The organism is Ferrovibrio terrae, from assembly GCF_007197755.1.
In the GTDB taxonomy this organism is placed as follows: Bacteria; Pseudomonadota; Alphaproteobacteria; order Ferrovibrionales; family Ferrovibrionaceae; genus Ferrovibrio; species Ferrovibrio terrae.
On record NZ_CP041636.1, the window covers coordinates 2,745,756 to 2,802,825 of the forward strand.

Sequence of the window (57,070 nt, forward strand, 5' to 3'; positions counted from 1 at the left end):
CCAGGCCACTTCTTCCGCTGTCAGCAGCGACAGCTCGATCAGCCTGCGATCATAGGGCGCGCGCGTGATGGTCTCGAAGCCGAACCAGCGCTTGCCGTTCTCGGCCTTCTCGGTCACGACGCGCACGACGACCAGGTTCTCGATGCGGATGCCGTAGCCGCCGGTCTTGTAGTAGCCAGGCTCGTTGGAAATGATCATGCCGGGCTTCAGCGGCACCGGACTGCCGGCTTTGGCGATGCGCTGCGGTCCTTCATGGACCGACAGATACGCGCCGACTCCATGGCCGGTGCCATGGTCAAAATCGAGGCCGACGTCCCACAACGGCTTACGCGCCAGTGAATCGAGCTGCTGGCCCGCAGTGCCTTCGGGGAATTTCGCCGTGGCGATGGCGATATGGCCCTTCAGCACGCGGGTATAACGGTCGCGCATCTCGGGCGTCGGTTCGCCGATCGCGATGGTCCGCGTGATGTCGGTGGTGCCATCGGGATACTGGCCGCCGGAATCGACCAGATAGAGGTTGCCGCGTTCCAGCTTCTTGTTTGTCTGGGGCGTCACGCGGTAATGCACGATGGCGCCATTCGAGCCGGCGCCGGAAATCGTGCTGAACGACAGATCGCGCAACTCGTTCGACAGTCGGCGGAAGCCCTGCAGCTTCTCGACCGCCATGATCTCGTCGATGCCGTCGCCCTTCGTGGCATTCGCATCGAGCCAGCAGAGGAATTTGCTGACCGCCGCGCCATCGCGGCGATGCGCCGCGCGCGTGCCGTCCAGCTCCGCCGTGGTCTTGCAGGCCTTGGGCAGAAGGCAGGGGTCTTCGCTGCGCACCAGCTTCGCGCCGGCCTGCTCCAGGCGCTGCAGCACATAGACCGCAGCCGTCGCTGGATCGACCTGCACGGTCTTGCCGGCCTGGCCCAGCTTGCTCAGCGCCTCGGGGAAGGCGGCCGCATCCTGCAGGCACACGTCGCCGAGATGCTTGCGCACGGTGTCGTCCAGCTTGCGGCCGTCGATATAGAGATCGACGCCGCCGTCGCTGTGCAGCACTGCCATGGACAGCGGGAGCGGGGTGTGTGGCACGTCGCTGCCGCGGATATTCAGCAGCCAGGCAATCGATTCCGGCAGGGTGAGCGCCACGGCGCTGGCGCCGTTGCCCTTCACGATGCTGGCGATGGCGGCGCGTTTCTCGACCGACGACTGCCCGGTCAGCGCCAGGTCCTGCACGCGCACGGGCCCCAGCGGCGGCGGCGGCTGGTCGCTGCCCCATACGCTATCCAGCGGATTGTCGTCCACCGCGACAAGCTCTGCGCCGGCCGCAGCGCAGGCCTCCGCCAGTCGCTTCACGGCCGCTTCGGTATGCAGCCACGGATCGTAGGCGAAGCGCTCGCCCTGTTTCAGATTGGCCTTGAGCCAGTCGGTCGGCGGACTGTCGGTGATATGCAGTCGCTCAAACAGCGTGCCATCCACCTGCGCGTCGAGCTGCAGCGTGTAGCGGCCGTCGCTCCACACGCCGGCCTTGTCGAGTAATACGGCCGTGGTGCCGGCCGAGCCGGTGAAGCCGGTCAGCCAGGTCAGGCGCTGCGCCCGCATCGGCAGGTATTCGCTCTGGTATTCGTCGGTCAGCGGCAGGATCAGTCCGGCCAGACCGCGTTTTTTCAGCTCTGCGCGCAGGGCAGCCAGCCGGGCAGGGACGGCGGCGCGGTCCTCGATGGCGGCGGCGTAGCGCGCGGCCAGTTCGGCCACCAGACTGCCGGCTTTGGTCCGATCCACCGGCAGGTCGGCCGGCAGCAGCACGAGTCCGGGGAAGTCGCCGAAGACTTTCGGGGCGGCGGCAATGCCGCGCAGCCAGGCGGCAGCAGGCTCGGGAAGGCTGGTCAGTTGGGGCGGCTGGTGCAGCGTCATGGGCCTAAACCTTTGTCGAATCTTTGGAATTATGCGGTGGTCCGACCGCCCTGTCCAGACTAGCTATGCAGTTTCTGCAATACTGTGTGTGCAAACAACTCATAGCTAAGTCATTGATTTTTAATGGGTGCAGTGCAATATTCTCGTCGTGGCCGCGATGCAGAGGATGCCCGGACCACAGAAAAGGAAGACTACCATGAATACCCTGCGCAACCAGACCGCTTTCGCCTTTCCGGCCAACCTCGCGCCCCTGACGGTCGCTGAGGTCGAAGCCTACGCGCGTCGTATCCGCGCCGAAGCCATCGCCGACCTGATCTTCAAGAGCTGGGTCGCCCTCAAGTCTGTCGCCGTGAGCGTCAAGACGCGCCTCGAGCAGCAGCGCGCCCTCGCCGAGCTGCACAGCCTCGACGACGCCATGCTGCGTGACATCGGCCTCAGCCGTTCTCAGATCCCGGCCGCCGTTGCTGGTCTGATCGAGCGCCCGGCCGCTGCTGCGGTGAACGAGAATGCCCTGACCGACCAGGTAATCCGCCTGGTGCCGCGTCACGCTGCCTAAAGCTTTTTAACAGGCCCCCATCGGTGCCGGGGCGCGTACCGCCCCATCTTCTCCTCCCCCCTGTTGGATGGAGCGGATGTCCCGGCAGACCGAGCGATCAAAAGGCGTGGTCCCCTTCATCGGGGGCCACGCCTTTTTCGTTTTGGCGGCTATTCGCATTACGCATGGCTGCCTGCCAGCCATTGCAAAGCTTGCCTGATTAATCCGTAAGCGGAAAAAATGTGCAGACGGTCATTTTTTGTACATAATTGAATTTGTTCAAAAATTTAACAATATTGCGCTTGCAAAATTTATACTGCAGCGCAATATGTACGACAGCAGTGCTGACGTATTTTCATAATCCTACGCGCCACTGCTGAGGAACACCCGGGGCGGCTTATCCCAACGTAAAGGAGATAGCCATGCAAACCCCGCGCGCTAACAAGACCCCCAATACCCTCAACAGCCTGCCGTACCTGTATCTCGGCCTCACTGACTATGTGGCCCTGGAACGCGAAGCACGGCGCGCCCGTGCCCGCGCCATTGCCGCATTGCTGACCCGTGGCTGGCAGGCCCTGACCGCCCGCCCGGCCCCGCAGGCCGATGTCGGTTTCAGCCGTGAAGAACTGATCGAGCTTGGCGTGCCGGCCCAGGATGTTCGTGCCGCCCTGACCGGCCAGATACTCGGCAACGCCATCGGCGCCGTGCTGCAGCGAATCGCCTTCCTCTGGAACCGCGCCGTGGCAGAAGCCGAACTGCGCAGTCTGGACGACCGCACCCTGCACGACATGGGCCTGAGCCGCTCGGATATCCGCGCGGCCGTCGCCGGCGACATCCATCGCCCCGGGACGAAGCCTGTGGCCGTTGCCGCGGGTCAGCCGTCGAACGATGCCGGCATGGCCAAGGTTCAGGTGCTGAAAGCCAAGGAAGTCGTCGCCGCCTAAAAGCGTTTCTTGGGCGACGCAGCGCCGCGCCTCAGGCGCGGTGCTTGAAGACACCCCCAGCCGCGCCGTTCAGGCGCGGCGGCGGAAGACCAACGTGTGCCAGCCTTCGCGCGGAATGCGCCGCGCGAGGCTGAGGCCACCGAAATGCAGTCCGGCCGCTCTGTAACGCGCGACGATCAGGCGCTCTTCCTTCGCCAGCAGGCCAGAGAGCACCAGATGGCCGCCGCCGGCCACGAGGCGGGCAAGGCCGGTCGCCATATGGCACAGCGGCCCGGCCAGGATATTCGCCACCACGAGGTCATACGGTCCTGCGGCCGTCAGGCGCGGATCGTCGGGGCGTGACGCGGTGAGCGCTGCAATCCGCTGCGACAGGCCATTCAGTTTCACATTGTCGCGGGTCACGTCGGTGGCGACCGGATCGATATCGGCGGCGAGCACCGTGCGTGCGCCAGCTTTTGCGGCTGCCATCGCCAGCACGCCCGAACCTGTACCCATATCCAGCATGTTGCGCGGCGGCACCACGCGGCAGAGATCGTCGATTGCCTGCAGGCAGCCGTAAGTTGACGGCGCGCGGCCGGTGCCGAAGGCGAGCCCTGCATCCAGCAGGATACCCAGACGGCCCGGCGGAACCTGGCCGGCATCATGCGCGCCGTAGAGGAAGAAACGCCCGGCGCTGACCGGCGCATTCAGCTTGTTGGTATGGCGCACCCAGTCCTGCGCCGGCAGATGCGCGAAACGGATCACAGCGGGAATATCGAGGCCGGCGGCAACATCCTTCAGCCGCTTGCGCCACTCTTTCTCGTCGGGCGGGGCATCGAACAGCACCTGCACACGCCAGTCCGGGCTCATCGCCATGCCGGGCTGCACGACCTCATAGGACGAGACGGCAATGCCGGCATCGGTCAGCAGATCTTCGGCCGCAGGCACCAGATCGACCGGCACATCCAGTTCGACCGACCAGAATTCAGGGGAAAGCGGCATCGTTTTTGGCTTCTTCAGGGTTTCGTGACGAAACGGGCGATCACCCGCTTCTCGCCAGCCTTTTCAAAGCTGATGGTAAGTTTGTCGCCATCGATGGCGCGGATACGGCCGTAGCCGAATTTGTCATGGAAGATGCGGTCGCCGACGGAGAAGGCGGCATCATCGGATGTGCGCGTCACGTCTTCGTCGCGGATGCGGCGCGAACGGCCATCGATGGTGGTGCCGCCCTGCTTTTGTCTGGGCGTGAAGTCCCAGTTGGTGCCCTGATAGCCGCTGCCGCGTGCGCCGGTCTCGGAGAAACCACCGCCGATATAACCGAGCGAGCCCAGGCCCGACGATGCCAAACCCTGCGCGCCGCGATAAACGCCGGTCTGCGCGCGCTGATCGACATGTTCACGCGGCAGTTCATCGAGGAAGCGCGACGGGATCGCCGAGGTCCACTGATTGTAGATGCGCCGGTTGGCGGCGAAGCTGATATGCGCGCGCTTGCGGGCCCGCGTCAGGCCGACATAGGCAAGGCGGCGCTCTTCCTCCAGGCCGGCGGTGCCGTTGTTTTCCAGCGAACGGCGGCTGGGGAACAGCTCTTCTTCCCAGCCGGGCAGGAAGATGTAGTCGAATTCCAGGCCCTTGGCGCCATGCAGCGTCATCAGGCTGACCATCTCGGCGTCTTCGCTGTTCTCGGTATCCATCACCAGTGCGACGTGATCGAGGAAGCCCGCGAAGTTTTCGAAATCGCTGAGCGCGCTGATCAGTTCCTTCAGGTTTTCCAGCCGGCCGGGCGCTTCGGGCGACTTGTCGTCCTGCCACATCTGGATATAGCCGGATTCTTCCAGTACGATCTCGGCCACTTCGGTATGCGGCAGTTCGGTGGCCTGCCGGCGCCAGCGGTCGAAATCGTCCATCAGCTTGCGCAGGGTATTGCGTTGCTTGGGCTTGATCTCGTCAGTCTGCAGCAACTCGTGCAGCGTGGCGGTCAACGAGCGACCGCCGCCGCGCGCCAGCTTGTGCAGCATCTGCATGGTGCTTTCGCCCAGGCCGCGCTTGGGGGTGTTGACGATGCGCTCGAAGGCCAGATCGTCGTCGGGCTGCATCAGCACACGGAAATAGGCGATGGCATCGCGGATTTCGCGGCGCTCGTAGAAGCGCAGGCCGCCGACCACGCGGTATTTCACACCGATGGTGAGGAAGCGTTCCTCGAAGGCGCGAGTCTGGTGGCCGGCACGCACCAGGATGGCCATCTGGTTCAGCGACACTTTCTCGCGTTCCAGCGTCTCGATCTCGTCGCCCACCATGCGGGCTTCCTCGTCGCCATCCCACACGCCCTGCACCAGAACCTTGTCGCCCTCGTTCAGGTCAGTCCACAGCGTCTTGCCCAGCCGGCTTTCGTTATGCGCGATCAGGCCCGATGCCGCGCCCAGGATATGCGGCGTCGAGCGGTAGTTGCGCTCCAGCCGCACGATCTTGGCGCCGGGGAAATCGGTCTCGAAACGCAGGATGTTGCCCACCTCGGCGCCACGCCAGCCGTAGATCGACTGGTCGTCGTCGCCCACGCAGCAGATGTTCTTGTGCTTCTGCGCCAGCAGCCGCAGCCACAGATACTGCGCCACGTTGGTGTCCTGGTATTCATCGACCAGGATGTAGCGGAACTGATGCTGGTATTTCTGCAGGATCTGTTCGTGTTCGCTGAACAGCGTCAGGTTATGCAGCAGCAGGTCGCCGAAGTCGCAGGCATTCAGCTGCAGCAGGCGCTCGCAATACAGGCGATACAGATGCGGGCCCTTGCCCTCGGCGAAACCGGAGTCGCTCTCCGGCGTCTTGCCCGGCTTCAGGCCGCGATCCTTCCAGCGGTCGAACTGGCCTTTCAGCAGGCGCGGCGGCAGCTGCTTCTCGTCCAGGCCTTCGGCTTCGATCAGCTGCTTGATCAGGCGCAGCTGGTCGTCGTCGTCCAGGATGGTGAAATTGGGCTTCAGGCCGACCAGTTCGGCATGGCGGCGCAGGATGCGGTTGCAGATGCCATGGAAGGTGCCGAGCCACAGGCCCTCGACGGCATTGCCGACCAGCTTCTCGACGCGCTCGCGCATTTCGCGGGCGGCCTTGTTGGTGAAGGTGACGGCCAGGATCTGGCTCGGCCAGGCCAGCCGGCGATACAGGATATGCGCCAGCCGCGAGACCAGCACACGGGTCTTGCCGGTGCCGGCGCCGGCCAGCACCAGAAGCGGGCCTTCCAGGTGGTTGACGGCCTCGCCCTGGGCTTCATTGAGCCGGACAAGCCAGTCCGGTGGCGGCAGCGCGGCGGCAGCGGCGGGATCGTTCAGAGCAGGCTGGTTTTCCGGCTCGAATCCAGACAGGTCAAAGGGGTCGGCAGACATGGTTGCTACATAGCGTAAGCGGGCAGGGTGGGCCACCCCTGCCGACCCTGCAATGCAGCATACCCCTGACGCTTTCTGGGCCGCTTTTCGCCGTGCTTTACCAAGTTTACCTGCATTGCCTGAGCGCCGGCAAAGCGTTACCTCTATGGGTAATCCCGAGGAGAGAAAACGCCATGGCCCCCGTCGCTGCCGCCCAGCCCCGCTTGACCCCCGCCGCCACCCAGGCCGCGCTCGATGCGCTCAAGCAGCTTTTGGGCGACCGGTTCAGCGCTGCCCAGGTGGTGCGCGACCAGCATGGCCGCGACGAAAGCTGGGCCATGCCGTTGCCGCCCGACGCGGTGGTCTTCCCGCACAGCACCGAGGAAGTGGTGGAGGTCGTCAAGATCTGTGCCGCCCACGGCCTGCCGATCATTCCCTATGGCGCCGGCACCTCGCTGGAAGGCCATGTCACCGCCGTGCAGGGTGGCGTCAGCATCGACCTGATGCAGATGAACCGCATCCTGCAGGTCAATGCCGAAGATCTCGACGTGGTGGTGCAGCCGGGCGTGCGCCGCAAGCAGCTCAACGAATACCTGCGCGATACCGGACTGTTCTTCCCGATCGATCCGGGCGCCGATGCCTCGATCGGCGGCATGGTCTCGACGCGCGCCAGCGGCACCAATGCCGTGCGTTACGGCACCATGCGTGAAAACGTGCTGGCGCTGACGGTGGTGATGGCCGATGGGCGCGTGATCCGCACGTCCAAACGCGCCAAGAAGTCGGCCGCCGGCTACGACCTGACGCGGCTTTATATCGGCTCCGAAGGCACGCTCGGCATCATCACAGAAATCACGGTGAAGCTGTATGGCATCCCGGAAGCCATGGCGGCGGCGACCTGTTCGTTTGCCTCGCTGGAAGGCGCGGTCAATTCCGTGATCCAGACGATCCAAGCCGGCATTCCGGTGGCGCGGATCGAACTGCTGGACGACGTGCAGGCCAGGGCGATCAACGAGTATTCCAAACTGAGCCTGCCGGTGCAGAACATGCTGATGCTGGAATTCCATGGCTCCGAAGCCGGCGTCGCCGAACAGGCCGAGATGGTGCAGGCCATCGCTTCCGAACATGGCGGCGAGGGCTTCCAGTGGGCCACCAAGGCCGAAGACCGCGCCAAGATGTGGGAAGCGCGCCATGCCGCCGCCTATGCCTGCAAGGCGTTGCGCAAGGGCTGCGAGATCATGGCCACCGATGTCTGCGTGCCGATCTCGCGCCTGACCGAATGCATTCTCGAAACCAAGGACGATGTGGTGAAGACCGGGCTTACTGCCCCGCTGGTCGGCCATGTCGGCGACGGCAATTTCCACCTCTCGGTGGTGGTCGACCGCAGCAATCCGCAGGAAGTGGCGACGGTGGAGGAATTCAGCGAACGCCTGGTGCATCGCGCGCTGCGCATGGAAGGCACCTGCACCGGCGAGCACGGCATCGGACGGGGCAAGATGAAATACCTGACCGCCGAGCATGGCGAGGCAGTGGCGGTGATGCGCGCCATCAAGAAGGCGCTCGACCCCGACAACCTGATGAATCCCGGCAAGATATTTAGCATCTGAGAGAAATCCGGCCAAAACACTGGCCGGATTGGGCTTTTCCGGGCGCCCGGCGGCCAGTCCAGCCCCTCCTTAAGTCGCGGCTGGAAATGCTGCGCCGCACGACCTATTATCTGGAAATCCTCAAAACCTGTAAGTCTACAAGCAGTTAGGACAAGACGATGAGTGCGCGCAAATGGTCGCCCGATAGCTGGCGCAGCAAGCCGGTCAAGCAGGTCCCGGAATATCCGGATGCTGCCGTGCTGGCTGCCACCGAAGAGAAGCTGTCCAAGTATCCGCCGCTGGTCTTTGCCGGCGAGGCGCGCAACCTGACCGCGTCGCTGGCCAAGGTGGCCGAGGGTCGCGCCTTCCTGCTGCAGGGCGGCGACTGCGCCGAGAGCTTTGCCGAATTCAGCGCCAACAATATCCGCGACACCTTCCGCGTGCTGCTGCAGATGGCCGTCGTGCTCACCTTCGGCGCCTCGCTGCCGGTGGTGAAGGTCGGTCGTCTGGCCGGCCAGTTCGCCAAGCCGCGCTCGTCGGATGTCGAGAAGCGCGGCGATGTCGAGCTGCCGAGCTATCGCGGCGACATCATCAACGGCATGGATTTCGACGCGGCCAACCGCATTCCCGATCCGACGCGCCAGCTGCAGGCCTACAGCCAGGCGGCGGCGACGCTCAACCTGCTGCGCGCGTTCGCGAGCGGCGGTTACGCCGACCTGCATCGCGTGCACGGCTGGAATCTCGGCTTCGTGGCCAAGAGTCCGGAAGCCGAGCGCTGGCAGGATGTGGCGGCGCGCATCACCGAGACGCTGGATTTCATGGAAGCCTGCGGCATCACGCCGGAGCGCACGCCGGAAATGCGCACCGTCGATTTCTACACCAGCCATGAAGCATTGTTGCTCGGCTACGAACAGGCGATGACCCGCGTCGACTCCACCTCGGGCGAATGGGTCGATACTTCGGCGCATATGCTGTGGATCGGCGACCGTACCCGCCAGCTCGATGGCGCGCATGTCGAATTCCTGCGCGGCGTGCTCAATCCCATCGGCCTGAAATGTGGCCCGACCTCGGACCCGGATGAGCTGATCAAGCTGATCGACATCCTGAACCCGCAGAACAAGCCCGGCCGCCTGACGTTGATCGCGCGCATGGGACACGAGAAGGTGCAGAAGCATCTGCCGGCGCTGGTGCGCAAGGTCGCGCAGGAAGGCCGTTCGGTGATCTGGTCCTGCGATCCTATGCATGGCAACACGCTGACCTCGGCGTCGGGCTTCAAGACGCGTCCGTTCGACCGGATTCTTTCGGAGGTGCGGCAGTTCTTTGAAGTGCATCTGGCCGAAGGCACGCATGCCGGCGGCATCCATCTGGAACTGACCGGCCAGGATGTCACCGAATGCATGGGCGGCGCGCAGGCGATTGGCGACGACGACCTGTCGAGCCGCTACCACACCCATTGCGATCCGCGCCTCAATGCCTCGCAGGCGCTGGAGCTGTCGTTCCTGATTGCCGAGATGCTGAAGCTCGAACGCATGAACCGCGGAACGCAGCGCCATGCCGCTCAAGCCTGAGACAAAACCTGATGTGACCAAGCTCGTGCCGCCGGCCCAGGCGGCCGAGCTGGAGCGCCAGATCGCGGCCCATACCGACGCCTATTTCAAGCGCACGAAAGCCATCGTCCAGCGCACCGGCGACAAGACGGTGACCTACGCCGTCTTCATGCGGCGTCCGGTGATCTTCTGCCCGCGCATCATGGTGGAATGGCTGGAGAAGGTGGGGGCGGCGCGTGGCGTGACGTTCAAGATCGAACTGCTGCATGAAGAAGGCACCTGGGTCGGCGCCGGCGAGCCGCTGCTGTATCTCACCGGTCCGATGTCGCAGATCGTCGATCTCGAAACGCTGTATCTGCAGAAGCTGGGCGCGGCCTGCGTTGCCGCCTACAACGCCTATTCGATGTGCTGCGATCTGCCCAATGTGCGCTTCCTCGCCATGGATGCGCGCCATTGCGCCGGCGCCGAGATGGCCGAGCTGATGGCCTATGCCGCCTCGGTCGGCGGCAAGGCGGCGCGCCGCGATGTCGGCGCCGCGGGCTTCATCGGCAATGCCACGGATGCCACCGCGCATTACTTCGGCAACGAGAAGGGTTTCGGCACCATGCCGCATGCCCTGATCGGCTATGCCGGCTCGACGCTGAAGGCGGCTGAGCTTTACGACGAAACCTTCCCCGGCGAGCAGATGACCGTGCTGGTCGACTATTACGGCCAGGAAGTCACCGATGCGCTGGCGGTGTGTAACCGCTTCCCCGAGGCCGCCAATGAAGGCCGCCTTGCGGTTCGCCTGGATACCCACGGCGGCCGCTATATCGAGGGGCTGGACCCGCAGGCCTCTTACGCGGTGCTGGAACGTCATGTGCCGAATGCGATCCGCCAGTATCGCACCGAGCATGAGCTGCGCTGGCTGGTCGGCACCGGCGTCTCTGCCGCTGCGATCTATCACATGCGCGCCACGCTGGATCGCGCCGGCTTCTTCAATGTGAAGATCGTCGCGTCTTCCGGCTTCAATGCCGCGAAGTGCAAGGTGATGGCCAGCGTCTCGGCGCCGATCGACATCGTCGGCACCGGCTCGTATCTGCCCGATAGCTGGGTCGAGACCTACGCCACCGCCGATATCGTCGCCTATGACGGCGTGCCCAGCGTGAAGGTCGGCCGCGAGTTCCTGCTGCGGCGCTAGCGCCGCAGTTTTTCCAGCGCCTCTGCCGCCAGCTTGCGCGTCAGCTCGCCGGCCGGCATTTCCTTTGCCAGCCGCACGGCCTGGCCCGACCACATATTGCTGAACTCGCCGCTGCCGGTGGCTTCCGTCTTGGCCCGCAACGGCGCGAGCGTTGTACCGGCGGTGGGAAAGGCCGGCGCTTCGGCAGACAACGGCCCCTGTTCGCGCATCAGGCGGTTCATGATGCCGCGCGCTGGCCGGCCGGTGAAAAGATTGGTCAGCGCGGTGGCGTCGCTGGGCGAGGATTTCAGCGCGGCGCGATGATAGGGTGCGATGGTGGCTTCCGGCGTCAGCAGATAGGCCGTGCCGATCTGTACGGCCGAAGCGCCGAGCGCCATGGCCGCCACGATCCCGCGCGCATCGCAGATGCCGCCAGCGGCAATCACCGGCACCTTCACGGCATCCACCACCTGCGGCAGCAGCGCGAACAGTCCGACCTGCTGCGACATGTCCATCGACAGGAAATTGCCGCGATGGCCGCCGGCTTCCAGCCCCATGGCGATGATGGCGTCGCAGCCGTGGCGTTCCAGCCAGATGGCTTCCTCCACCGTGGTGGCCGAAGCGATCACCTTGGCGCCGAAGGCCTTCACGCGATCTAGCAGGGCTTTTTCGGGCAGGCCGAAATGGAAGCTCACCACCTCGGGCCTGTAGCCTTCGATCAGCTGGCAGAAGGCCTCATCGAACGGCGCGCGGCCGGGCACCGGCGCCGGCACATCGCCGCTGACGCCGAATTCGGCGTAATAGGGCTTCAGGCGATCGCGCCAGACGCGGCCTTCGCTGGCATCCGGAGCGGGCGGCTTGTGCACGAAGAAGTTCACATTGATCGGTTTGCCAGTAGCCTGGCGGATGATGTCGAGCGAGGTGCGCGCCTGATCGTGGCTCAGCATGGCGCAGGGCAGGCCGCCCAGGCCGCCGGCCTCGCTGACCGCGATCACCATCTGCGGCGTGGTGGCGCCGGCCAGCGGGCCCTGCAGGATCGGCAGTTCGATGCCGAAGAGATCCAGAATGCGTCGATCTGGCCAGCTGGTCATGGTGTGTCCTCCGCGGCAGTTTGTATTTCAGTTGTTCACTGCGGGAAAAATGGGACCCCGGGTCAAGCCCGGGGTGACGGGAATATATCGGTCGTCACCCCGGCCAAGCCCCCGGGTCTGCGCTATGCGCAGCCGGAGGACAGGCTCCGCGCGAGCCGGGGTCCCATTTATTCGGTCTTACTCCGCCTTCACATTCGCGGTCTTGATCACGTCCGCCCAGCGCTTGATGTCTTCCTGCAGGAAGGCGGCGAATTCGGTGTGGTTTTTCACATTCGGCGCCATGCCCTGCTTGAAGAAGGTCTCGCGCACGCTGTCCTTCTTCATCACGTCGAGCACCAGCGCACGGTAGCGCGCCAAAGCGGCTTCCGGCACGGCCGCCGGCGCGAAAATCCCGAGCCAGGCATCGGCTTCCACGCCCTTCACACCGGCTTCGGCGATGGTCGGCAGTTCAGGCAGATGCGGCGAGCGCTTGGGCGAGGCCACTGCGATGGCACGCAGCTTGCCGGCCTGGATCTGGCCCAGCACTGTCGGCGTCGTGGCGAAGCTGCAGTCGACATGGCCGCCCAGCAGATCCTGCAGCAGCGGGGCCGAGCCCTTGTAGGCCACATGCGTCAGGTTCACGCCGGCCTTGGCCTTGAACAGTTCCAGCGTCAAATGCGAGGCCGAGCCCTGGCCGGTCGAGCCGCAGTTGATCTTGCCGGGATCTTTCTTGGCCAGCGCGATCAGCTCGGCCAGGTTTTTCACCGGCAGGTCGTTCTTCACCACCAGGATATGCTGCAGGTCGGCCAGCAGCGCGATCGGCGCGAAATCCTTCACCGGGTGATAGCCGCCGCCATCGGGCAGCAGCGAGATATTGGTGGCATGCGTCTGGTTGGTGGTGGCCACCAGCTGCGTGCCGTCGGCCGGGCCCTGCGCCACGCGGCGCGAGCCGATGGCGCCGGCGCCGCCGGGCACGTTCTCGACGATCACGCTCTGGCCGAGCGGCCCGGCGATTTCCTGCGCGACCAGTCGGGCCAGGCTGTCGGTCGGGCCACCGGCCGGGTAGGGCACCACGACGGTGACGCCCTTTGGCGGCGTCCAGGTCTGAGCAAAAGAGAATTCAGGCAGCAGCGCAGCAGCGGCGGTGCCGCCCGCGAGGGCGGCAAACTGGCGACGATTCAACATACTGGTCCCCTCCCAAGGGCTTTTTAGAAAAACTCTTGGGACAGAGGTTACAGCGTTTCCGGGCTCACGCGCACCAGTTGCTTGCCGAAATTTTTGCCGGTCAGCAGGCCGAGAAATGCCTTGGGCGCGCTGGTCAGGCCCTCGGCGATATCTTCCCTGTATTTCAGCTTGCCGGCCTTGATCCAGCCGGCCATTTCGCCGATCGCGCCGGGCCAGTAGCCCATATGCTCGGAGATGATGAAGCCTTGCACCTTTGCCCGGTTGACGAGAATATGGCGCATGCCGGTGAAGGCCTGCGGCTTGCCGTCATAGCCCGAGATCAGCCCGCAGATGGCCACACGCGAAAACGCATTCAGGCGGCCGAACACCATTTCCATGATGTCGCCGCCGACATTTTCGAAATAGACATCGACGCGGTTGGGCGTCGCCGCCTTGAAGGCGGCCTGCATGTCGCCGGCCTTGTAGTCGATGCAGGCATCGAAGCCGAGTTCGTTTACCACGTAGTCGCACTTGTCCTTGCCGCCGGCGATGCCGACCACGCGGCAGCCCTTGATCTTGGCGATCTGGCCGACCACGGAACCGACCGCGCCGCTGGCGGCCGAGACCACCACGGTTTCGCCGGCCTTGGGTTCGCCGATGCTCATCAGGCCGTAATGCGCCGTGCAGCCCGGCATGCCCAGCACGCCCAGCGCAGTGGAGACCGGCGCCACCTTGGGATCCAGCACGCGCAGTTCATTGGCCTTGGCCACAGCATATTCCTGCCAGCCCAGCATGCCGTTCACATAGGTGCCGACTGGCAGCTTCTCGACATTGCTTTCGATCACCAGGCCGACCGTGCCGCCGCCCATCATGTCGCCGGGATTGAGATGCGCCGCGTAAGAGCGCACCGCGTCCATGCGGCCGCGCATATAGGGGTCGAGCGAGAGATAGACATTGCGCACCAGCACCTGGTCCGGACCGGGCTTCGGGATGTCGCGCTGGACGATCTCGAAATCCTGTTCGGTCACCGCCCCCTTGGGGTGCTGTTTCATCAGAACTTGAGTATTTTTCCCGGCCATCTGCGTCTCCCTTTGCCCGGTCTGGGCTATCTAAATCCTTGCCGGCCACTGTAGACTGCCGGCTCGCTTGAGATAAGCCTGCCGTAAGGGTAAGTATCGACCGCGAAAGCAAATTACCGGCCAACAACTTCGACGCACGTTCAAATGTCAGTTGCCACTCCCGATCGTCTCCGCATCGCCATGGCCCAGGTCAACCCGGCCGTGGGCGACATTGCCGGCAATCGCCGGCTGATCGAAGATTACCGGGCCCGGGCTGCGACCGAGGGCGCCGATCTGGTGGTGTTTCCCGAACTGATGATCATCGGCTATCCGCCGGAAGACCTGGTGCTGCGCCCCTCGGTGCAGGAAGCCTGCGAGGCAGCCGTGCAGGAGTTGGCGGCCCAGACCGCCGATGGCGGTCCGGCGCTGCTGGTCACCTCGCCCTGGCGCGACAAGGGCCTGCTATACAATTCCGCACTGCTGCTGGATGGCGGCGAGATCGTTGCCGTGCGGCACAAGCATGAACTGCCGAATTACGGCGTGTTCGACGAGAAGCGTCATTTCGCGGTCGGACCCTTGCCCGGCCCGATGGTGTTCCGTGGCGTGCGGCTCGGCGTGATGATCTGCGAAGACATGTGGCAGGCCGATGTGGCCGAATGCCTTGCCGAGACCGGCGCGGAAATGCTGATCGTGCCGAACGGCTCGCCGTATGAATCGAACAAGTGGGACCAGCGCCTGCCGCTCGGCATCACGCGCGTGGTCGAGACCGGGCTTCCGCTGCTCTATGTCAACCGCACCGGCGGCCAGGATGAACTGGTCTTCGATGGCGGCGGCTTTGTGCTGAATGCCGATCACAGCCTGCCGGTGCGCCAGCCCGATTTCCTCGACGATCTCGCCGTCACTGAATGGCAGCGCAGCGACAAAGGCTGGGTCTGCGCCAGGGGCAGGATCGAACAGCCGCTCGACAACCATTCCAGCCTCTACCAGGCCATGGTGGTGGGCCTGCGCGATTATGTGAATCGCAACAAATTCCCCGGCGTGGTGCTCGGCCTGTCGGGTGGCATCGACTCTGCGCTTTCGGCTGCCGTGGCAGTCGATGCGCTGGGGCCAGCGCGCGTGCGCTGTGTCATGCTGCCGTCGAAATACACCTCACAGCGCAGCCTGGATGATGCCGCCGACTGCGCCAAGGCGTTGGGCGTGCCCTACGAGACCATTCCGATCGAGCCGGCCTACCAGGCTTTCGAGGCCATGCTGGCGCCGGCGTTCAAGGACAAGAAGCCGGATATCACCGAAGAGAACCTGCAGTCGCGCATCCGCGGCGTCACGCTGATGGCGCTGAGCAACAAGTTCGGCCATATGGTGCTGACCACCGGAAACAAGTCGGAAATGTCGGTCGGCTACGCCACGCTCTATGGCGATATGTGCGGCGGCTACAGCGTGCTGAAAGACGTCTACAAGATGACGGTCTATGCGCTGTCGCACTGGCGCAATGTCAACCGTCCGCTCGAAAGCCTTGGCCCCGAAGGCGTGGTGATCCCGCCGGCCATCATCGAACGCGCACCGACTGCCGAGTTGCGCGACAACCAGACCGACCAGGACAGCCTGCCGCCCTATGAGCAGCTTGATGCCATCCTGGAAATGCTGGTGGAAAAGGAAATGCCGGTGCGTGAGATCGTGGCTGCCGGCCAGCCCGAAGATGTCGTGCGCCGCATCCAGCATCTTCTCTATATCGCCGAATACAAGCGCCGCCAGGCACCGCCGGGCGTCAAGCTCACCCCGCGCAATTTCGGCCGCGACCGCCGCTATCCCATTACCAACGCCTTCCGGGATCAGTCGAAATGACTGATGTCTCGGTAAGGTTCGCGCCGAGCCCGACGGGCCGGCTGCATGTCGGCAATGCGCGCGGCGCGCTGCTGAACTGGCTGTTCGCGCGTAAATCCGGCGGCAGCTTCCTGCTGCGGCTGGACGACACCGACACGGCGCGTTCGACGGATGAGTTTGCCAAAGGCATCGAGGCCGACCTGCGCTGGCTCGGGCTCGACTGGGACCGGTTCGCGAAACAGTCCGACCGTTTCGCACTCTATGCCGAAGCGACGGAAAAGCTGAAAGCGAGCGGGCGGCTCTATCCGGCTTACGAGACCCCGGAAGAACTCGACCTGCGCCGCAAGATCCAGCTGAGCCAGAAGAAGCCGCCGGTCTATGACCGCGCCGCGCTGAAGCTGAGCGATGCCGAGCGCGCGAAATTCGAGGCCGAAGGCCGCAAGCCGCACTGGCGCTTCAAACTCAATCGCGGCACGACGGCCTGGGATGACATCATCCATGGCCGCGTCGAGATCGACATGGCGAGTTTGAGCGATCCGGTGCTGGTGCGCTCGGACGGCTATCCGCTCTACACGCTCTCGTCGGTGGTCGATGACGGCGACCTGAAAATCAGCCATGTGATCCGCGGCGAGGATCACGTCACCAATACGGCGGCGCAGATCCAGCTCTTTGAGGCACTGGGCTACATGGTGCCGGTCTTCGGACATTTCTCGCTGCTGCTGGACGCCGATGGCGGCGGGCTGTCGAAACGGCTGGGGTCGCTGTCGCTCGCCGATCTGCGCGAGCAGGGCATCGAACCGATGACGCTGAATTCGCTGCTGGCGCGTCTGGGCTCGGCCGATCCGGTCGAGGCGCAGACCGACCTCAACGCGCTGATCGCCGGTTTCGACCTGTCGCGCTTCAGCCGGGCCGCCGCCCGGCTCGATCCGCATGATCTCGACCTGATCAATGCCAAGCTGCTGCATGCGACCGACTTCGCCGCCGTGCGCGACCGCCTGCCGGCAGGTGCCACCGAGGCCTTCTGGCTCGCCATCCGCGGCAATATCGGGCGGGTCGCCGAGGCGGCCGACTGGTGGCCGGTTGCGACCGGCGAGATCGACGCCGTGCATGAGGACCCTGTCGTGGTGGCCGCCGCCGTCGAGGTGCTGCCGCCCGAGCCCTGGGATGCCACGACCTGGAAGGTGCTGACGCAGGCAATTTCCGCCAAGACAGGGGCGAAAGGGAAAGCTTTGTTCCATCCATTGCGCCTGGCCTTGACCGGGCGCGACAAGGGGCCTGAAATGGCGCAGCTTCTGCCGCTGATCGGGCGCGACCGCGCCGTGAAGCGTTTGACCGGTAAGTGAGAGTGTGATGCCTAAGGATCGCGTGTATCTCTTCGACACGACATTGCGGGACGGCGCCCAGACCCAGGGCGTCGACTTCTCGGTCGAGGACAAGCGCGTGATTGCCAGGGCGCTGGACAGGCTCGGCGTTGCCTATATCGAGGGCGGCTGGCCCGGCGCCAATCCGACCGACAGCGAGTTCTTCACCGCCAAGCCGGCACTCAAGCGCGCCAAATTCGTCGCCTTCGGCATGACCAAGCGGCCGGGCCGCTCGGCCGAGAACGATCCGGGCCTTGCCCAGATCCTGAATGCCAGCGCCGATGCCGCCTGTCTGGTCGGCAAGAGTTCGGAATACCAGGTCGGCATCGCGCTCGGCATTTCGCTGAACGAGAATCTCGAACTGATCTCGGACAGCATCGCGGCGGCGCACAAGAAGTTCGGCGAAGCGATGTTCGATGCCGAGCATTTCTTCGACGGCTACAAGGCCAATCCGAAATTCACCTTCGACTGCCTGAAAGCAGCACTGGATGCCGGCGCGCGCTGGGCCGTGCTGTGCGACACCAATGGCGGCACCATGCCCTGGGAAGTCGAGCGCATCGTCGGCGAGGTCGTGCAGAAACTCGGCGACGGGTCGCGCCTGGGCGTGCATACCCATAATGACACCGAGAATGCGGTCGCCAACACGCTGGCCGCGGTGAAGGCCGGCGTGCGGCAGGTGCAGGGCACGCTGAACGGCCTGGGCGAGCGCTGCGGCAATGCCAATCTCATCGCGCTGATCCCTTCGCTGATGCTGAAGCCGTGGTTCGCAGAGAATATCGACGTTGGCCTTTCCGAGCAGGACCTGACGCATCTGACCGCCACTTCGCGCACGCTGGACGAATTGCTCAATCGCGCGCCGAACCGCCATGCGGCTTATGTGGGCGCGGCCGCCTTTGCGCATAAGGGTGGCCTGCATGTCTCGGCGGTGATGAAAGACCCGCGCACCTACGAGCATGTGCCGCCGGAAACCGTCGGCAACAAGCGCCATATCCTGATGTCGGACCAGGCCGGGCGTTCGAATCTGCTGGTGCGCCTCACCGAGGCCGGCATCACCTATGATACGGCTGACAGCCGGCTCAATGCGCTGCTGGACGACGTGAAGCAGCGTGAATCCGAGGGTTACAGCTACGACGGCGCCGAGGCGAGCTTCGAGGTGCTGGCACGCCGCGCGCTTGGCCAGATGCCGGAGTATTTCAGGATCCGCAGCTTCCGCGTCCAGGTCGAGCGCCGCTTCAATGCAAAGGCCGAGCTGGTGACGATCTCGGAGGCCACCGTGAAGCTGGATGTCGATGGCCAGACGCTGTTCTCGGTCGCCGAGGGCAACGGCCCGGTCAACGCGCTGGATCACGCGATCCGCAAGGATCTCGGCCGCTACCAGAGCTATATCGACGACCTGCGCCTGGTCGATTTCAAGGTCCGCATCCTCAATGGCGGCACCGAGGCGACCACGCGCGTGATGATCGAGAGCGCTGATGGCCAGGGCAATCGCTGGTTCACCGTCGGCGTGTCGCCCAACATCATCGACGCCGCCTTCATGGCGCTGATGGATTCGATCCAGTGGAAGCTGCTGCGCGACGGGGCGCAGCCGAGCAAATAGTCGCATGACCGGCACGAACAGACCGAAGCTCGGCAAGTATGCGCCGCCGGGTCCGCTGCGGCGCGGGCCGGTGATCGTGCTGGTGCAGCCGCAGCTTGGCGAGAATATCGGCGCCGCCGCGCGCGCCATGCTGAATTGCGGCATCACGGAACTGCGCCTGGTCAATCCGCGCGACGGCTGGCCCAACCCGGCGGCGTATGTGCTGGCCAGCAAGGCCGATCCGGTGCTGGATGCGGTCAGCGTGTTCAGCAGCACGGCGGACGCCGTCGCCGACCTGCATCGCGTCTATGCCACCACGGCGCGGCTGCGCGACATGATGAAAGAGGTCGTGACGCCGCGCGAAGCCGCCGCCCGCATGCGGCAGGAGCAGACCGAAGGCCATCGCGTCGGGATTCTGTTCGGGCCGGAACGCACCGGGCTCGACAACGAGGATGTCGCGCTGGCGCATATCGGGATTACGGTCCCGCTCAATCCCGGCTTCTCGTCGCTCAATCTGGCGCAGGCGGTGTTGCTGCTCGGCTATGAATGGTTCACCGCGACGGACGACACCGCGCCGAGCCGGCTCGACACGGTGCGCGGCGGTTTCGCCAGCCAGGAGGAGCTGCAGGGGCTCTTCGATCACCTGGTCGAGGAACTCAACCAGTCGGCCTTTTTCCACAATGTCGAGCCCAAGCGCGGCGCGATCCTGCGCAACCTGCGCTCGGCCCTGCAGCGCGTGCCGCTGGCCAGCCAGGAAGTGCACACGTTTCGCGGCATGCTGAAGGCGATCGCTCAAGGGCGGCCGTTGCGCGCGTCCTTGCGCAGGAAGAAGCCGGACTGATTGCCACCCGACAATTCCGCGCTTGTCGGGCGCCGTGGCATCGCTAGGATTGCCGCAGCAGAGGAGGCGCCCCATGTGCCAGGCCACGGAATCCGCAGTCCCCACCACGCAGGCCGATGACGAGCGCGTGCGCGTCACGCGCTGGGATTTCGCACCCGGCGCCGCCACCGGCTTCCATGTCCACGAATATCCGTATGTCGTGACCTATCTGACCGATGCGAAGCTGAAGATCGTCGACCCGCAGGGCGCGGAGAGTTTCGTCGAGATGCAGGCCGGCGGCAGCTATTCGCGGCCCAAGGGCATCGCGCATGACGTGATCAACGCCGGCGCCGCGCCGATGGCCTTCGTCGAGGTCGAGATCAAGATCGGGGCCTAGGCCTCACGCCCGTCACTTCTTCCCCATGCCGATGCTCTTGCCGGCCTGCGGCGGCCTGGGCAGCTTGGCATGGCCGGCGATCATGCGTTCGAACAGCTGCTGATGCTCGGGCAGGAAGGGCGAGGAGCGCCGTGTCGCCAGATCGACATGCACCAGGATCTGCTCTGACGTGGCCGCCAGATAGCCATTTTCGGCGTGATACATGTTCATGAAGTAGTGAATCCGCTTGGCGTCGGCCCCGAGCAGCTGGAAGGTGAAGCGAAGCTGGTCGCCTTCCAGCACCTCCTGCAGATAGCAGACATGCGTTTCCAGCACGAAGGTGCTCAGGTTGGTGCGCTGCACATAATTCCAGTCGAGATCGAAGGGCGTGAAGAACCGGTCGAGTGCCTGGTCGAAAATCACGTTGTAGAAGCCGACGTTCATATGGCCGTTGGCATCGATATGCGCGGGCTCCACCACCATGCCGGTCAGTTCGAGCGGCGCCTCGAAGCTCTGTTGAGCGTAATCGAGCCGGTCTTGAGAAGAATTCATCACTGCAGCCTTGTCGGATTCGTTTCCTCGGATAGGCTAGTGTCCATGTCCTGGGACCCGACGCAATACCTGAAATTCGCAGGCGAACGCCTCCGCCCCGCCATCGACCTGCTCGATCGCGTGCCGCTGGTAGCCGAGGCGGATGCGGACATCGCCGTGGTCGATCTGGGCTGCGGTGCCGGCAATCTCACGCCGCTGATGCAGCTGCGCTGGCCGCAGGCCCGGCATATCGGCGTCGATGCTTCCGCCACCATGCTGGCCAGGGCGAAGCAGGATTACCCGACGGCGGATTTCATCGAGGCCGATATCGCCACGTGGAAACCCCAGAAAGATTTAGGTGGGCCAGTCGATCTGATCTACTCGAATGCGGCGCTGCAATGGCTCGATGGTCATGACACGCTGATTCCCGGCCTGCTGGACGGGCTGAAGCCCGGCGGCTGGCTGGCGATCCAGATGCCGCGCAATCACGGCGCGCTGTCGCATACCAGCATCGTCGACACGATCGAGCTGGGGCCGTGGCGCGCGAAGCTGGAGCCGCATCTGCGCCGCCGCCCGGTCGCCGAGCCGCAGGCCTACTGGCGCATGCTGCACGAGCGCACGGCGGCGCTGGACATCTGGGAGAGCGAATACCTGCAGGTGCTGTCGGGCGCCAATCCGGTGGCCGAATTCACCAAGGGCACGGCTCTGAAACCCTTCCTCGACCTGCTCGACGAGCCCGAGCGCAGCGCGTTTGAGGCCGACTACCGCAACCGCATCGCCAACGCCTATCAGCGCGAAGCCGACGGCCGCACGCTGTTTCCCTTCCGCCGCCTGTTCATCCTGGCGCAGAAGCCGCTGTAGGGCGGCTACATGAAAACACGTCGTCCTCGGGCTTGACCCGAGGACCTCGCGCAGTCCTGCCTGAGATGGTCGGGTCAAACCCGACCATGACGCGTGGGGGGAGGGGGCGGCAACGCTGGCACGCCCATCCCCAAAGCGCTAAAACTGCTCCAGCACCCCGGAGCAGATGATGACCAGCAAGTCCACCGACAAGCCAGCCGCGCCCAATACTGCCAAGGGCATGAAGCGCAACCTCGCCAATTACGGCGACGCGGGCTTCTCCGTCTTCCTGCGCAAGGCCTTCATCAAGGCGCTGGGCTACACGGATGAGGCGCTGGAGCGCCCGATCATCGGCATCGTCGATACCGACAGCGGCTACAATGCCTGTCACCGCAATGTGCCCGACCTGATCGAGGCGGCGTCGCGCGGCGTGATGCTGGCCGGCGGCATCCCGGTGCCGTTTCCGGTGATCTCGATCCAGGAAAGCTTCGCCAATCCCACCAGCATGTATCTGCGCAACCTGATGGCGATGGACTCGGAAGAGATGATCCGCGCCCAGCCGATGGATGCGGTGATCCTGATGGGCGGCTGCGACAAGACCGTGCCGGCCCTGCTGATGGGCGCGGCCAGCGCCAACGTGCCGGCCATCATGCTCGTGACCGGTCCGATGCTGGCCGGCTCCTGGCGCGGCGAAAAGCTCGGCGCCTGCACGGACTGCCGCCGCTTCTGGGCGCGCTACCGCGCCGGCGAAGTGAACGACCAGGAAATCAACGAGGTGAACAGCGAACTCGCGCCCACCATCGGCACCTGCGGCGTGATGGGCACGGCGTCCACCATGGCGCTCACGGTCGAAGCGCTCGGCATGATGCTGCCGGGCGGCGCGGCGGTGCCGGCAGTCCACGCCGAACGCCGGCGGCTGGCCGAGCAGACCGGCACCCGCGCCGTGGCGATGGCGGCCGAAGGCCTGACGCCCGATAAAATCCTGACGCCCGCCGCCTATCGCAACGCCTTGCGCGTGCTGCTTGCGGTCGGCGGCAGCACCAATGCGCTGATTCATCTCACCGCCATGGCGGGCCGCAGCGGCATCCAGGTCGATCTCGAAGGCTACGACAAGATGGGCCGCGAGACGCCGGTGCTGGTCGACCTCAAGCCGACCGGCCAGCATTACATGGAAGACCTGCACAAGGCCGGCGGGCTTACTCCTATCCTGCGCGAGTTGGGCGGCCTGATCGAGCGCGACTGCCTCACGGTCACCAGCAAGACGCTGGGCCAGAATATCGACGCCATGCCGCCGGGCTGGAAGCAGGATGTGATCAAGACGATGGCAGCACCCGTTTACAAAAACGGCGCGATGGCGGTGCTGCGCGGCAACCTCGCGCCCGATGGCGCCATCATCAAGCAGGCGGCAGCGACGCAAGAGTTACTGCAGCATGAAGGCCGCGCCGTGGTGTTCGACAGTCTGCCGGATATGGCGGCGCGCCTTGACTCTGCCGATCTCGATGTGAAGGCCGACGATATTCTGGTGCTGCGCAATGCGGGCCCCAAGGGCGCGCCGGGCATGCCGGAGGCGGGCTATATCCCGATCCCGAAAAAGCTGGCGCAACAGGGCGTGAAGGACATGGTGCGTATTTCCGATGCGCGCATGAGCGGCACGGCCTATGGCACCATCGTGCTGCATATCGCACCCGAAGCCGCAGCGGGAGGCCCGCTGGCGCTGGTGAAGACCGGCGACCGCATCAAACTCGACACCGAAGGCCGCCGCATTGATCTGCTGGTGGACGAGGCGGAACTGGCGAAACGCCGCGCCGCCTTGCCTCCGCTGCCCTCAGGCGAGGGGCGTCGCGGCTATGACAAGCTGTATTTCGACACGGTGACGCAGGCCGAACAGGGCTGCGACTTCGATTTCATGTTGCCGGAGATCACGAAGACAGTGCCGTAACGCCATTGTTATGGTGAAGCGCGATTAACCATGCGCTAGGTGATTCCTGCCGTGCGGCAGGAAGCGCCGAGCGGGTGGCGTGATTACTCACGTATGAAATCGCGGAACACCAGCATCTTATCACTGCGGTGATGATTGGCCCGCAGTTTGCTTCTCTGGTTGCAGAAACCCTGCCACCGCACGCGAGAAGCTTCTGTCATGACGGGCATCACGGTTAACGGAACTGGGTATCTGGGCGGCTACACCCGCGTCCAGCCCAAGCGGTTCGAAGATTTGTCTCCGGAGAAGCAGGCACGCGTTCTGTCCTATCGCGCCGAGCAGGCTGCGAAGATTTCTGCGTATCTTCAGAAGAGTGCAGCCATCGAGCGGCAGGCGGCGGCCGATGCCCGGGGGCATGAGGTCTGGAACAGGCGTGCGCCGAATGTCAGCACGCTTACGCGCGAACAGGCGCTGGATCAGATCGATTTTATGAGCGAACTGATCCAGAGCGGCGAAGCAGACAAGTTGCCATTGGTTGCCGCGAGGGGCACGCAGACCACCTCGAATTACCGTCAGTATGTTTCCTGGGTGCAGCAGCATCTGAAGGAGCTGGAAGGCGCGGGCCAGTCCACGCTGGCGCAAGCCTGAGGGAGAGCGGCGATGCAGATCACGGCAACTGCTTTAATCAACGGCGTGACGTATTCCGGAACCTTCACGCGTGTTCAGCCCAAACGGTTTGAGGATCTGTCGCCGGAAATGCAGGCAGATACGCTGGCGTCTCGTGCAAAATACGATGCGATCGAGGCCGAGCGTCGCGCGATAACAGATGCCGCAAACCGCGAGGCGGAATCTATCGCCAGAGGGCAGCCGGTCTGGTTTCGCAGCGCCCCGAATGTCAGCCTGCTGGACCGCGAACAGGCTTTGGTTCAGATCGAGGAGATGAGCGAGCTGATCCAGAGCGGTGAGGCAGACAAGTTGCCGCTGTATACAGCCAAGGGCACGCAGACCACATCAAACTATCGCCAGTATGTCTACTGGCTGCAGCAGCATGTGAAGGAACTCGAAGGGGGGCATCCTGCGACGGATGTGAAAGTTTGACATGACGACGATCAACCCCCGAGCGATCTTTGGCACCCATACGACCGATTTTTCCAAGGCGGTGTTGCTGCCGAAACCTCAGCTTACGAAGATTACCGACCTTCCAGCCGAAAGGCAGTCCCAACTCAAACAGAGCTTGGCGGAGGTGGAAAATGCCTTCGCCGCCATACGGGAGACTCAGAAACGGACGCAGGAGCTGGAAAAAGGCTACGAGAGCAATGAGTTCAGCCCTCGCAGCATCACGTTGCTTGATCGCGAAGAGACATTGCATCAGATCGGGTATGTGAGCGAGTTGATCCAGAGCGGTCAGTCTGAGAACTACTCCCTCTCGACCAGTTACAATGGAAGAATCACGACCGACTTCCGCCAGTACGTTTACTGGCTCCAGCAGCATGCCAAGTCGCTGGAAGGCAGTGACGCGCCATCCACGCTGGCGCAAGTGTGAGGCCAGCGATGATTGATGTAGTGATTTCGTCTCCCACGCCAGGTTTGGCCGAGGCCATGAAGCAGGGTAAGCCCGGCTATGTGCGCCTCCGGCAGGAAGAGCTGTCGCCGGAACGGCGGGCCGAGATCGCGGAACGGATGGCGCAGGCCTTCGCGCATCAGTCGGACGTACTGCAAAAATTCGCTGACATGGATGCGCAACGCGCGGCGCTGGCCAAGGGGCCTGAGAATCATGTCATCGTCGCCCCGAATGTTTCTGGCCTGTCGCGTGAGCAAGCTGAACAGCAGATTTACTTCATGAGCGAACTCATCCAGTCCGGGCAGAGCGAAACCATGGCGCTCTCAACGGGGTATGGCGACATGGTCACCTCGAATTACCGGCAGTATGTCTACTGGCTGCAGCAGCATGTGAAGGAACTGGGCGGCGGCGGGCAATCTACGTTGGCGCAGGTGTAGGAGGGACGGCATGTCGAATATCTCGCTTTCGGCATACCGGAACTGGATTCCGACTTTCGATCCGAATCAATCGAAGTCGCTCTCCTATACAAAATGGGAAGATCGTTCGCCTGAGGATCGGGCAGAATCAATAAAAGCAAGGGCAGACGTTGTTGCCACTTTCAAGCGCTGGGTCGAAGTGGATCGTCAGATGGCGGCTGACGCGAAAGGTCATGAATCTCATTACCGGGGTGCGCCGAATGTCAATAACCTGACTCGCGAACAGGCGCTGTACCAAATCGAATACATGAGCGAGCTGATCCAGAGCGGCGAGGCCGAGAAAACCGCACTCTCTGCCGCGAAAGGGACACAGACCACCTCAAACTACCGGCAGTATGTCTATTGGGTGCAGCAGCATTTGGAGGCGCTGGACAGCGAAGGCGCGGGCCAGTGCACGCTGGCGCAGGCGTGAACGGGATCGAAATATTCCCCTTGCACTCTTTAAAACGGCATCCCGTTTCCTAGATCGTGATGCGCTGTTCATGCCCATCGTGAATCCCTCTGCCCACTGCCAGTCTCTGGCAGTTTTCATGTGTATGCAGGTTTGCGAAACCGCGCGGACCTCAATCGGCCTGACTCAGCACCTAATGGATATTACGCAGCATCAACCGGACCTGAGTCAGCACCGAATGGACCTGACTCAGCACTGAACCGACCGCACTCGCGCGCGAACGTCCGCCGTCGGCGCAAAGTTAAGTGCGCGGAAAGGCTCGCCAATCAGGAATTAGTACGAAATAAGCCGGAATAAGCGCCGATACGCCATGATAAGCGCCGATACGCCCGGATAAGAAAAATAAGCCGAAATAGCGTCAGAATAACGCCGGACTAAGCCCGCGTTCAGCTTTTCTGCTTCAGTCCCAGCAACCGGAACACCGGCGGCACGGCGATCACCACCACGGCGATGCGGAAGATATGCATGGACGCCACGATGGCGACCTCGACGCCGAGGCCGAGCGCCACCAGGCTCATCTCGGCCATGCCGCCGGGCGCCAGCACCAGCATCATCGCCTCGGTCTTGATGCCGGCCCAGTCGGCAAAGCCCAGCGTCATGCCGAGCGCCACGCCCAGCATCACCAGGGTGGCGAGCGCCGCCCAGGTGGCGATGCGGCCGACCTCTTTCAGCGGCGTGCCGACGAAGCGGCAGCCCAGCGCCGCGCCCATCACCACCTGCGCGATGGCGACGAGTTCGGGCGGCGGCGCGGCATGCGACCAGCCGAACAGATGCACCAGCGCCGAGACGATCATCGGACCGACCAGCTGCGCCGCCGGAATGCGCAGGAATTTCGCCGCATACCAGCCGGCACCGCCACACAGGATCAGCAGCGCGCCTTCATGCCATGGCAGCTGCCAGAAATGCGGGCCCTGCGCCATCGGCGGCACATTCAGCCCCTCGATGAAGCGGAAATAGACCGGCACCGTCATCACGGTGATGAAGATGCGCAGGGCATGTGTCAGGATGATGCTGCGGCCGTCGCCGCCGAAAGCCTCGCCCACCAGCGTCATTTCCTGCAACCCGCCAGGCGCCGCCGAGAAATACGCTGTCACCGGGTCGAGCCGCGCCATGCGGCGGAACATCCAGTAGCAGATGGTCGTGACGATCGGGATATAGGCCAGCATCAGGATGATCAGCCCGAGCCATTCGCGCGCGCGGTCGATCATCTCGGGCTTGAAGGCCGAGCCCAGCATCACGCCGATGATCACGATCATCACGGTGCGCAGCCGCGGCTCGACGCGCAGGGTGACCTTGCGGTCCAGCCCGGCCAGCACCGTCACGCCGGTGAAGAACATCGCGCCCAGCATCCAGGCCAGCGGCATGCGCAAGTATAGAAACACCGCGCCGCCGACCGCGCCGATCAGCAGGGCGGGAATGCTGGAACTGAGGTTGCGCAGCATCGTCGCTGTCGCGCGTCAGGCCGCGATATAGCGGCCCAGGCGGACCGCGGTCTGTCCGGGCTTCAGCCGCTTGGTCGGCATGATCAGCACGCAGTTGTCATAGGGCGTGGTGATCGGCGTCGCGCCATCATGCGCGATCACGGTGCCGGCCTGCGGAATCGATTCCAGCCCCATGTAGCTCTGCGCGAAGCTGAAGGTCTCGGTGGCGATGGTGACGGCGTCAGTCACCTCGACGAATTTCTGCTGCGCCGCCGGCAGCAGTGCCAGGCCATGGCGCGCAAGGTCGGCTTCGGTCGCCTGGCCGGTGGCCAGCAGGAAGCGGAACATGGTCTCGATGGCAACGGCGCGGCTCGCCTGTTCCCAATGCTGGCCGCATTCCACCAGCAGCGCATTCTTCGGGCTGCTGGGGTCGCCGAAGCCGCCGTAGTCGCGCATGCGCAGGCCCGCCTTGTGGCCCTGGTCGGCCACGACAGTTGCCGGCACGCCGACTTTCGCGGCGAACTCGCGGCCCTTCTGCAGCGGGCCAGCCAGCATCAGCGGCGGCGAGGGCTGCTGCATCGAATGCAGGTCGAGCAGCAGGTCGATCTCGGCCAGCAAAGGCTCGATCTCGCGCGCGCGGTCCAGTTCGATCGAGCGGCGGGTGCTGTCCAGCGCATTGGCGCCCCAGACGCGATTCATGTCCTCGTCGACAAAGCGCGAGGCGGTCGGCTCGTTCGGATCGAAGCGGGTGTAGGCCGCGACATTGCAGAAGATCAGCGTGAGTTTGCCGCGGGCCGGCCTGAATTTCTCGCGCAGCAGCAGGTCGAGCGCATGCGCGCCGCAGACCTCGTTGCCATGGATCAGCGCGGTGATCGCCACCTGCGGCCCCGGCCTGCCGGAGTCCAGCACATGCGCATAGGGAATGCCGGCATTGCCTTCGCGGTACTGGGTGATCGGAATGGGCAGCAGCGGATTGGCGGGCAGCGCGGACATAGGCGGCTCTGTATGATTCTGGTGAGGTGCTGTTGTTATACGCGTTAACCATGATGCGGCCCAGTCACAGGGAGATGACTTCAGGCGGGTTGAGGAAAATTCCACCCTCGGCTAAGCTGCAGACATGACCTCGATCTCTGGTACCTCCACGATCTCCAACGCGCTGAGCGGCCTCTCCAAGGCCGACCAGATGCTGATGGGTGCCGTGCAGGCGATGGCCGGCGGCAGCACCGATGTGGTCGAGCTTGGCGAAGTCGCCATGCAGCTGCAGATGGCCAAGGTCCAGTCCGCCATCAGCATCGAAGTCCTGCGCACCAGCCTCGAACTGGAAAAGCACTTCGTCGACCTGCTGGCCTAAGCCGGAAGATAGCGCCTCATCGCCACGCGATTGGCGGTGTCGAGCCCGGATGCCGCCTGCCGTGCGATGATGAAGCGCAGGCTGGGCCCGATCTGGTCGTCCGGCATCACATGAAATCCGAGCCGCGCATAATAGGGTGCATTCCATGGCACGCTGCGAAAGGTCGTGAGACAGAGCGCCGGCAGGCCGAGGCTGCGCGCCAGTGTTTCGGCGGCCGCGAGCAGCGGCACGGCGAGGCGATGCCCGGCATGATCGGGATGCACGGCCAGCTCCTGCACATAGAGGTCGCCGTCGATCTCGGTGCACAGGAGGAAACCGACCGGGTCGTCTGACGGCGCGGCCGCGACGAACAGCGCGCCATCGGTGATGCCATCGCGCAAGGCCGCCGCCGATGTCGGCTCATGCTGCGCCACTTCCGGATAGCCGACGGCGGCAAAGCTCTGTCCGGCGGCGCGCTCGATCTCGCGTAAGGCTTCGGCCTCAGAGGCGCGGGCAGGGCGGATGCGGTAGCTCATGGTCTGAGACTAACAAAAAAGGCCGGAGCAAGCTCCGGCCTTTGATGCTGCAGATGCGCCATGTTTCAGGCGAAAGCGTCTTCCCAGGACCCTTGCGTCGAGGCCTTGGAATATTCGGTGGCGCGGTTTTCGAAGAAGTTGGTGTGTTCCACGCCGTTCAGGATCGCATCCAGCCAGGGCAGCGGATTCTTCTCGATCCGGTACATCGGCTGCAGCTTGAGCTGCAGCAGGCGGCGGTCGGCGGTCCAGCGGATATAGTCCTTCACTTCCTGCGCGGTCAGGCCCTGAACGCCCTCGATCTCGAAGGCGAGATCGATGAAGGCATCTTCATGCTCCACGATGGTGGAGCAGGCGACATAGAGATCGCGCTGGAATTGCTCGGTCCAGACTTCCGGGTTTTCCTCCAGGAAGGTGTGGAACAGCTTGATGATCGAGTTGGTGTGCAGGCTTTCGTCGCGCACCGACCAGCTGACGATCTGGCCCATGCCCTTCATCTTGTTCCAGCGCGGGAAGTTCATCAGGATCGCGAAACTGGCGAACAGCTGCAGGCCTTCGGTGAAGGCGCCGAACACCGCCAGCGTCTTGGCGATGTCGGTCTTGGTGCTGACGCCGAACTGCTGCATGTAGTCGTATTTGTCCTTCATCTCCTTGTAGCGGAGGAAGGCCGAATACTCTTCTTCGGGCATGCCGATGGTGTCGAGCAGGTGGCTGTAGGCGGCGATATGCACGGTCTCGATATTCGAGAAGGCCGACAGCATCATCTGCACTTCGGTGGGTTTGAACACCTGCGCATAATGCTTCATGTAGCAGTTGTTCACTTCCACATCGGCCTGGGTGAAGAAACGGAAGATCTGCGTCAGCAGGTTCTTCTCGCCCGGCGTCAGCTTCTTCTGCCAGTCCTTCACGTCGTCGGCGAGCGGCACTTCTTCCGGCAGCCAGTGCAGGCGCTGCTGGGTCATCCAGGCTTCGTAGGCCCAAGGATATTTGAAGGGCTTGTAGACGGGCTTGGAGTCCAGAAGCGACATGTTTTCCTCACTGATTCTGAGGGGGCAATATCGCAATATCTGGTGGGGGCAGGCAAGCGTAAACCCCTACATCTGGGGTCTCAAACTGTGGATATTTCGTCCCGCCAGCCAGCCTGAGCTGTGGATGACTCGGCCGGGTCAGTCTTTTTGGGCCGCGATCAGCCCGTCGGCCAGGCTGCGGATCTCGACCTGCAGCCGGGCGATGTCGGCCGCCGGCACCGGCAGCAGGCAGCCCAGTTCGGCCCGCACGCGGCGGATTTCGGCCTTCAGCGCCTCGCCGGCGGGGGTGAGGGCGATGTCGACCTGGCGTTCGTCGGCGCGGCTGCGGCGGCGCAGCACCAGTCCGGCCTGTTCCATGCGCTTGAGCATGGGGGTGAGCGTGCCGGAATCGAGATGCAGGCGTTGGCCGATCTCCTTCACGGCGATGCCATCCTGCTCCCACAGCACCAGCATGACCAGATATTGCGGATAGGTGAGGCCGAGCGGTTCCAGCTTGTCGCGATAGAGTCGCGTCATCGCATTCGACGCGGCATACAGCGCGAAGCAGAGCTGGGTGTCGAGTTTCAGCGTGGTATCGGCGGACATGAGGTTCTGCAGCGTTAGGCGACGCCGGAGTAAGACACCCCGGCGTCGCGAGTCGCAGTTTACACGGTGGTTTCGAGCGTGGCTTCGATATTGCCGCGGGTCGCCTTCGAATACGGACAGACTTGGTGCGCCGCAGCGGTGAGTGCCTCGGCCTGGGCCTTGTCCATGCCCGGCAGGTTGACGGCGATCTTGGCGTTCAGGCCGAAGCTGGTTTCGTCCTTGCCGATACCGATCGTCACCGTGACGGTGTTCCCGGCGGGCAGCGTGATCTTCTGGTTGCGGGCGACAAGCCCCAGCGCGCCCTGGAAGCAGGCGGCGTAACCCGACGCGAAGAAGGTCTCCGGATTTGCGGCATTGCCGGGGCCACCGAGTTCCTTCGGCATGGCGAGCGTCATGTCGATGATGCCGTCGGCGGACTTCACCTGGCCGGCGCGGCCGCCGGTGGCAGTGGCGGTGGTGGTGTAGAGCGGGGTGATGGACATGGTGGTCTCCTCATTTGGTTCTTATGTCAGCGGCGGGGTGATCGGTGTGCCGTGGGATGGAAATGTATCGAAGAATTAAATTGTGCACAAGTTAATAGTGTGTGATGAATGGCACAGGCTGGCTATCTCCTGGAATCTACGGGGCCAGCCTCCACGGGGCTGAACAGCCGGATCGGCGCCTTCAGGCCGCGCAAGGCGTGCAGGCCGAGATCGTCCAGTCCGCCAGCTCCTGAATATTGGGTGATGCGTGCCGCGACCGGCTCGGTCAGCAGGATGTCGCGACCCAGCTCCTTGCTCAGGCCTTCCACGCGGGCGGTGGTGTTCACCGCGCGGCCGATCACAGTGAAATCCAGGCGTTGCGCCGCCCCGACATTGCCGAAGAAGACATCGCCTTCATGCAGGCCGATGCCGCTGCGCAAAGGCCGCCAGTACGGCAGCGCGGCCAGTTCTGGCGGCGGGTCGTCGTTGAGCGCGCGGATGCTGGCCAGCGCCGTCTGTGCCGCCGCCAGTGCCGCCTGTGAGGCCGCGGCTTCATCGCTGAAGGCAGAGTAGGGGAAGACGGCGAGCAGGCCGTCGCCGATGAATTTCAGCACCTCGCCGCCCTGCGCCAGGATCGCGGCCACCATGCGTTCGAAATACGCGTTCAGGACCACGATCATGTCGTCGCCCGAGAGGCGATCGGACAGATCGGTGAAACCGCGCAGGTCGGATGACCAGATGATGGCGCGGATCGCGGTGCCAGAACCGCGCTGGATATTGCCGCGCAGCACGCGTTCGCCGGCCGCAGGGCCCAGATAGGTGTCCAGCACATTGGTGGTGATCTGCTGCGCAATATGCCGCTGCACATGGCCCGAGACCAGCCGCAGGATGCGTTCAAGCTGCACATATTCAGAGTCGGAGAAGCCGTCCGGCGCCGCCGAGGCCACCGTGACGGCATTGTGATAGGCCACGCCGGTGAACAGCGGCAGCGCGCTGTAATCGACGATGCCCTGCGCAGCGAGGTCGGCCATCAGCGGATAGCGTGCGCGCAGTTCGGCATCGTCGGTGCGACCACGAAAGCTCTTGCCGTATTCGATCACCTGGAAGATCGGATTGCGGCGATAGGCGTCGGTCTTCAGCGCCGCCTCGGCCACCACCGTCTCGTCGCACAGGCCATCGGCGCGGTTCCAGTTCCAGGCATAGCCATAGAGCTGCGGATGCAATGTGCCGGCATGCAGGCTGGCGCGATCCAGCGGCAGGCCGGCGGCCACGATGCCCCAGACCAGCCGCTCGAAAAAGCCGAGCATGTCCTCTTCGGCCAGTGCATCGCCCAATAGCCAGTCTTCGAGCTGTGCAGGATCGGACACCGCAGGTGCCGCGGCTGGTCCGCGCGCGCCGCGTCGCAGCAGCGTGACAGCCGGCGGATAGCGGCGAGGGGCGGAATCTGGCATGCACATGTCTCCAGGGGCTGTCGAAATGCATAAGCCCGCAGTCATCAACTATGGCAGAAGCTGCCTGCTAACGCATTGAGACCCGGTAGAACTTTCCCTAGCAGGGTTAAGTCGCATTAACCCTTCGGTAATTTGTCTTAACATTCAACGAAGCGTCAGAATCACAACCTTTGGCACCCCGATTGCACTGCGCTATCCCGAATAACGAGAGGGATATTCCACATGTCGATCAGCGGTGCGATCAACGCGGCCATCTCCGGCCTGAAAGCGCAGGCTGCGGCCATCGCCATGATCGCCGACAATGTCGCCAATGCCAGCACGCCTGGCTACAAGGCGACGGAGTCAAGATTCCAGACCATGGTGACGCAGTCGAGCGCGCAGGCGAACATGCATTCGCCAGGCGGCGTGATCAACCAGCCCTATTTCGCCAACCAGGCGCAGGGCGGCATCACACAGACGGGATCCCCAACGTCGGTGGCGATCGCGGGGGCCGGCTTTCTCACTGTCTCCAAGGCGATCGGGGAAAATTCCGCGACGGGCGAGCCGATCTTCGAAGCGACCGACTACTTCACGCGCGTTGGCGATTTCACCCAGAATGCACAGGGCTATCTGGTCAACTCGGCGGGATATTACCTGCAGGCCTGGCCGATCGATCAACGCACCGGTGAAATCGATACGTCGCGCCTGACGGAAGTGCGTGTCAGCGATCTGCTGGAGGCGCCGGTGCCCACCAGTCTGGTCGACTATGCCGCAAACCTGCCATCCGAGGTGCTCGGCACCAACGGCAGCCTGCCGGCCGAACTGCCGGCCAGTTCCATCCAGGTCTATGACGCGCTGGGCAACGAACGCACGCTCAGCCTGAGCTGGACCAGGATCGGTGTGGGCAGCTGGACGCTCGAAGTCGAAGCTCCCGGCAGCACGCCGGCAACACTGGGCCCTGCGACGGTGGAATTCGGCGGATCGCTCGGCCTGGGCCCGGTTGCCGCCGGCACGATTTCGGCGCTGGCGACAGCGGGCGGACTGACGGGCGCGCCGGCTGGCGTGAACAACGATGCCTCCTTCAGCTTCAACCTGAATTTCGGCTCTGGCAACCAGGCGATCCGGCTGGACCTTGGCGCCTACGGCAACACCGCAGGCACCACACAATTCGCCAGCGACACGCTGACGCTGAATGACTTCAAGCAGAATGGCGCGCCACAGGGTGATTTCAAAAGCCTGGCCATCGATGAGAGCGGCGCGGTCGTGGTCACCTACGACAACGGCAATGTCAGGAAGCTCTATCAGCTTCCGATTGCCACCTTTGCCAACCCCGATGAACTGGACCGCGTGGACGGCAATGCCTTTGTCGCGACACCCGGTTCCGGCGCGGCAGTGTTCAAGTTTCCCGGCGGCAGCGGGGCCGGCGATCTCGTTTCAGCGGCCATCGAGGGCTCCAACGTGGATATCGCCGCGGAATTCGCCAAGCTGATCGTGGCGCAGCGCGTTTATTCGGCCAATGCGAGGATTCTCACAGCCGCCGATGAGCTGCTGCAGGAGATCATCAATATCCGGCGCTGATGGCGTCACGCCACGAGCAAGTTGGCGCCGGTGACGTGGCCGCACGTCAGGGTGGTGGCAATCCGCTGGAGAGGTCAGGGGTTATCAATACGTAACTCTGTTCTCCGGCTGCGATCCGCTACACCGGCAGGATGAATGCCGCCCTCATGCCATCCGTTCTGCCGCAGCGGAATATCGCCGCATTGCACGAATATCTTGCGAAGGTGCAGTCGGCACGGCTGGCCGAGTTTATTCGCTACATGCTGTCGATCCATCCGGCTGACCGGCTGCCATCGCGGTGCGACTTCGATCCGCTGCAAATCCCCAAGCTGCTGTCAGGCGTGGTGCTGGTCACGGTTCATCGCGAAGACATGCGCACGCGATTCAGGATGAAGGTTGTCGGACAGGATGTGATTGATGCCTCGCCGGTGAAAATCGGTCAGCGCTATCTCGATGAGATCATCACAGAACTGCCCAACGGATCGGTGATCATCGACACGCGGCAGGCGGTGCTGGAGACCGGCGTCGCCTATCTGCGTCAGGGTCCGCCCACCATGCCCTTCACCTTCAAGATGACGGTGCTGGAATACGTGCATTGCCCGCTGGCCGAGGATGGCGAGACCATCGACCAGATCGTTTCCTTCTTCAGCTATCGCGGTCACAAAGGGACGCCGAATCTGCCCACGCCATAGGGTGTGCTGCACTTGTATGCAAACCTCGGTCCCCAAAGGGATTTGCTGTCACCTTATCAAGTCGTAACTCTTCGGCGATCCGGCGATGGGTTATAACCATGGGCATGAAAGCCGCCCCGAAATCTCTCGTCCTGGCACAGCGAAACATCGCGACGCTGCAGGACTTCCTGCCGAAGGTGCAGCAGCACGGCGTGGCGCAGTTCATCCATCATGTGCTTTCGATCCATCCGGCCGAACGCCTGCCGTCGCGCAGGGATTTCGATCCGCTCGCCATTCCCGGCCTGCTGTCGGGCATCGCGCTGGCGACCGTGGAACGTGAGAACGGGCAGATTCGTCTGCGCATGAAAGTGGTGGGGCAGGACCTGGTCGATGCCTCGCCGGTGCGGCTGTCGCAGCGCTATCTCGATGAGGTTCTGATCGATCTGCCGGGTGCGGACATCATCCTGCGCAGCCGGCTGCAGGTGGTTGAAACCGGTTGCGCTTACTTGCGCAAGGGTGCGCCGTCGATGCCCTTCACCTACCGCATGATGGCGCTGGAATATGTGCACTGCCCGCTGTCGGACGATGGCGAAACAGTTGATCATATCCTGTCGTTTTTCAGCTACAGGCGCGTTCCCAGGAACGAATCTTTCTAGATCTGCTGCCCGCTGCGCTGCGGCAAAAAGCTGTCATGCGTTCTTTAAAAAATAATCACGGAACAGGGAGCCGCCATGCCCCGTTAGTGGCGCCAATCCAATGCGGTGCCTGACCGGGGAGGCTGACCATGGCGACCTATTACTTCGTCGTTGCCGAAGACGATATGTGGTGGGTTCGCGTGCGTGGCAGGGCTTACGGTGGTTTCCTGCTGCGCAGTCATGCCGTGAAGCAGGCGGTTCACTCCGCGCGCAAATGCCGTGGTGAAGCGCATGTCGTCGTACAGGAGCCGCAATTCCGCTGGCGCATCGAATGGTCGAGCCAGGCTGAGCCGCTCGCGGTGGATGCGGCGGGTATCGCTGCGGACGTGACTGTGCAGGACGGCCTGGCCGCCGGTTGATCGGTCAAGCTGCGCTGCCAGTAGTCAGGTGCCGGCTTCGTCGTTAGGCTGCTGCTGTCCTTCCGCGATGGCAGATGCAGAGCATGACCGATCACCGGCTTGAACCAACTCCTGAAAATGTTCACTGGGGCTTCTTCGACGCGACGCTGAAGCCTGCACTGAGTGTGGCTTCAGGCAGCAGCGTCACCATCCGCACGGTGTCCGGCGGCGCCGACATCCTGCCGTCCGACAGCAGCGGCCTTGCCGTGCTGTCTGAACATCGCCGCATCGTCGAGACGCTGAAGCCGGTGCTGCCCGGCCATATCCTGACCGGTCCGGTGGCGATCGAAGGCGCCGAGCCGGGCGACGTGCTGGAGGTGTGCATCGACGATGTGCGCCTGATCCAGGACTGGGGCTGGAACGCCAACCGCCCGCTGCGCGGCTCGCTGCCGCATCGTTTTCCGGAACAGCGCATTCTGCAGATTCCGATCAATCGCAATGCGATGACGGCGGCCTGTCCCTGGGGCACCACCATGCCGCTGCGGCCGTTCTTCGGCGTGATGGGGGTGGCGCCGCCGGCCAATTATGGCCGCGTCTCCACCATCGAGCCGCGCGAATACGGCGGCAATATCGACAATCGCGAACTGATCCCCGGCACCAAGCTGTATCTGCCAGTCTTCGTGCCCGGTGCGCTGTTCTCCACCGGCGACGGGCATGCCTGCCAGGGCGACGGCGAAGTGAACCTGACAGCGCTGGAAACCGCGCTGGAAGGCGACTTCACCTTCGTACTGCACAAGGGCCGCAAGCTGCCGCGCCCGCGCGCGGTGACGCCGACGCATCTGATCACCATGGCCTTCGATCCCGATCTGGACGATGCGGCAACACGCGCGCTGGAAGACATGATCGATGCGATGGTCAGCATCGCGGGCATGGCCGCCAATGATGCCTATGCGCTCTGCAGCCTGGGTTGCGACCTGCGCATCACCCAGCTGGTCGATGGCAATAAGGGCGTGCATGCCATGCTGCCCTTCGACCTGCTGCCGCAGGTGAAGCGGGACAATATCCCCGGTTTCCAGGTGTGATGGCCCGGCAGGCGGGAATGCTCACCCCATCGGATTATTGCGAATAGTTCGCATGTGCAGTATGGTCGGTTCAGTCGTGGAAACCGAGCGAGCCATTTGCCGTGTCCGGCAGGAATCTGAAGCAGTTGTTTCTGAGCTACCGGGCGGAAATCCACACCTACCTGGTCAAGCAGTTGCAGGATATCGAGCTTGCCGCTGACCTGACCCAGGAAACTTTCCTCCGCTACGCGCAGCAGCCGGACGACGGTGCCATCCTGCAGGAACGCGCCTATCTGTATCGCACGGCGCGCAACCTTGCGATCGACCACCTGCGCGCCAGACAGCGTCAGCAGACCAGAAGCACGCCGAATGAGGTATTGGCCGGCATCGCCGAGGATCGGCCGTCGCTGGAAGATGCCACCGATGCGAAGGAGCGCCTGGCCTTGCTGGAAGGCATTGTCGAAGAACTGCCGCTGCGCACGCGGCAGGTCCTCATCCTGATCCGGATCGAGGGGCGATCCTATTCCGAAACCGCCGAACTGATGCAGGTATCGATCAGCGCGGTGCAGAAGCACATGAATTTCGCGATCCGGTACATGACAAGCCGGTTGCGCAGATAGGGAGTGGGTAAATTTTTTGCGACGGACGACAAATAATCGGCCGTCTCGTTCGTCTTATAAGGAAGGCAAAGTACCAGCCGGGGAATGGACGTTCCGTGACCAGCAACGACCAGCAGCGTGGCAGGATAGAGAGTGAAGCGACCGACTGGCTGGTCTTGCAGACCGCCGGCAGGCTGGATACATGTGCCGAATCCGCCTTCGAGACCTGGATCGGACGCAGTCCGCTGCATCGCGCCGTCTATGACGAACTGCGCAACACCTGGGACAGCCTGGCAGAGCTGCAACGCAATCCCGGCCACCTGCTGCGCCATACCGCACTGTTGCATCGCAGGGCGCAGACCATGCCGCCGCCGCGCAGGCTGACGGCTGCGCTTGCCGCATTGGCGGCGAGCCTGCTGCTGATGGTCGCGCTGGGCGCCTCGATCTGGTTCGGCGATCTGGCCACACTTCTGACCGCCGACCACCGCAGCGCACGCGGCGAAGTCCGTTCCGTATTTCTGGCGGATGGCAGTCAAGTGGATCTTGGGCCCGCCAGCGCGATCAGGCTGCATTTCAATGCAGACGAACGGCGCATCGAGCTTCTGAGCGGCAGCGCTTTCTTCCATGCCGCGCCGCAGACGCTGGCAAACGGGCGACCTTTCATTGTCGAGACCGCAAACCTGTCGGTGCGTGCGCTCGGAACCCAGTTCGCCGTCGAGCGGCTGGCGGAGCGCGACATTGTGGCGGTGGCCGAGCATGATGTGGAAGTGACATTGCATGGCGCCGGCGAGCAGCGGATGGTGCTGTCGCCGGGACAGTCGATGCGATACCGCCATGGTGCGCCGCAGGGGAGTGTCGGCAGCATCGATCCACGTGAGATCGCCGCCTGGCGTTCGGGCAATCTCGTCTTCTACCAGGCTCCGCTGGGCGAGGTGGTGGCCGAACTCAATCGCTACCGCCGCAGCCGCATCGTGATCATGGACGACGAGCTTTCGGCGCGTGTCGTCTCGGGTGTGGTGCGGGCGGACGACCCCGACGGTGCCCTCAAGGTGGTGACCGACGAGCTGCGGGTGCGGAAGACGGAAGTGCCGCTCTTCGCAATAATTCATAAATAAATCAATAGTTTATATATAAAACGTACTTTTCCTGCCGGGAAATTTATCAAAACCGCCGGGTGCCGCGTCCTACAGGCAGGACTCGCAAGTGATAGGCATTTGCAGTCCATGCCTTATCGGCATTTCAGGGGGATTTCCAGGTATGGACGTGAAGTTGGCCGCACAGCAGGTGTTGGCAGACGGGAAACGCTATTCGGCGGGTCGTGGCCATTCGGTTCGCAGTCTGAGTGGTTTGGCGCCTTTGGCCGTCGGCACGATGATGATAGGCGCGGCCATCGCAGTGGTCCCACCCGCTTCGGCGCAGTCCGCAGCACCGGCGCAGGCGGTCGCGCAGCAGCGCCTGTCCTTCGACATTCCGGCACAGGATCTCAGTCGCGCCGTGCTGGCACTGGCTAACCGCGCATCGCTGCAGATCCTGTTCGATGGCGCGCAACTGCAGAATCTGCGCAGCACCACCGTCAGCGGCAACATGACCACGCAGGACGCGCTGGTGCGCATGCTGGAAGGCACCGGCATGACCTATCGCTTCACCGGTCCGACGACGGTGCGACTGGTGGAAATACCAAAGAGCAGCAGCGGCGCGGCGGTATTGCCGCCGCTGACGATCGAAGGCCAGGGCGGCTATGTCGAGACCGCGACCGGCCCGGTCGATGGCTACGTGGCGACGCGTTCGGCGACCGGCACCAAGACGGATACCCCGCTGATCGAAACACCGCAGTCGATCTCGGTGATTTCGCGCGAGCAGATCGCCGACCAGAATGCGCAAAGCCTGAACCAGGTGCTGCGCTACACCGCCGGTGTGACGCCGGAGACGCGCGGCGCAGTTGCCACGCGCTACGACATGTTTACCATCCGCGGTTTCGATGCGCAGCGCTACTGGAACGGCCTGAAGCAGCAGGGGCTGTATTACATCGAACCGCAGCTCGATCCGTATCTGATGGAGCGCGTCGAGGTGCTGAAGGGCCCGAGCTCGACGCTCTATGGCCAGGCGCCGGCCGGCGGCATTGCCAACCAGGTCAGCAAGCGTCCGGGCGAGACGGCGCTGAATGAGGTCGGTATTGAGGCCGGCAGCAACAATCACATGCGACTGACCGGCGACTTCTCCGGCAAGATCGATCCGGAGGGCAAGCTCCTCTATCGCTTCACGGGTGTCGGCATCAGTGAAGACGGCCAGATCAACATGACGGAAAACGAGAGGATCGCGATCGCACCGTCGGTCACCTGGCGGCCGGATGTCGATACCAGTCTCACGCTGCTGGGCCTGGTGCAGAGCGATCCGAAGGGCAATTCGTATGGCGGCATCCCGCCGCAGGGCACCGTGCTGCCCAGCCAGTTCGGCACCATCCCGGTCGACTTCTACGACGGCGATCCGAATTACGAGAAGATGGTCCGCCAGCAGCAGGCCCTGGGCTACGAATTCGACAAGCGCTTCACCGATGTGTGGAGCTTCCGCTCGAACGGCCGCGTGCACCACACCACGATGGCATATGACAGCATCTATGCCGACGGCATGCAGGCGGATGGCATCAACCTCAAGCGCGGCACCGCCAGTTCGCGCGAAAGCCTGATGACCTACGCCATCGACAACCAGGTCGAAACGCGCTTCGGCACTGGGCCTGTGAACCATACGATGGTGACCGGCTTCGACTACCAGCATCTCAACGGCAGCTATGCCACCGGCTTTGGCAGCGCGCCGGATCTGAATGTGTGGAATCCGATTTATTATCAGACGATCACGGCACCGGCGCGCAGCCGCAAGGAAAGCCGGGCCGAGCAGGTTGGCGTCTACACGCAGGACCAGATGCGCCTGGGCGGCTTCACCCTGACACTCGGTCTGCGCCATGATGACTCGCAGATCGACACCACGGATGAAACCGGCAAGGTCGTCAGACAGGACGACAGCGCCTGGACCGGCAAAGCCGGCCTGATGTACAACTTCGCCAACGGTATGGCGCCCTATATCAGTTATTCCGAGGCCTTCACGCCGCAGGGCGGCACCACTTTTGCCGGCGCGCCATTCAAGCCCGAGGAAGCGAAGCAGTATGAGGCGGGCCTGAAGTATCAGCCGCCCGGCACCCGCAGCCTCTACACGGTCGCAGTCTTCGATCTGACCCGCACCAATGTGAAGTCTGCCGATCCGGTCAACGCCTTCTATTCCCTCCAGACCGGTGAAGTGAAATCGCGCGGCCTGGAAATGGAGGCGCGCTTTGGTGTGACCGAGCAGCTTGACCTGATCGGTGCCTATACACTGCTGGATACCGAAGTGACCAAGGATACCGAGAACCAGGGCAACCGCCTTGCTGCGGTGCCGGAGCATCAGGCCTCGGCCTGGGCCGTGTATCGCATGCCCGCCGGATCCTACAAGGGACTGAGTCTCGGTGCCGGCGTGCGTTACACCGGTGAGACGGTCAACACCTCGAACAAGATCAGCGTTTCACCCGTGACGCTGGTCGATGCGATGGTCAGCTACGATCTTGGCGCGCTGTCGAACAACTTCGCCGGCATGGAACTGACCCTGAACGCGAAGAACCTGTTCGACACGACCTATGTCGCCTCCTGCTATTACGGCGACAGCTGGTGCGCCTATGGCTATGAGCGCACGATCACGGCGGGCCTGCGCTACCGCTGGTAAAACGTCTGTCTCCCTGCCGCTGCAAAGGCGGCAGGGAGTTTTTGCCGGTTTCATCCGGATATTCAGGCTTCCGCCGGGCATAAATTTGCCACACTGCGGCGCCACGCTGATGCGGAATCAGAAACTGAGCCGTGCACCGCAGGGGGGACCGCTGCATGCCTCTACGCAACGCATCGATCCTTCGATGCCGTGCGAAGGAGACGCACCATGGCGCATGTGACACAGGATCATTCATCGGACCATCGCCGGCCCAGGGCTGCTGCGGGAAGTGTTGCGCGCAGCTGGGAAGCCAGGCGCTGGGAAGCTAGGCGCTGGGAAGACTGGGGCAACATGGTCCTCGGCCTGCTGCTCGCGCTGTCGCCCTGGCTTCTGCGATTCACCGGCCTTGAGGGCGCCACGCTGAATGCGGTGATCATCGGCGGGCTGGTCTGTGCGCTGTCGGCGCTGGCGCTCACGCTGCTGGATCGCTGGGAAGCCTATATCAGCGGCCTGCTGGGCGTCTGGGCGATGCTGTCGCCCTGGCTGCTCGGCTTCACCGCCTATGACGTGGCGATGCTGGCCCATATCGGGCTTGGCGGGCTGGTCGTGGTGGTGGCCGCGATAGAAATCTGGCAGGGCGGTAAGCCCGATACCGCCGTATAAGATTCACTCAAAAGAAAACGGCCCGGAATGTCTCCCGGGCCGCTGATCTTCACCCCAACTCGCTGTCAGTGATTACTGGCAGGCCGATCTTACTGGCAGGAGAGGCACTCGTCGTAATCGACTGCTTCGCGCGGACCGCCGCCCGCAGCTGCAGCGGCCGCCATTGCGGCGAGCGGCAGTTCCACCTGCGGCGGCACGCCCATCGGACGTTCGCCCTCGTTGACCTTGCCGTTCAGCGGGATCGAAACCACGTTGGTCACAGCCTTTTCCGCCACGCCCTTGCCCGACACCGTCTCGGCGCGCTGGATCGACAGCGAGCGGCAGTAGTAGAGGCTCTTCACGCCCTTCTTCCAGGCCTGGAAGTGGATCTGGTGCAGGTCGCGCTTGTGCACGTTGGCCGGCAGGAAGATGTTCAGGCTCTGCGCCTGGCAGATGTAGGGCGTGCGGTCGGCCGCGAGATCGATCAGCCAGCGCTGGTCAATCTCGAAGGCGGTCTTGAACACGGCCTTCTCGTCATCCGACAGGAAGTCGAGATGCTGCACCGAGCCACCGTTGGTGGTGATCGACGACCAGGTGTCGACATCGTTCTTCTCATACTGCTCCAGCGTCTTCTCGAGATAGCGGTTGCGCACCGAGAAGGAGCCCGACAGCGTCTTGTGCGTGAAGGCATTGGCCACGTTCGGCTCGATGCCTGGCGAGGCGCCACCGGCGATGATCGAGATCGAGGCGGTCGGCGCAATCGCGATCTTGTGCGAGAAGCGCTCCATGATGCCGTATTCGGCGGCATCCAGGCAGGCGCCGCGTTCTTCGGCCAGCTTGCGCGAAGCAGTGTCGGACTGTTCCTTCACATGCTTGAAGATGGTGCGGTTCCACACCTTGGCCATCACGCTTTCCCACGGCACGCCATTGGCCTGCAGGAAGGAGTGGAAGCCCATCACGCCCAGGCCGATCGAACGCTCGCGCTCGGCGGCATAGCGCGCCTTGCTCATGCTGTCGGGCGCATTGGCGATGAAGTCGCTCAGCACGTTGTCGAGGAAGCGCAGGCAGTCCTCGATGAACAGCGGATGCTCTTTCCACTCGTGGAAGTATTCGAGGTTGAGCGACGACAGGCAGCACACGGCCGTGCGCTGCTGGCCATGGTGATCGATGCCGGTCGGCAGCGTGATTTCGCTGCACAGGTTCGAGGTCTTGACGCGCAGGCCGGCCAGCTTGTGATGCTCGGGCAGGGCGCGGTTCACATGGTCGATATAGACCAGGTAGGGCTCGCCGGTCTCGATCCGGGCGGTGAGGATGCGGATCCACAGCGCGCGGGCCGAGACAGTGCGCTGCACGGTCTGGTCATGCGGGCTCAGCAGGGCCCACTGCTCGTCGGCTTCCACGGCCCGCATGAAGGCGTCCGAGATCAGGATGCCGTTATGCAGGTTCAGCGCCTTGCGGTTCGGGTCGCCGCCGGTCGGGCGGCGGATTTCGATGAATTCCTCGATTTCCGGATGGTCGACGGGCAGGTAGCAGGCGGCCGAGCCACGGCGCAGCGAACCCTGGCTGATCGCCAGCGTCAGGCTGTCCATGACGCGGATGAAGGGGATGATGCCCGAGGTCTTGCCGTTCTGACCGACCTTTTCGCCGATCGAACGCAGGTTGCCCCAGTAGCTGCCGATGCCGCCGCCGCGCGCCGCCAGCCAGACATTCTCGTTCCACAGGCCGAGGATGCCGTCGAGGCTGTCGTTGGCTTCGTTCAGGAAGCAGCTGATCGGCAGGCCGCGGTTGGTGCCGCCATTCGACAGCACCGGCGTCGCCGGCATGAACCAGAGCTTGCTGATGTAGCTGTACATGCGCTGGGCATGCGCCGTGTCGTCGGCATAGTGACCGGCCACGCGGGCGAACAGGTCCTGGTAGGACTCGCCGGGCAGCAGATAACGGTCATCCAGGGTGGCCTTGCCGAAATCGGTGAGGAGGCGGTCGCGGCTGCGGTCAACGTCGATACGAATGCCGCGTTCGGTCTGCAGAGTATTGAGCACGGATTGTGTCCCCTTATTTATCGCGGTCGGGGTTTCGCCATTGCGGGGCCCGACCGGCCGTAGATCATGAATCTCAAGGTTCCGTCCGTTGCTCTGTCCCGGCGGCCGCGCACCCCGCCCTTTCACCCTCGAAATCCCACAAAAAAGGCCCCAGATCGGGCTTTCGAGAGCGGCGCAGCGTCGTCACGAAACAGGTCCAACGAACACAACATATGGTACTCACGGTTAAGGGAGGGTCAATACAGTGTATGTGACACGACTGTAAAAAAACTTATTGACGGACTCAGCGCAGCGTGAACCCCCTGATTTTATGCCGTGTCGCGCACGGAGGGCATTTTTCGGGGGTCGCGAAAATCTTATCCCCGCTATCCACAGGGGCCGATTCACGGCTCGGATGCAGTGGATATAGAGGCCGCAGGCAAGGCTGCGTTAACCATTGGGACCCTAAATATTGTGTGCTACCGGCGCGCGTTTTCCGTCGCGGGCCGGTCGTTGTGTGTTTCAATGCGTGAAGATGACGCGATCCGACCGGGCCTGGACACCGATTCCTGAGCCCCGACGGGGGAGGTTGCGATGCTGATCAAACATCCGCGTGCCGATATGGCCGCCAATGCCGCGAAATCGGCGAGCGAACAGGCGATTGGCGAGGCCGAGGGCCGGGCCGCCGCCCTGGTCGGTACGCCCATGCTGGAGCGTCGCCGCCAGATCATGGTTGGCGTGGGTGCGGGCATCAGCCTGCTCTGGATCATCTTCTGTGTCAGCTACATCAACAGCTCGATCGGCTGGACCAACCTGTGGCATGCGCTGCCGCACGAGATCGGCGCCTTCATCGCCGGTGTCGCCGCGCCGCTCGCCTTCCTCTGGCTGATGCTGCTCAACATGTGGCGTGGCATGGCGATCAAGCGCCAGTCCGCCGCCCTGCATGAGCTGCTGCTCGACCTGAGCTATCCCACCCCGGAAGCCGAACGCCGCGTCTCGGCGCTGGCCGGCGCACTGCGTCGTCAGGCGCGCGAGATGGAAGAGGCCGCGCAGTCGGCCACCGCGCAGATCGCCACCCTGGGTGAAACCATGGCCGGCCAGCAGCAGGAACTGCTGGCTGCGGCCAGCGGCGCCCGTGAGCAGGTCGCCCAGCAGGCGCGCCAGATTACCGGCACGCTGCACCAGTCCTCGCAGTCGCTGCTGTCGGCTGCCGAACAGGTCAACCGCGATCTCGACAATACCGTGAAGGGCCTCGCCGGCCGCTTCGAGGAGCAGAGTCGCGCGCTGGTCGATGCCGCCGACAAGGTCGGCACCGAAATGAATTCCAAGGTCACCGGTCTGGGCCAGACCGTCTCGACCCAGGCGCAGGTGCTGCTGCAGGCTGCCGATGTGATCGTGCGCGAGGTGGAAACCGCCCGCGGCATCTTCCAGGGCAAGGCCACCGAGATCGCCCGCATTACATCTGCCATCCAGTTCCAGAATGATCGCGTCGACGAACTGTCGCGCCGCCATGGCGAGCTGATGGACCAGGCCGTGACCCGCGCCGCCGAAGTGGCGCAGCAGATCACCGAGCAGCTCGAACACAAGATCGTTGCGCTCGAACAGGCTGTCACCCGCGCCGGCGGCGAAGCCGGCCGCATCGGCCTTGGCTTTGCCGAAAGCGCCCAGATCATCACCACGGCTGCCGAAGTCACGGTGGCGCGCGCCACTGCAGCCAGCGAAAGCTTCGGCCGCGAGACCCTGGTGTTCAGCAATGCCAGCCAGAAGGTGATCGACACCGCCGAGGCCGCCGGCACCGTGTTGCGCGAGCGCGTGCGCGAGATCGAGCATGCCACCGGCACCACGATCAGCCGCATCCGCGACATCGGCGAAACCATTCGCTCGGAAGTCGGCGCGCTCGACGACCAGGGCGCTCGCGTGGCCGAACGGCTGCGCGTTTCCAGTGACGACATGCGCACCCGCACCAGCGCGCTGGAACAGGCAGGCGCCGGCGCGACGCGCCAGGCCGATGCCTTTGCCGAGGCCGCAACCCAGGCCGAACAGCGCCTCAAGCTCACCGGCGACCTCGTGCGCCATCAGGCCGACCAGCTCGGCTCTGCCGCCGAACTGGCCGACCAGCGTCTGGCCCAGGCCGGCGATGCGCTGCGCCGCGAAGGCGCCAGCATGACGCAGACCCTGCAGCAGATTGCCGACCGAGCCATGCGCACCGGCGACGAGCTGAAGCAGCGCGCCGACACGCTGGATGAAACCGCAGGCCGTGCGCTGTCCAAGATCGGTGAGGCCGATGACAGCATCCGTTCGCGCATCGAGACGCTGGCCCAGTCGGGCCGTGATGCCACCGCCATGGCGGCGCAGGTGCAGGACACCATGCAGCAGGCCAATGCATTGCTGGCGCAGGCCGCCCAGCGCACCGACGACCAGATCGGCGCCGCCGGCGCATTGCTGCGCGGCCATGCCGAGCAGTTCGGCATCACCATCGATGGCGTTGCCAGGCGCATCACCGAAACCGGCACTGCCGTGCGCGATCAGGTGGACGGTCTCGACCAGGCCGCCGCCCGCACGGCCCAGCGCCTGCGTTCGGCCGGCGAGAGCGCCGGTCAGGATGCCGTGCAATTGCAGTCCGCCGCCGAACGCGCCTCGCAGCGCCTGCATCAGGTCAGCGAGACCGCGCAGATTCAGGCTCATGCTTTGAGCGCCGCGTCGGAACGTGCGGCGATGGAATCCCAGCTTGCCGGCAGCGCCGCACAGGCGCGCGCCAAGGATCTGCAGGATCTGGCCCTGAAGGTGGCCGAGGCGATGGCGACGCTGGCTGAACGGGCCACGGCGCAGACCTCGGCACTGCTGGCCATGAGCGACAAGGCGCAGATCGAGACGCAGGCGCTCAATGCCGCCGCGGAGAAGGCGACCGGCAGTATCAACACCGCTGGCGACACCGCGCGCATCCGTTCCGTCGAACTGGGCGATGCGGCGCAGAGCGTGGTCGATCGCACGCTGGAACTGCGCAGCACCATCCACGAACAGGCCGGCGCGCTCACCTCGCTGTCGTCCGAACTCACCCGTCAGGCCGAAAGCATCCGCGAGAACTTCCGCGGCCGTGTGCAGGAACTGGCCGAGGCGTCGGATGCGGCAATCCTCAAGACCGCCAATATCGGCGACAGCTTCCGCCGCCAGGCGACGGAAGTCGCCCGCGTGTCGGACGAAGCCGTTACCCGCGTCGAGCAGGTCGGCGCGACCTTCGATGCGCGCGCCCGCGAGATCAACCTCGCGGTGGGCAACGCCTCGGGCCGCATCGACGATGCCAGCGAAGTGCTGCGCAACCGTACGCGCGAACTGGCCAATATCGTTGAAGACGCGATGAAGCAGACCGACCGGATGAGCGACGGTTTCCGCCGCCAGGCCGACGAGGTCGATACGCGCGCCGCACGCCTGTCGGAAAAGGTCACCGAGATCGGCGAACGCATGGCGCGCACCGGCACCGAGTTCGGCGCCGTGACCGACCGCGCCAGCGCACGCGCCGCCGAAACCGCCGAGACGCTGGGCCAGCGCGCGCAGGAACTGGCCTCGGCCGCAGCACGCGCCGCCAGCGAGGCAGCCTCTGCCGAAGCCAGCCTCAAGGCCGATGCCAAGGCGCTGGCCGAAGCCGCCCGCACCGCGAGCGTGGAAGCCGAATCCTTGCGCAAGGCGACGCAGGCGCTGCGCGGCGAGCAGTTCCTCAAGACGGCAGCGTTTATCACCGGGCACCTCAACTCGATGGCCATCGACATTTCGCGCCTGCTGAATCGCGACCTGTCGGAAGAACTGTGGCGCCGCTACTACAAGGGCGAGCGCGGCCTGTTCACCCGCAAGCTGATCGACCAGCGCGACCTCGACAAGATCCGTGGCAAGTATCAGGAGAACGGCGAGTTCCGCGACTTCACGGATCGTTACGTGGCCGAATTCGAGCGCGTGCTGGCCGGCGCCAAGGGCGTGGAACACGAGGAATTGCTGACCTCGGCCTTCGTCACCGCCGATATCGGCAAGGTCTATCTGCTGCTGCGCGAGGCGGTGGGCAAGTCGAGGCAGTAGGGTTATGCTTCGCTCATGAGCGAGAAAACCTCTCTGAAAGATTGGATCGGCGGCCAGGAAGAGGCCGCCGATCTTTTTTTGCCCGAACGCAGCCAGGCCCTGGCGCGCGCGCTGGATCAGCCCGACGACGCGCTGGCCGACGGCGCGCCGCTGCCGCCGCTGCGTCACTGGCTGCATTTCTGGCAGCCGCTGCCGCGCGCCAAACTTGGCCGCGACGGGCATCCGGCTTTGGGCGGCTTCCTGCCCGATGTGAGCAAATTCTGGGGCGGCAGCCAGACGCGGCGCATGTGGGCCGGCAGCCGGCTGGAGTTTCATCGCCCGCTGTCGCTCGGCATGCCGACGCGGCGGTTGTCGACGATTGAGTCGGTGGAAGAGAAAAACGGCCGCAGCGGCCGGCTGGTCTTTGTCACCGTGCGGCACGACATCTTCGATGCCGATACCGTGGCCGTCACGGACCGTCATGACATCGTCTATCGCGAAGAACTGCCCGGCACCGCGCTGCCCGAACCGGACACGGCGTCAGGAGACTATCAGTGGGTGTCGCGTTTCACCGCCGATCCGGTGCTGCTGTTCCGCTACTCGGCGCTGACCTATAACGGCCACCGCATCCATTACGACCGCGACTATGCGCGAGATGTCGAAGGCTATCGCGGCCTGGTCGTGCATGGCCCGCTGCTGGCGACCCTGCTGGTCGATTTCGCCGCCAGCCTGCGGCCGGGACAGGTACTGCAGAAATTCAAATTCCGCGGCCGGCGCCCGGTGATCGACGGCCAGCCGTTCCAGCTGCGCGCGAACACGGCCCATGATGGCGCGCTTAACCTGTGGATCGCCGATGCCGATGATGCGCTGGCGATGACGGCGGAGGCGGAATTCGCCTGATGCTTACGGCACCACGCACTCGAAGCTGGCCGCAGCGTTGACGTCGCCGCTGCGATAGCGCGGGAACATCGGATAGCGGCACATCGGACGCGACGCGGTGATGGCAAAGGGCGGCGCCGTCTGGTGCGACGACTGCACCAGATCGCCCGGCGCCTGGCCCCGCTCGACCCAGTTGCTCACCACCTCCAGCATGTCGACCGCCGAGGGCGCGCCGACGCCGACATGGTCGGCGCCCGGCGTGACGTACAGGCGCATGAAGCGATCTGTTGCCGGCTGGCCCATCTTGCTGACGACGGACTGGTAATACTGGATGCCGGCATAAGGGCTCTGGGCATAGTCGGCCATCTGCTCGGCCACCACCAGCCTGCCGCCACGACCGGCAAACGCGCTCAGGTCGGGATTGGTGGAATCCATCAGGCTGGAAATCGCCTGCGCCCGCTCGGGGAAACTGGCGGGCGTATACTGGCGCGGATCGTAATTCGGATCGCGCGCCAGGAAATACTGGATGGCGCCGCTGCCATAGAGCCAGGCGCGGCTGCTCGCATTGGTGGCGGGCACGGTGGGCGGCGCCGTGCCGGTCTGCCAGCTGACCCAGCCGCCGACCGGGCCGGTGCCGGTAGCGTCTTCGCCGCCGATGCCGAAGCCCGGATAGCTGCGCAAACCATTGGCAAGATCGAAGTTGAAGTTCACCGAGCTGTGCAGCGTCTGCACGGCGCGGATTTCCGCGTCCGTCAGGCACATCGGATTGGCCGGGCCGGGACAGCGCAGCGAACTGACATTGAAGACGCGCTTGCAGCCCTCATGATCGCTGATGATGCCGTCCTTCAGGCCATCGCGGTCGTCGCAGGCATTGAGCGCGGCGCCGGCGATCTGCTTCACCTTGTCGGGGCTGATCCAGCCTTGCGTCAGCGCGATGCCCATGCGGGTGCCGGCAGCCTGGAGTCCGACCCAGTTGATCACCGGCACGCGGCTGAAGATGCCGTCAAAATCACGCGGGTAGCGCTGCGCCATGGTCAGGCCTTCGCGGCCGCCTTCGGAACTGCCGAAGAAATACAGCTTCTCGGGTGCCTTGCCGTAGCGTCGCTTCATCAGCTCGACGGCGACATCGCGCACCTTCTTGTAGGAAGCATGCGAGAAGTTGACCAGTGCCTCGTCGTTCAGGGCAAAGGCCTGCAGCGGCACATTGGGCGCATTCTGGTGGCCGGAATCCGTACCATAGGTGACATAGCCGCGTGCCAGGGGATGCGGCCGGTCGGGCCGCGCGGCCGGCGGCATGCTCAAGCCGGTGATCAGCGTGCCGTTGAAGCCGCCGCCGCCATATTGCAGCGAACGGCCATTCCAGTCGCTCGGCAGGTTGACCTGGAAGCGGATCGGCGGCGCCTGGGGATCGACCGAGGCGATTGCGCCGATCACGCGGCAATGTTCGGGCATCGCCGGCACGATCATTTCGGGCGGCGTCGGGCGGAAGGGTGGATTGGTGATGGCAGCAGCGGGTGAGGCCGGCGTCAGCGTCGCGGACTCAATCGTCGCGCCGCGTGTCGGCAGGCCGATCAGCGCGGCATCGAGCGGAATGGCCATCGCGGCGCAGGCAGCAGTGGGATCGCGTGGCGTGGCGGCGCAACCAGTCAGGGCAATGGCGATGACAGACGCGGCCATGGCCGCTGTAAGGCGGGACGACATGAGTTCCTCCGCTGGTGCTCCGGTGGCGACCGCTTGCATGCGGCTTGACGATGAAGGCTAGGCGCAAGTCTGCCACGCGTCAAAACGAATACATGCTGCAGCACAGCAATATCATGCGAGATGCGAATATCGCACGCGGTGCGCAAGAAACTCATGCTAGCCTGCAACACCCGTTGTGGTTTGATTCGTTTCCTTTCTTCGCTCCCGTTTCACCATGTCCCCGCTGTCTCCGCCGTCGCGTCCCAGGCCCGAGATCCGGCCCCATCTGCTGATCTGGGGTCTGGCTCTGGGTCAGATGGTGTCCTGGGGTTCGCTGTATTATTCGCTGGCAGTGGTCGCCCTGCCGATGGAGCAGGAGCTTGGCTGGTCGAAGGTGGAGATCAATGCCGGCCTGACTGTCAATCTGCTGGTCGCCAGCGTCATGGCGTTGCCGGTCGGCGCGCTGATCGACCGCTTCGGCGGCTACTGGTTCATGGTGCTGGGCGCTGCCGGCGGAGCTATCCTGCTGGCGATCTGGTCGATGACCGCTTCGCTGCCGATCTTCTACATCGTCTGGGCTGGGCTTGGCCTCGTGCATGCCTGCACCCTGAGCGAGAGTGCCTACAATATCGTGGTGTCGAACCTGGCCGATCACCGCCGCGGTATCACCATGATTTCTCTGCTCAGTGGCTTTTCCTCCTCGACCGCGATTCCCTTCATCACGCTATTCAGCGAAACCCTTGGCTGGCGCCCGGCGATCATGATCGTCGCCGTCATCCATTTCATGGTGCCGGGCCTGGTCAGCGCCTGGGTGCTGCGCGGCATCCGGAGCGCCAGTCGGAAGCCGGGCGCCGACGAAACCGCTGCGGCGCCTTTGCGCCTGCCGCTGCGGGAGATTCTCGGCGACCGCATTTTCTGGGCGCTGGTCGCGGCGTTCAGCGTGCACACTTTTGTCGGCAACGGCATCACCTTCCATACCATTCCGCTGCTGCTGGAGAACGGGTATGCGATGAGCCTGATTGTCGGCGTCATGGCATTGCATGGTCCGAGCCAGGTGCTGGCGCGCTTTACGCTGCTGATGGTCGGCACGCGTATTTCCACGGCGGGTTTCGGCCGTGCCGCCTTCGGCCTCGCCGCGCTGGGTGTGCTGATGCTGATCGTCAGCGTGTGGTGGGGTGTTTCGGTGTTGGTGATCTTCGCCCTGCTCTATGGAATGGCGACCGGGATGCTGACGCTGGTGCGCGCCAACAGCGTGATCGAATATCTCGGAGCTTATGGATATGGCGCCGCGACCGGTGCATTGACCATGGCCGTGGCCGTGCCGCGCACCACGGCCGCCGTGGCCTTCGCCCTGCTGTGGGAAATGACCGACAGCTATGGCCCCGTGTTATGGATCGCGCTGACGGCCAGTTGCAGCGGCCTGGCGGCCTTCTGGCTGGCGACGGTGTGGAACAGTCGCCGCACGCCGATCCAGGGACTCTAGCGTCGACTACTGAGACGGTGCGACGATCTTGCGGCCGCGACGACGCGGCGCCGTCAGCTTGGCGACATCGAGGATGTCGTCAAGCTGGGCTTCGGTGAGCCATTCCTTCTCGATGCAGAGTTCGCGCACGGTGCGGCCTGATTTCAGCGCTTCCTTGGCGAGCCAGGCCGACTTCTCATAACCGATATAGGGATTGAGCGCGGTGACGATGCCCACGCTGGCCTCCACATGGCGCTTCGCCTGTTCGACATTCGCCTGAATCCCCGAGACGCATTTCTCGGCCAGGGTCCGTGCCGCGCGCGCCAGTAGCTGCATCGATGACAGTGTGTTGTAGACGATCAGCGGCTCCATCACGTTCAACTGCAACTGACCCGCTTCGGCCGCCATGGTGATGGCCATATCCTTGCCGATTACCTGGAAGCAGACCTGATTCACCACTTCTGGGATCACCGGATTGACCTTGCCCGGCATGATGGATGAGCCCGGCTGCATCGGCGGCAGCGAGATTTCGTTCAGGCCGCCGCGCGGGCCCGAGGAGAGCAGGCGCAGATCGTTGGCGATCTTGCTGAGTTTCACGGCGATGCGCTTCAGCATGCCGGAATAGAGCACGAAGGCGCCCATATCCCAGCTGGCTTCGATCAGATTGGCGGCGCGCACCATCTCGATGCCGCTGATGCGGCCGAGTTCCTCGATGGCCAGGTTGGAGTATTCCGGCTCGGTATTGATGCCGGTGCCGACCGCCGTGCCGCCCAGGTTGATCTCGCGGAACAGCTTGATGAGTTCGTCGCCGCGCGCGACATCTTCCTTGATGTTGATGGCAAAGGCCTCGAATTCCTGGCCCAGCGTCATGGGCACGGCATCCTGCAGCTGGGTGCGGCCCAGCTTGATGACGTCGGCAAATTCAACGCCGCGCTGGCGGAATTCATAGGCCAGGCCATCCAGCGCCTTCATCAGCTCGGTATGGCTCAGGATCACACTCAGACGCACGGCGGTGGGATAAACGTCGTTGGTCGACTGCGACAGGTTGACATCGTCGTTCGGATGCAGGTGCTGGTATTCGCCTTTGTGGAAGCCCATCAGCTCCAGGCCGCGATTGGCCACCACCTCGTTCACATTCATGTTGGTCGAAGTGCCGGCGCCGCCCTGAAACACGTCGATGGTGAACCATTCATGCAGCTTGCCCTCGATCAGTTCGTCGCAGGCTTTCGAGATGCCCTTGTATTTCTCTGGCTCGAGATAGCCGAGTTTCTTGTTGGCGGCCGCGCAGGCCTTCTTCACCATGCCAAACGCGCGGATCAGGTTCGGATAGTGATTGATGCCGATCCCGGAGATATGGAAGTTGTCGATCGCCCGCTGCGTCTGGATGCCGATATAGGTGCCCGCAGGCAGTGTCATCTCGCCCAGCGAGTCATGCTCAATGCGGGTTGCCGGATCGCTGCTCATTGTTGCCTCTGCATTGCGTGAATGGGCGATAATCGAACAGCGCCATTCTGCCCTGCCGCTACGTCACTGCGAAGGCTTCGGCAAAGTATATTTCATTGAAATACTTACAGTTTCGCATGCAACTAATGCCCCATGCGCAAGAGGCATGAGGACATATCATTGCGGTTTATCGGCGCGACGGGATCGGATGCTGCGCTTCACACCGTCCGTTGCGCCTTATCCTTCGCGTTGGTGGCCGCGATGTTGGCGCGGATCTCCTGCCACTCGTCATCGCTGAGATCGGTGAGTGCGCCGAAGCCCCCGGCGGTATTGAGCCACTGGCCGCCATCGATGGCGATCACTTCGCCGGTGACATAACCGACCTCGTCGGCCAGCAGGAAGGCGGCGAGGTTGGCAAGTTCGGGCAGGTCGCCGACGCGGCGCATCGGGATCGCGCCGATCATGCGCTTCTCCAATGCCTCGGTGGGCGCCAGCCGCTTGGTCATGCCTTCGGTGGGGAAGGGCCCGGGTGCGATGGCGTTGAGACGGATGCCCTTCGGTCCCCATTCCACCGCCAGCGACTGCGTCATCGCGGCAATACCAGCTTTAGACATGGCGGATGGCACAACAAAGGCCGAGCCGGTCCACACCCAGGTGGTGACGATCGACACCACGCTGCCGCTGCGCTTTGTCGCGATCCAGCGTTTGCCGACGGCCTGCGTCACATAGAAGCTGCCATGCAGCACGATATTGGCGATGGCATCGAAGCCGCGCGGGCTGAGGTCCTCGCTGCGCGAAATGAAATTGCCGGCCGCGTTGTTCACCAGGCCATCCAGCGGGCCATGCGTCTGCCAGATGGTTTCCACCATCTCGTCCACCGCCTGCGCCACGCGGATGTCGCAAGGATGGGCATGGATCGCGCCGCCGGTTTCGGCAGCCAGCTCTTTTGCGGTGTCCTGCAGCACGCCTTCGCGCCGGCCGCAGATATGCAGCTCGGCGCCCAGTTCCATCAGGCGACGGGCCATGGCTTTGCCCAGGCCGGTGCCGCCGCCGGTGATCAGGATGCGTTTGCCCTTGAACAGGTCATTGCGAAACATGCTGCCTCCCTTATCTTGTTGCCCGGAATGTTAGCGCAAGCTGCGCAGGCAGCGCCATCTGGAGGAACCCATGGATTTGCAGCTCAAGGGCAGGGTCGCCATCGTTACCGGCGCCAGCAAGGGCATCGGCCGCGCGATTGCCGAGACTCTCGCGGCGGAAGGCATGAAACTGGTGCTGGTGGCCCGTTCGACCGATCTGCTGAAGGACCTTGCGAAAGCCCTGCCGACCGAGAGTCTGGTGCAGGCCGTCGACCTGCGCGATACGGCGGTGCCGGCACAGGTGGTGGCGGCGGCCATGCAGGCATTCGGCGGCATCGATCTGGTCGTGAACAATGCCGGCGCCACCAAGCGCGGCGATTTCCTTCAGCTGACCGATGAGGACTGGGCCGACGGCTATGCGCTGAAATTCTTTGGCGCCATGCGGCTGAGCCGTGCGGCCTGGCCGCATCTGGCGGTCCGGCAGGGCAGTATCGTCAGCATCATCGGCATCGGCGGTCGCACCGGCCAGGCGGAATTCGCCATCGGCGGGTCGGTCAATGCGGCGGCGATGAATCTCACCAAGGTGCTGGCCGATCGCGGCGTCACCGATGGTGTGCGCGTCAACGCGATCAATCCCGGCGCCATCGCCACCGAGCGCCTGCAGCTGCGCATCCGCAACTTTGCCAAAGAGCAGGGGATATCCGAGGCCGATGCCGCCGTGAAGCTGCCGCGCAGCATGGCGATCGCCCGGTTCGGTGAACCCGCAGAGATTGCCCGGGTGGTGGCTTTCCTCGCCTCGCCCCAGGCGGGCTATCTGCAGGGCGCGGTGATCGACGTCGATGGCGGGCAGACCCGCACATTATAGCGGCAGATGGCTCGACCCGGGCAGATGCAGTCGGCCAGAGCGATAGAATGCCCATTGATTTTTGCCGGCGGGAATGCCACTCCGGATGGCGTGATACATGTGTAAACATGACGCTGTACCGGACGGGGGTTGGGTGTTGCAGGGTTGGAGACAGGTGAAGCGGGCGCGGCTGTGGCTGACGCTGCTCTTGGCACTTGGCGGTCTGGTTGTTTCGATACGGGACGGCCATGCGGCAGAACCGCTGCCGGCACCCCGCGGCGAGGTTCTGCTCACCGTGAGCGGGGCCATCGGCCGCGGCAATGCACAGGATTCCGCCGGCGGGCTGGAGGCGCGCTTCGATCGCGCCATGCTGGAACAGATCGGCTTCACCGAGGTGAATACTGCAACGCCGTGGCATAGCGGCGTCATGCGTTTCGAAGGCGTGCTGCTCAGAGCGGTGCTCGGTATGGTGGAGGCACGCGGCAATAACCTGCTTGCAAGCGCCCATAATGAATATTCCGCGACGCTGCCGGCCTCGGATGCCGCGCATTACAATGTGATACTGGCCATGAAGCTGAATGGCGAGACCATGACCTTCCGCGACAAGGGGCCGCTGTTCATCATCTATCCGTTCGACAGCGACAAGGCCCTGCAGACCGACATGACCTATATCCGGTCGGTCTGGCAGCTCCGGCGCATAGACGTTCGCTGATGCCGCGCCGTTTCAAGCCACGGGAATTATCGACCCATCCAGACGCATTGGCCGGTGCCGGCCGGCGTTTCGTGCTCGTGCTGGTCGGTACGGTGGTGGCGCTGTCTGTGGTGCTGACCAGCTATTTCTATATCCAGCAGCGCGAGAACAGCAGCTTCTCCTTCCAGAATGTGGTCTGGGACGGCGTGCAGTTCCGCAACGAGCACCAGGTCTTCCGCGTCACGCTGCTGGAGCGCATGGCCGAGGCGCCAGGCATCAGCAGCGATGATGTGCAGCGCCGCTACGATATCCTGTTCAGCCGCCTGCACCTGATGCGCGACGGCCAAACCGCCGGCATCTATCGCAGCGACCCCGAACTGCAGGTCCTGCTGCAGCGGATCGAGCCGATGATCCGCGGCTGGGACAGGCTGCTGACCGCGTTTCTGGCCGGCGATCGTTCGGCCGGCTTAACCATCGTCGAGCAATCCCGCGGACTGGACGCCGATTTCAGCACCTTCACCGCCGGTGTGAATACGATCGGCGTCAAGCGGATGGAACTGTCGCGCGAAAGACTGGGCAGCCTGAATTCCGTGCTGATCGGGGCCGCCGTCGTCACCTGGCTGCTGGTGATCGGCTTTGCCGTGGCCCTGATGCGGCAGTTGCGCGCCACCGAACGCACCCATGCCGAGATGCAGGCGATGACCGCCGATCTCGAACAGGCGCGGCGCGAGGCGGAAGAGGCCAGCCGGGCGAAATCCAACTTCCTCGCCGCGATGAGCCATGAACTGCGCACGCCGCTGAATGCCGTGCTCGGCTTTGCCGACATCATGCGGCAGGGTC

At 63.9% G+C, this 57,070-nt stretch carries 51 protein-coding genes (2 of these 51 only partly in view); 33 read left to right on the plus strand and 18 right to left on the minus strand.

Features of this window, described 5'->3' with window-relative positions; all coding sequences use genetic code 11:
* On the minus strand, window positions 1–1,896 hold the 5' portion of the coding sequence (locus tag FNB15_RS13375) for an aminopeptidase P family protein (RefSeq protein ID WP_144069179.1). It extends 102 nt beyond the left edge of the window; the window shows 1,896 of its 1,998 coding nt (coding positions 1–1,896); the start codon lies at window positions 1,894–1,896; its stop codon lies off the left edge, out of view.
* A gap of 196 nt (window positions 1,897–2,092) precedes the next feature.
* On the opposite strand from FNB15_RS13375, the gene FNB15_RS13380 reads away from it, so the two are divergent.
* Both FNB15_RS13380 and FNB15_RS13385 read left to right on the plus strand, forming a co-directional pair.
* On the plus strand, window positions 2,093–2,452 hold the full coding sequence (locus FNB15_RS13380; protein ID WP_144069180.1) for a DUF1127 domain-containing protein: 360 nt from the start codon (window positions 2,093–2,095) through the stop codon (window positions 2,450–2,452).
* 401 nt (window positions 2,453–2,853) lie between these two features.
* A complete protein-coding gene (locus FNB15_RS13385; protein WP_144069181.1) occupies window positions 2,854–3,375 on the plus strand; it encodes a DUF1127 domain-containing protein in 522 nt (173 codons plus the stop codon).
* Between the two features lie 69 nt (window positions 3,376–3,444).
* On the opposite strand, the gene FNB15_RS13390 is transcribed toward FNB15_RS13385, so the two are convergent.
* Together FNB15_RS13390 and FNB15_RS13395 are read right to left on the minus strand one after the other, a co-directional pair.
* Entirely contained in the window at window positions 3,445–4,356 is a 912-nt protein-coding gene (locus tag FNB15_RS13390) for a 50S ribosomal protein L11 methyltransferase (RefSeq protein ID WP_144069182.1), read from the minus strand.
* 14 nt (window positions 4,357–4,370) lie between these two features.
* Window positions 4,371–6,725, minus strand: coding sequence for an ATP-dependent helicase (locus FNB15_RS13395; protein ID WP_144069183.1), 2,355 nt, complete (start codon window positions 6,723–6,725; stop codon window positions 4,371–4,373).
* A gap of 173 nt (window positions 6,726–6,898) precedes the next feature.
* Here FNB15_RS13395 and FNB15_RS13400 point away from each other — a divergent pair, with 173 nt between their 5' ends.
* The 3 genes from FNB15_RS13400 (at window position 6,899) to FNB15_RS13410 (ending at window position 11,014) form a co-directional block, all read left to right on the plus strand.
* A complete protein-coding gene (locus FNB15_RS13400) occupies window positions 6,899–8,308 on the plus strand; it encodes an FAD-binding oxidoreductase (protein WP_144069184.1) in 1,410 nt (469 codons plus the stop codon).
* A gap of 158 nt (window positions 8,309–8,466) precedes the next feature.
* Entirely contained in the window at window positions 8,467–9,855 is a 1,389-nt protein-coding gene (locus tag FNB15_RS13405; protein WP_144069185.1) for a class II 3-deoxy-7-phosphoheptulonate synthase, read from the plus strand.
* Entirely contained in the window at window positions 9,839–11,014 is a 1,176-nt protein-coding gene (locus FNB15_RS13410; RefSeq protein WP_144069186.1) for a nicotinate phosphoribosyltransferase, read from the plus strand. Before FNB15_RS13405 ends, FNB15_RS13410 begins: the two co-directional genes overlap by 17 nt.
* Here the strand turns inward: FNB15_RS13410 and FNB15_RS13415 are convergent.
* The 3 genes from FNB15_RS13415 to FNB15_RS13425 all read right to left on the minus strand — a co-directional run bounded on the left by FNB15_RS13415 (window position 11,011) and on the right by FNB15_RS13425 (window position 14,279).
* Entirely contained in the window at window positions 11,011–12,084 is a 1,074-nt protein-coding gene (locus tag FNB15_RS13415; protein ID WP_144069187.1) for an NAD(P)H-dependent flavin oxidoreductase, read from the minus strand. The genes FNB15_RS13410 and FNB15_RS13415 overlap by 4 nt on opposite strands.
* Window positions 12,085–12,261: 177 nt before the next feature.
* Window positions 12,262–13,248: a Bug family tripartite tricarboxylate transporter substrate binding protein gene (locus tag FNB15_RS13420; RefSeq protein WP_144069188.1), complete on the minus strand. Its 987-nt coding sequence runs from the start codon at window positions 13,246–13,248 to the stop codon at window positions 12,262–12,264.
* 47 nt (window positions 13,249–13,295) lie between these two features.
* The gene (locus FNB15_RS13425) at window positions 13,296–14,279 is read right to left on the minus strand and encodes an NADP-dependent oxidoreductase (protein ID WP_246068686.1); all 984 of its coding nucleotides are present in this window, start codon (window positions 14,277–14,279) and stop codon (window positions 13,296–13,298) included.
* Between the two features lie 171 nt (window positions 14,280–14,450).
* On the opposite strand from FNB15_RS13425, the gene FNB15_RS13430 reads away from it, so the two are divergent.
* From FNB15_RS13430 to FNB15_RS13450, 5 genes are all read left to right on the plus strand, one after another.
* A complete protein-coding gene (locus tag FNB15_RS13430; RefSeq protein ID WP_144069190.1) occupies window positions 14,451–16,127 on the plus strand; it encodes an NAD+ synthase in 1,677 nt (558 codons plus the stop codon).
* Window positions 16,124–17,449 (plus strand): glutamate--tRNA ligase, encoded by a 1,326-nt coding sequence (gene gltX, locus FNB15_RS13435; protein WP_144069191.1) that lies wholly within the window; start codon window positions 16,124–16,126, stop codon window positions 17,447–17,449. Before FNB15_RS13430 ends, gltX begins: the two co-directional genes overlap by 4 nt.
* Window positions 17,450–17,456: 7 nt before the next feature.
* Entirely contained in the window at window positions 17,457–19,064 is a 1,608-nt protein-coding gene (gene cimA, locus FNB15_RS13440) for a citramalate synthase (RefSeq protein ID WP_144069192.1), read from the plus strand.
* 4 nt (window positions 19,065–19,068) lie between these two features.
* A complete protein-coding gene (locus tag FNB15_RS13445; RefSeq protein ID WP_144069193.1) occupies window positions 19,069–19,884 on the plus strand; it encodes an RNA methyltransferase in 816 nt (271 codons plus the stop codon).
* A 73-nt stretch (window positions 19,885–19,957) separates the two neighbouring features.
* Window positions 19,958–20,260, plus strand: coding sequence for a cupin domain-containing protein (locus tag FNB15_RS13450; protein ID WP_144069194.1), 303 nt, complete (start codon window positions 19,958–19,960; stop codon window positions 20,258–20,260).
* Between the two features lie 12 nt (window positions 20,261–20,272).
* Here the strand turns inward: FNB15_RS13450 and FNB15_RS13455 are convergent, their stop codons facing one another.
* Complete coding sequence (locus FNB15_RS13455; RefSeq protein ID WP_246068687.1) at window positions 20,273–20,791, minus strand: thioesterase family protein; 519 nt, start codon at window positions 20,789–20,791, stop codon at window positions 20,273–20,275.
* A 45-nt stretch (window positions 20,792–20,836) separates the two neighbouring features.
* Here FNB15_RS13455 and FNB15_RS13460 point away from each other — a divergent pair, with 45 nt between their 5' ends.
* From FNB15_RS13460 to FNB15_RS13490, 7 genes are all read left to right on the plus strand, one after another.
* On the plus strand, window positions 20,837–21,631 hold the full coding sequence (locus tag FNB15_RS13460; RefSeq protein ID WP_144069195.1) for a methyltransferase domain-containing protein: 795 nt from the start codon (window positions 20,837–20,839) through the stop codon (window positions 21,629–21,631).
* Between the two features lie 166 nt (window positions 21,632–21,797).
* Window positions 21,798–23,549, plus strand: coding sequence for an IlvD/Edd family dehydratase (locus tag FNB15_RS13465; RefSeq protein ID WP_246068688.1), 1,752 nt, complete (start codon window positions 21,798–21,800; stop codon window positions 23,547–23,549).
* 198 nt (window positions 23,550–23,747) lie between these two features.
* Window positions 23,748–24,176: a hypothetical protein gene (locus FNB15_RS13470; protein WP_144069197.1), complete on the plus strand. Its 429-nt coding sequence runs from the start codon at window positions 23,748–23,750 to the stop codon at window positions 24,174–24,176.
* 12 nt (window positions 24,177–24,188) lie between these two features.
* A complete protein-coding gene (locus tag FNB15_RS13475) occupies window positions 24,189–24,626 on the plus strand; it encodes a hypothetical protein (RefSeq protein ID WP_144069198.1) in 438 nt (145 codons plus the stop codon).
* A 1-nt stretch (window position 24,627) separates the two neighbouring features.
* Window positions 24,628–25,071, plus strand: a complete 444-nt coding sequence (locus FNB15_RS13480) for a hypothetical protein (protein ID WP_144069199.1) — start codon at window positions 24,628–24,630, stop codon at window positions 25,069–25,071.
* An 8-nt stretch (window positions 25,072–25,079) separates the two neighbouring features.
* Entirely contained in the window at window positions 25,080–25,526 is a 447-nt protein-coding gene (locus FNB15_RS13485) for a hypothetical protein (protein ID WP_144069200.1), read from the plus strand.
* Between the two features lie 10 nt (window positions 25,527–25,536).
* Complete coding sequence (locus FNB15_RS13490) at window positions 25,537–25,977, plus strand: polysaccharide deacetylase family protein (protein ID WP_144069201.1); 441 nt, start codon at window positions 25,537–25,539, stop codon at window positions 25,975–25,977.
* 425 nt (window positions 25,978–26,402) lie between these two features.
* Here FNB15_RS13490 and FNB15_RS13495 read toward each other — a convergent pair whose 3' ends face one another.
* Together FNB15_RS13495 and FNB15_RS13500 are read right to left on the minus strand one after the other, a co-directional pair.
* A complete protein-coding gene (locus FNB15_RS13495) occupies window positions 26,403–27,458 on the minus strand; it encodes an AbrB family transcriptional regulator (RefSeq protein ID WP_144069202.1) in 1,056 nt (351 codons plus the stop codon).
* Between the two features lie 15 nt (window positions 27,459–27,473).
* A complete protein-coding gene (locus tag FNB15_RS13500; RefSeq protein WP_144069203.1) occupies window positions 27,474–28,430 on the minus strand; it encodes a M14 family metallopeptidase in 957 nt (318 codons plus the stop codon).
* A 124-nt stretch (window positions 28,431–28,554) separates the two neighbouring features.
* On the opposite strand from FNB15_RS13500, the gene FNB15_RS13505 reads away from it, so the two are divergent.
* Window positions 28,555–28,788: a hypothetical protein gene (locus FNB15_RS13505; RefSeq protein ID WP_144069204.1), complete on the plus strand. Its 234-nt coding sequence runs from the start codon at window positions 28,555–28,557 to the stop codon at window positions 28,786–28,788.
* Here FNB15_RS13505 and FNB15_RS13510 read toward each other — a convergent pair.
* From FNB15_RS13510 to FNB15_RS13530, 5 genes are all read right to left on the minus strand, one after another.
* Window positions 28,785–29,303, minus strand: a complete 519-nt coding sequence (locus FNB15_RS13510) for a GNAT family N-acetyltransferase (protein WP_144069205.1) — start codon at window positions 29,301–29,303, stop codon at window positions 28,785–28,787. The two genes, FNB15_RS13505 and FNB15_RS13510, sit on opposite strands and share 4 nt — an antisense overlap.
* 65 nt (window positions 29,304–29,368) lie before the next feature.
* Window positions 29,369–30,328 (minus strand): ribonucleotide-diphosphate reductase subunit beta, encoded by a 960-nt coding sequence (locus tag FNB15_RS13515; protein ID WP_144069206.1) that lies wholly within the window; start codon window positions 30,326–30,328, stop codon window positions 29,369–29,371.
* Between the two features lie 138 nt (window positions 30,329–30,466).
* Entirely contained in the window at window positions 30,467–30,913 is a 447-nt protein-coding gene (locus FNB15_RS13520) for a MarR family winged helix-turn-helix transcriptional regulator (protein ID WP_144069207.1), read from the minus strand.
* Window positions 30,914–30,972: 59 nt separating this feature from the next.
* Window positions 30,973–31,395 (minus strand): Ohr family peroxiredoxin, encoded by a 423-nt coding sequence (locus FNB15_RS13525; RefSeq protein ID WP_144069208.1) that lies wholly within the window; start codon window positions 31,393–31,395, stop codon window positions 30,973–30,975.
* Between the two features lie 122 nt (window positions 31,396–31,517).
* Window positions 31,518–32,825 carry an adenylate/guanylate cyclase domain-containing protein gene (locus FNB15_RS13530; RefSeq protein ID WP_185973548.1) on the minus strand — a complete coding sequence of 436 codons (1,308 nt, stop codon included), beginning with the start codon at window positions 32,823–32,825 and terminating at the stop codon, window positions 31,518–31,520.
* A gap of 222 nt (window positions 32,826–33,047) precedes the next feature.
* Here FNB15_RS13530 and FNB15_RS13535 point away from each other — a divergent pair, with 222 nt between their 5' ends.
* From FNB15_RS13535 to FNB15_RS13575, 9 genes are all read left to right on the plus strand, one after another.
* Complete coding sequence (locus FNB15_RS13535; RefSeq protein WP_144069210.1) at window positions 33,048–34,382, plus strand: flagellar hook protein FlgE; 1,335 nt, start codon at window positions 33,048–33,050, stop codon at window positions 34,380–34,382.
* A 146-nt stretch (window positions 34,383–34,528) separates the two neighbouring features.
* Complete coding sequence (locus FNB15_RS13540; RefSeq protein ID WP_144069211.1) at window positions 34,529–35,053, plus strand: PAS domain-containing protein; 525 nt, start codon at window positions 34,529–34,531, stop codon at window positions 35,051–35,053.
* Window positions 35,054–35,151: 98 nt separating this feature from the next.
* A complete protein-coding gene (locus tag FNB15_RS13545; protein ID WP_144069212.1) occupies window positions 35,152–35,688 on the plus strand; it encodes a PAS domain-containing protein in 537 nt (178 codons plus the stop codon).
* A gap of 128 nt (window positions 35,689–35,816) precedes the next feature.
* A complete protein-coding gene (locus tag FNB15_RS13550; RefSeq protein ID WP_144069213.1) occupies window positions 35,817–36,086 on the plus strand; it encodes a hypothetical protein in 270 nt (89 codons plus the stop codon).
* Window positions 36,087–36,169: 83 nt separating this feature from the next.
* On the plus strand, window positions 36,170–37,147 hold the full coding sequence (locus FNB15_RS13555; protein WP_144069214.1) for an acetamidase/formamidase family protein: 978 nt from the start codon (window positions 36,170–36,172) through the stop codon (window positions 37,145–37,147).
* 101 nt (window positions 37,148–37,248) lie between these two features.
* Complete coding sequence (locus FNB15_RS13560; protein ID WP_144069215.1) at window positions 37,249–37,746, plus strand: RNA polymerase sigma factor; 498 nt, start codon at window positions 37,249–37,251, stop codon at window positions 37,744–37,746.
* A gap of 95 nt (window positions 37,747–37,841) precedes the next feature.
* Entirely contained in the window at window positions 37,842–38,840 is a 999-nt protein-coding gene (locus FNB15_RS13565) for a FecR family protein (RefSeq protein ID WP_144069216.1), read from the plus strand.
* A gap of 142 nt (window positions 38,841–38,982) precedes the next feature.
* Window positions 38,983–41,472: a TonB-dependent siderophore receptor gene (locus tag FNB15_RS13570; protein ID WP_144069217.1), complete on the plus strand. Its 2,490-nt coding sequence runs from the start codon at window positions 38,983–38,985 to the stop codon at window positions 41,470–41,472.
* A gap of 207 nt (window positions 41,473–41,679) precedes the next feature.
* Window positions 41,680–42,114 carry an SPW repeat protein gene (locus FNB15_RS13575; RefSeq protein ID WP_144069218.1) on the plus strand — a complete coding sequence of 145 codons (435 nt, stop codon included), beginning with the start codon at window positions 41,680–41,682 and terminating at the stop codon, window positions 42,112–42,114.
* Window positions 42,115–42,203: 89 nt separating this feature from the next.
* Here the strand turns inward: FNB15_RS13575 and FNB15_RS13580 are convergent, their stop codons facing one another.
* Window positions 42,204–44,132, minus strand: coding sequence for a ribonucleoside-diphosphate reductase subunit alpha (locus FNB15_RS13580; protein ID WP_185973549.1), 1,929 nt, complete (start codon window positions 44,130–44,132; stop codon window positions 42,204–42,206).
* Between the two features lie 573 nt (window positions 44,133–44,705).
* Between FNB15_RS13580 and FNB15_RS13585 the strand changes: the two genes are divergently transcribed.
* Window positions 44,706–48,176: a hypothetical protein gene (locus FNB15_RS13585; protein WP_144069219.1), complete on the plus strand. Its 3,471-nt coding sequence runs from the start codon at window positions 44,706–44,708 to the stop codon at window positions 48,174–48,176.
* Between the two features lie 15 nt (window positions 48,177–48,191).
* Entirely contained in the window at window positions 48,192–49,055 is an 864-nt protein-coding gene (locus FNB15_RS13590) for an HTD2 family dehydratase (protein ID WP_144069220.1), read from the plus strand.
* A gap of 3 nt (window positions 49,056–49,058) precedes the next feature.
* Here the strand turns inward: FNB15_RS13590 and FNB15_RS13595 are convergent, their stop codons facing one another.
* Entirely contained in the window at window positions 49,059–50,735 is a 1,677-nt protein-coding gene (locus tag FNB15_RS13595) for a tannase/feruloyl esterase family alpha/beta hydrolase (protein ID WP_144069221.1), read from the minus strand.
* A 214-nt stretch (window positions 50,736–50,949) separates the two neighbouring features.
* Here FNB15_RS13595 and FNB15_RS13600 point away from each other — a divergent pair, with 214 nt between their 5' ends.
* Window positions 50,950–52,197, plus strand: coding sequence for an MFS transporter (locus FNB15_RS13600; protein ID WP_144069222.1), 1,248 nt, complete (start codon window positions 50,950–50,952; stop codon window positions 52,195–52,197).
* Between the two features lie 6 nt (window positions 52,198–52,203).
* On the opposite strand, the gene FNB15_RS13605 is transcribed toward FNB15_RS13600, so the two are convergent.
* Window positions 52,204–53,640 (minus strand): aspartate ammonia-lyase, encoded by a 1,437-nt coding sequence (locus FNB15_RS13605; protein ID WP_144069223.1) that lies wholly within the window; start codon window positions 53,638–53,640, stop codon window positions 52,204–52,206.
* A gap of 197 nt (window positions 53,641–53,837) precedes the next feature.
* On the minus strand, window positions 53,838–54,716 hold the full coding sequence (locus FNB15_RS13610) for an SDR family oxidoreductase (RefSeq protein ID WP_144069224.1): 879 nt from the start codon (window positions 54,714–54,716) through the stop codon (window positions 53,838–53,840).
* A gap of 70 nt (window positions 54,717–54,786) precedes the next feature.
* Here FNB15_RS13610 and FNB15_RS13615 point away from each other — a divergent pair, with 70 nt between their 5' ends.
* The 3 genes from FNB15_RS13615 to FNB15_RS13625 all read left to right on the plus strand — a co-directional run.
* Window positions 54,787–55,560 (plus strand): SDR family oxidoreductase, encoded by a 774-nt coding sequence (locus FNB15_RS13615; RefSeq protein ID WP_221932649.1) that lies wholly within the window; start codon window positions 54,787–54,789, stop codon window positions 55,558–55,560.
* Window positions 55,561–55,714: 154 nt separating this feature from the next.
* A complete protein-coding gene (locus FNB15_RS13620; RefSeq protein ID WP_221932650.1) occupies window positions 55,715–56,251 on the plus strand; it encodes a putative pterin-binding protein in 537 nt (178 codons plus the stop codon).
* On the plus strand, window positions 56,251–57,070 hold the 5' portion of the coding sequence (locus FNB15_RS13625; protein WP_144069227.1) for a sensor histidine kinase. The gene runs 623 nt beyond the window's last position; only the first 820 of its 1,443 coding nucleotides appear in the window; it begins with the start codon at window positions 56,251–56,253; its stop codon lies beyond the right edge, outside the window. Before FNB15_RS13620 ends, FNB15_RS13625 begins: the two co-directional genes overlap by 1 nt.

Bases quoted from the DNA above. Each gene is read 5' to 3' on its own strand.
- FNB15_RS13390 (WP_144069182.1), bottom strand. From the start codon at position 4,356: ATGCCGCTTTCCCCTGAATTCTGGTCGGTCGAACTGGATGTGCCGGTC.
- FNB15_RS13470 (WP_144069197.1), top strand. From the start codon at position 23,748: ATGACGGGCATCACGGTTAACGGAACTGGGTATCTGGGCGGCTACACC.
- FNB15_RS13400 (WP_144069184.1), top strand. From the start codon at position 6,899: ATGGCCCCCGTCGCTGCCGCCCAGCCCCGCTTGACCCCCGCCGCCACC.
- FNB15_RS13595 (WP_144069221.1), bottom strand. From the start codon at position 50,735: ATGTCGTCCCGCCTTACAGCGGCCATGGCCGCGTCTGTCATCGCCATT.
- FNB15_RS13525 (WP_144069208.1), bottom strand. From the start codon at position 31,395: ATGTCCATCACCCCGCTCTACACCACCACCGCCACTGCCACCGGCGGC.
- FNB15_RS13455 (WP_246068687.1), bottom strand. From the start codon at position 20,791: ATGAATTCTTCTCAAGACCGGCTCGATTACGCTCAACAGAGCTTCGAG.
- FNB15_RS13545 (WP_144069212.1), top strand. From the start codon at position 35,152: ATGGGCATGAAAGCCGCCCCGAAATCTCTCGTCCTGGCACAGCGAAAC.
- FNB15_RS13555 (WP_144069214.1), top strand. From the start codon at position 36,170: ATGACCGATCACCGGCTTGAACCAACTCCTGAAAATGTTCACTGGGGC.
- FNB15_RS13485 (WP_144069200.1), top strand. From the start codon at position 25,080: ATGATTGATGTAGTGATTTCGTCTCCCACGCCAGGTTTGGCCGAGGCC.
- FNB15_RS13605 (WP_144069223.1), bottom strand. From the start codon at position 53,640: ATGAGCAGCGATCCGGCAACCCGCATTGAGCATGACTCGCTGGGCGAG.
- FNB15_RS13515 (WP_144069206.1), bottom strand. From the start codon at position 30,328: ATGTCGCTTCTGGACTCCAAGCCCGTCTACAAGCCCTTCAAATATCCT.
- FNB15_RS13490 (WP_144069201.1), top strand. From the start codon at position 25,537: ATGTCGAATATCTCGCTTTCGGCATACCGGAACTGGATTCCGACTTTC.
- FNB15_RS13500 (WP_144069203.1), bottom strand. From the start codon at position 28,430: ATGTCCGCGCTGCCCGCCAATCCGCTGCTGCCCATTCCGATCACCCAG.
- FNB15_RS13420 (WP_144069188.1), bottom strand. From the start codon at position 13,248: ATGTTGAATCGTCGCCAGTTTGCCGCCCTCGCGGGCGGCACCGCCGCT.
- FNB15_RS13530 (WP_185973548.1), bottom strand. From the start codon at position 32,825: ATGCCAGATTCCGCCCCTCGCCGCTATCCGCCGGCTGTCACGCTGCTG.
- cimA (WP_144069192.1), top strand. From the start codon at position 17,457: ATGCCTAAGGATCGCGTGTATCTCTTCGACACGACATTGCGGGACGGC.
- FNB15_RS13380 (WP_144069180.1), top strand. From the start codon at position 2,093: ATGAATACCCTGCGCAACCAGACCGCTTTCGCCTTTCCGGCCAACCTC.
- FNB15_RS13590 (WP_144069220.1), top strand. From the start codon at position 48,192: ATGAGCGAGAAAACCTCTCTGAAAGATTGGATCGGCGGCCAGGAAGAG.
- FNB15_RS13395 (WP_144069183.1), bottom strand. From the start codon at position 6,725: ATGTCTGCCGACCCCTTTGACCTGTCTGGATTCGAGCCGGAAAACCAG.
- FNB15_RS13510 (WP_144069205.1), bottom strand. From the start codon at position 29,303: ATGAGCTACCGCATCCGCCCTGCCCGCGCCTCTGAGGCCGAAGCCTTA.
- FNB15_RS13610 (WP_144069224.1), bottom strand. From the start codon at position 54,716: ATGTTTCGCAATGACCTGTTCAAGGGCAAACGCATCCTGATCACCGGC.
- FNB15_RS13480 (WP_144069199.1), top strand. From the start codon at position 24,628: ATGACGACGATCAACCCCCGAGCGATCTTTGGCACCCATACGACCGAT.
- FNB15_RS13475 (WP_144069198.1), top strand. From the start codon at position 24,189: ATGCAGATCACGGCAACTGCTTTAATCAACGGCGTGACGTATTCCGGA.
- FNB15_RS13575 (WP_144069218.1), top strand. From the start codon at position 41,680: ATGGCGCATGTGACACAGGATCATTCATCGGACCATCGCCGGCCCAGG.
- FNB15_RS13410 (WP_144069186.1), top strand. From the start codon at position 9,839: ATGCCGCTCAAGCCTGAGACAAAACCTGATGTGACCAAGCTCGTGCCG.
- FNB15_RS13540 (WP_144069211.1), top strand. From the start codon at position 34,529: ATGCCATCCGTTCTGCCGCAGCGGAATATCGCCGCATTGCACGAATAT.
- FNB15_RS13460 (WP_144069195.1), top strand. From the start codon at position 20,837: ATGTCCTGGGACCCGACGCAATACCTGAAATTCGCAGGCGAACGCCTC.
- FNB15_RS13535 (WP_144069210.1), top strand. From the start codon at position 33,048: ATGTCGATCAGCGGTGCGATCAACGCGGCCATCTCCGGCCTGAAAGCG.
- FNB15_RS13505 (WP_144069204.1), top strand. From the start codon at position 28,555: ATGACCTCGATCTCTGGTACCTCCACGATCTCCAACGCGCTGAGCGGC.
- FNB15_RS13445 (WP_144069193.1), top strand. From the start codon at position 19,069: ATGACCGGCACGAACAGACCGAAGCTCGGCAAGTATGCGCCGCCGGGT.
- FNB15_RS13405 (WP_144069185.1), top strand. From the start codon at position 8,467: ATGAGTGCGCGCAAATGGTCGCCCGATAGCTGGCGCAGCAAGCCGGTC.
- FNB15_RS13495 (WP_144069202.1), bottom strand. From the start codon at position 27,458: ATGCTGCGCAACCTCAGTTCCAGCATTCCCGCCCTGCTGATCGGCGCG.
- FNB15_RS13520 (WP_144069207.1), bottom strand. From the start codon at position 30,913: ATGTCCGCCGATACCACGCTGAAACTCGACACCCAGCTCTGCTTCGCG.
- FNB15_RS13585 (WP_144069219.1), top strand. From the start codon at position 44,706: ATGCTGATCAAACATCCGCGTGCCGATATGGCCGCCAATGCCGCGAAA.
- FNB15_RS13465 (WP_246068688.1), top strand. From the start codon at position 21,798: ATGATGACCAGCAAGTCCACCGACAAGCCAGCCGCGCCCAATACTGCC.
- FNB15_RS13430 (WP_144069190.1), top strand. From the start codon at position 14,451: ATGTCAGTTGCCACTCCCGATCGTCTCCGCATCGCCATGGCCCAGGTC.
- gltX (WP_144069191.1), top strand. From the start codon at position 16,124: ATGACTGATGTCTCGGTAAGGTTCGCGCCGAGCCCGACGGGCCGGCTG.
- FNB15_RS13570 (WP_144069217.1), top strand. From the start codon at position 38,983: ATGGACGTGAAGTTGGCCGCACAGCAGGTGTTGGCAGACGGGAAACGC.
- FNB15_RS13425 (WP_246068686.1), bottom strand. From the start codon at position 14,279: ATGAAACAGCACCCCAAGGGGGCGGTGACCGAACAGGATTTCGAGATC.
- FNB15_RS13415 (WP_144069187.1), bottom strand. From the start codon at position 12,084: ATGACCAGCTGGCCAGATCGACGCATTCTGGATCTCTTCGGCATCGAA.
- FNB15_RS13385 (WP_144069181.1), top strand. From the start codon at position 2,854: ATGCAAACCCCGCGCGCTAACAAGACCCCCAATACCCTCAACAGCCTG.
- FNB15_RS13550 (WP_144069213.1), top strand. From the start codon at position 35,817: ATGGCGACCTATTACTTCGTCGTTGCCGAAGACGATATGTGGTGGGTT.
- FNB15_RS13600 (WP_144069222.1), top strand. From the start codon at position 50,950: ATGTCCCCGCTGTCTCCGCCGTCGCGTCCCAGGCCCGAGATCCGGCCC.
- FNB15_RS13450 (WP_144069194.1), top strand. From the start codon at position 19,958: ATGTGCCAGGCCACGGAATCCGCAGTCCCCACCACGCAGGCCGATGAC.
- FNB15_RS13615 (WP_221932649.1), top strand. From the start codon at position 54,787: ATGGATTTGCAGCTCAAGGGCAGGGTCGCCATCGTTACCGGCGCCAGC.